Annotated in this window: 63 protein-coding genes and 2 pseudogenes (2 of these 65 running past the window's edge); 48 read left to right on the forward strand and 17 right to left on the reverse strand. The window is 33.8% G+C overall.

Annotated elements, in window-relative coordinates; all coding sequences use genetic code 11:
* The 7 genes from flgE to tagD all read left to right on the forward strand — a co-directional run.
* Positions 1-3: the final stretch of a flagellar hook protein FlgE gene (gene flgE, locus BGI23_RS08420; protein ID WP_070805670.1), read on the forward strand. Its footprint begins 1,311 nt before the window's first position; 3 of the gene's 1,314 nt are visible here — the last part of the coding sequence; the start codon falls outside the window, past its left edge; the stop codon is at positions 1-3.
* Between the two features lie 49 nt (positions 4-52).
* On the forward strand, positions 53-391 hold the full coding sequence (locus BGI23_RS08425) for a DUF3964 family protein (RefSeq protein ID WP_000213336.1): 339 nt from the start codon (positions 53-55) through the stop codon (positions 389-391).
* 296 nt (positions 392-687) lie between these two features.
* A complete protein-coding gene (locus BGI23_RS08430) occupies positions 688-1,173 on the forward strand; it encodes a hypothetical protein (RefSeq protein WP_001994774.1) in 486 nt (161 codons plus the stop codon).
* Between the two features lie 128 nt (positions 1,174-1,301).
* Positions 1,302-2,210: a chemotaxis protein gene (locus BGI23_RS08435; RefSeq protein WP_000075958.1), complete on the forward strand. Its 909-nt coding sequence runs from the start codon at positions 1,302-1,304 to the stop codon at positions 2,208-2,210.
* Between the two features lie 638 nt (positions 2,211-2,848).
* Positions 2,849-3,796 carry a DNA-binding domain-containing protein gene (locus BGI23_RS08440; protein ID WP_070805671.1) on the forward strand — a complete coding sequence of 316 codons (948 nt, stop codon included), beginning with the start codon at positions 2,849-2,851 and terminating at the stop codon, positions 3,794-3,796.
* Positions 3,797-4,790: 994 nt separating this feature from the next.
* Positions 4,791-6,701, forward strand: a complete 1,911-nt coding sequence (locus tag BGI23_RS27205) for a tetratricopeptide repeat-containing glycosyltransferase family 2 protein (protein ID WP_083322686.1) — start codon at positions 4,791-4,793, stop codon at positions 6,699-6,701.
* An 83-nt stretch (positions 6,702-6,784) separates the two neighbouring features.
* Entirely contained in the window at positions 6,785-7,186 is a 402-nt protein-coding gene (gene tagD, locus BGI23_RS08450; protein WP_070805672.1) for a glycerol-3-phosphate cytidylyltransferase, read from the forward strand.
* 297 nt (positions 7,187-7,483) lie between these two features.
* Here the strand turns inward: tagD and BGI23_RS08455 are convergent, their stop codons facing one another.
* On the reverse strand, positions 7,484-9,916 hold the full coding sequence (locus tag BGI23_RS08455) for a bifunctional glycosyltransferase/CDP-glycerol:glycerophosphate glycerophosphotransferase (protein ID WP_070805673.1): 2,433 nt from the start codon (positions 9,914-9,916) through the stop codon (positions 7,484-7,486).
* A gap of 304 nt (positions 9,917-10,220) precedes the next feature.
* On the reverse strand, positions 10,221-11,039 hold the full coding sequence (locus BGI23_RS08460; protein ID WP_048527168.1) for a flagellin N-terminal helical domain-containing protein: 819 nt from the start codon (positions 11,037-11,039) through the stop codon (positions 10,221-10,223).
* 733 nt (positions 11,040-11,772) lie between these two features.
* Here BGI23_RS08460 and BGI23_RS29050 point away from each other — a divergent pair.
* From BGI23_RS29050 to BGI23_RS08555, 19 genes and pseudogenes are all read left to right on the forward strand, one after another.
* A pseudogene (locus BGI23_RS29050) lies at positions 11,773-12,060 on the forward strand (lytic transglycosylase domain-containing protein); the annotation flags it as partial.
* A gap of 83 nt (positions 12,061-12,143) precedes the next feature.
* Positions 12,144-12,368 (forward strand): flagellar motor switch protein FliN, encoded by a 225-nt coding sequence (locus BGI23_RS08470; RefSeq protein WP_000775712.1) that lies wholly within the window; start codon positions 12,144-12,146, stop codon positions 12,366-12,368.
* Between the two features lie 14 nt (positions 12,369-12,382).
* Positions 12,383-13,369 (forward strand): flagellar motor switch protein FliM, encoded by a 987-nt coding sequence (gene fliM / locus BGI23_RS08475; protein WP_070805675.1) that lies wholly within the window; start codon positions 12,383-12,385, stop codon positions 13,367-13,369.
* Between the two features lie 10 nt (positions 13,370-13,379).
* A complete protein-coding gene (fliN, locus tag BGI23_RS08480; RefSeq protein ID WP_000680025.1) occupies positions 13,380-13,739 on the forward strand; it encodes a flagellar motor switch protein FliN in 360 nt (119 codons plus the stop codon).
* A gap of 12 nt (positions 13,740-13,751) precedes the next feature.
* On the forward strand, positions 13,752-14,072 hold the full coding sequence (locus BGI23_RS08485) for a hypothetical protein (RefSeq protein WP_000121176.1): 321 nt from the start codon (positions 13,752-13,754) through the stop codon (positions 14,070-14,072).
* The gene (locus BGI23_RS08490; protein WP_001220586.1) at positions 14,069-14,827 is read left to right on the forward strand and encodes a flagellar type III secretion system pore protein FliP; all 759 of its coding nucleotides are present in this window, start codon (positions 14,069-14,071) and stop codon (positions 14,825-14,827) included. The genes BGI23_RS08485 and BGI23_RS08490 overlap by 4 nt, the downstream gene beginning before the upstream one ends.
* A 33-nt stretch (positions 14,828-14,860) precedes the next feature.
* Positions 14,861-15,136, forward strand: coding sequence for a flagellar biosynthetic protein FliQ (locus BGI23_RS08495; protein WP_001098085.1), 276 nt, complete (start codon positions 14,861-14,863; stop codon positions 15,134-15,136).
* 15 nt (positions 15,137-15,151) lie between these two features.
* Positions 15,152-15,913, forward strand: a complete 762-nt coding sequence (locus BGI23_RS08500) for a flagellar biosynthetic protein FliR (protein ID WP_001055694.1) — start codon at positions 15,152-15,154, stop codon at positions 15,911-15,913.
* A 10-nt stretch (positions 15,914-15,923) separates the two neighbouring features.
* Positions 15,924-16,970 carry a flagellar type III secretion system protein FlhB gene (gene flhB, locus BGI23_RS08505; protein ID WP_001030104.1) on the forward strand — a complete coding sequence of 349 codons (1,047 nt, stop codon included), beginning with the start codon at positions 15,924-15,926 and terminating at the stop codon, positions 16,968-16,970.
* A gap of 23 nt (positions 16,971-16,993) precedes the next feature.
* Entirely contained in the window at positions 16,994-19,060 is a 2,067-nt protein-coding gene (gene flhA / locus BGI23_RS08510) for a flagellar biosynthesis protein FlhA (RefSeq protein ID WP_044790337.1), read from the forward strand.
* A gap of 14 nt (positions 19,061-19,074) precedes the next feature.
* The gene (gene flhF / locus BGI23_RS08515) at positions 19,075-20,385 is read left to right on the forward strand and encodes a flagellar biosynthesis GTPase FlhF (RefSeq protein WP_070805676.1); all 1,311 of its coding nucleotides are present in this window, start codon (positions 19,075-19,077) and stop codon (positions 20,383-20,385) included.
* Positions 20,386-20,427: 42 nt separating this feature from the next.
* The gene (locus BGI23_RS08520) at positions 20,428-21,201 is read left to right on the forward strand and encodes a flagellar basal-body rod protein FlgG (protein ID WP_078418453.1); all 774 of its coding nucleotides are present in this window, start codon (positions 20,428-20,430) and stop codon (positions 21,199-21,201) included.
* A 122-nt stretch (positions 21,202-21,323) separates the two neighbouring features.
* Positions 21,324-22,034, forward strand: coding sequence for an alanyl-tRNA editing protein (locus tag BGI23_RS08525; protein WP_070805677.1), 711 nt, complete (start codon positions 21,324-21,326; stop codon positions 22,032-22,034).
* A gap of 16 nt (positions 22,035-22,050) precedes the next feature.
* Positions 22,051-22,887 carry a TrmB family transcriptional regulator gene (locus tag BGI23_RS08530; protein WP_070805678.1) on the forward strand — a complete coding sequence of 279 codons (837 nt, stop codon included), beginning with the start codon at positions 22,051-22,053 and terminating at the stop codon, positions 22,885-22,887.
* Positions 22,880-23,605 carry an AzlC family ABC transporter permease gene (locus BGI23_RS08535; protein ID WP_000029966.1) on the forward strand — a complete coding sequence of 242 codons (726 nt, stop codon included), beginning with the start codon at positions 22,880-22,882 and terminating at the stop codon, positions 23,603-23,605. The genes BGI23_RS08530 and BGI23_RS08535 overlap by 8 nt, the downstream gene beginning before the upstream one ends.
* Positions 23,596-23,907 carry an AzlD domain-containing protein gene (locus tag BGI23_RS08540; protein ID WP_000425940.1) on the forward strand — a complete coding sequence of 104 codons (312 nt, stop codon included), beginning with the start codon at positions 23,596-23,598 and terminating at the stop codon, positions 23,905-23,907. The genes BGI23_RS08535 and BGI23_RS08540 overlap by 10 nt, the downstream gene beginning before the upstream one ends.
* Before the next feature lie 62 nt (positions 23,908-23,969).
* Positions 23,970-24,140 carry a DUF3951 domain-containing protein gene (locus tag BGI23_RS08545; RefSeq protein ID WP_000602240.1) on the forward strand — a complete coding sequence of 57 codons (171 nt, stop codon included), beginning with the start codon at positions 23,970-23,972 and terminating at the stop codon, positions 24,138-24,140.
* A gap of 86 nt (positions 24,141-24,226) precedes the next feature.
* Positions 24,227-24,811, forward strand: a complete 585-nt coding sequence (locus BGI23_RS08550; RefSeq protein WP_070805679.1) for a TetR/AcrR family transcriptional regulator — start codon at positions 24,227-24,229, stop codon at positions 24,809-24,811.
* The gene (locus tag BGI23_RS08555; protein WP_070805680.1) at positions 24,804-25,202 is read left to right on the forward strand and encodes a DUF5367 family protein; all 399 of its coding nucleotides are present in this window, start codon (positions 24,804-24,806) and stop codon (positions 25,200-25,202) included. Before BGI23_RS08550 ends, BGI23_RS08555 begins: the two co-directional genes overlap by 8 nt.
* Before the next feature lie 27 nt (positions 25,203-25,229).
* Here the strand turns inward: BGI23_RS08555 and BGI23_RS08560 are convergent, their stop codons facing one another.
* The 5 genes from BGI23_RS08560 to BGI23_RS08580 form a co-directional block, all read right to left on the reverse strand.
* A complete protein-coding gene (locus BGI23_RS08560) occupies positions 25,230-25,589 on the reverse strand; it encodes a hypothetical protein (protein WP_070805681.1) in 360 nt (119 codons plus the stop codon).
* Positions 25,590-26,195, reverse strand: coding sequence for a dienelactone hydrolase family protein (locus tag BGI23_RS08565; protein WP_070805682.1), 606 nt, complete (start codon positions 26,193-26,195; stop codon positions 25,590-25,592).
* Positions 26,196-26,197: 2 nt separating this feature from the next.
* A complete protein-coding gene (locus BGI23_RS08570) occupies positions 26,198-26,533 on the reverse strand; it encodes an antibiotic biosynthesis monooxygenase family protein (protein ID WP_070805683.1) in 336 nt (111 codons plus the stop codon).
* A gap of 186 nt (positions 26,534-26,719) precedes the next feature.
* On the reverse strand, positions 26,720-26,899 hold the full coding sequence (locus BGI23_RS08575; protein WP_001025740.1) for an H-type small acid-soluble spore protein: 180 nt from the start codon (positions 26,897-26,899) through the stop codon (positions 26,720-26,722).
* A 66-nt stretch (positions 26,900-26,965) separates the two neighbouring features.
* Positions 26,966-28,177, reverse strand: a complete 1,212-nt coding sequence (locus BGI23_RS08580) for a helix-turn-helix domain-containing protein (RefSeq protein WP_070805684.1) — start codon at positions 28,175-28,177, stop codon at positions 26,966-26,968.
* Positions 28,178-28,295: 118 nt separating this feature from the next.
* On the opposite strand from BGI23_RS08580, the gene BGI23_RS08585 reads away from it, so the two are divergent.
* Together BGI23_RS08585 and BGI23_RS08590 are read left to right on the forward strand one after the other, a co-directional pair.
* On the forward strand, positions 28,296-29,564 hold the full coding sequence (locus BGI23_RS08585) for an MFS transporter (protein WP_070805685.1): 1,269 nt from the start codon (positions 28,296-28,298) through the stop codon (positions 29,562-29,564).
* A 105-nt stretch (positions 29,565-29,669) separates the two neighbouring features.
* Positions 29,670-30,194 (forward strand): COG3014 family protein, encoded by a 525-nt coding sequence (locus BGI23_RS08590; protein WP_000736432.1) that lies wholly within the window; start codon positions 29,670-29,672, stop codon positions 30,192-30,194.
* Between the two features lie 40 nt (positions 30,195-30,234).
* Here BGI23_RS08590 and BGI23_RS08595 read toward each other — a convergent pair whose 3' ends face one another.
* Entirely contained in the window at positions 30,235-31,128 is an 894-nt protein-coding gene (locus BGI23_RS08595) for a LysR family transcriptional regulator (RefSeq protein ID WP_070805686.1), read from the reverse strand.
* A 162-nt stretch (positions 31,129-31,290) separates the two neighbouring features.
* Between BGI23_RS08595 and BGI23_RS08600 the strand changes: the two genes are divergently transcribed.
* From BGI23_RS08600 to BGI23_RS08620, 5 genes are read left to right on the forward strand one after another with little or no spacing between them, the layout of a single operon-like run.
* A complete protein-coding gene (locus tag BGI23_RS08600) occupies positions 31,291-32,283 on the forward strand; it encodes an ABC transporter ATP-binding protein (protein ID WP_070805687.1) in 993 nt (330 codons plus the stop codon).
* Positions 32,261-33,286 (forward strand): ABC transporter substrate-binding protein, encoded by a 1,026-nt coding sequence (locus BGI23_RS08605; RefSeq protein WP_000714696.1) that lies wholly within the window; start codon positions 32,261-32,263, stop codon positions 33,284-33,286. Before BGI23_RS08600 ends, BGI23_RS08605 begins: the two co-directional genes overlap by 23 nt.
* 12 nt (positions 33,287-33,298) lie before the next feature.
* Positions 33,299-34,969 (forward strand): ABC transporter permease, encoded by a 1,671-nt coding sequence (locus tag BGI23_RS08610; protein WP_070805688.1) that lies wholly within the window; start codon positions 33,299-33,301, stop codon positions 34,967-34,969.
* Positions 34,966-36,228: an MBL fold metallo-hydrolase gene (locus BGI23_RS08615; protein ID WP_041184097.1), complete on the forward strand. Its 1,263-nt coding sequence runs from the start codon at positions 34,966-34,968 to the stop codon at positions 36,226-36,228. The genes BGI23_RS08610 and BGI23_RS08615 overlap by 4 nt, the downstream gene beginning before the upstream one ends.
* Before the next feature lie 20 nt (positions 36,229-36,248).
* Entirely contained in the window at positions 36,249-37,082 is an 834-nt protein-coding gene (locus BGI23_RS08620) for a hypothetical protein (protein WP_070805689.1), read from the forward strand.
* Between the two features lie 52 nt (positions 37,083-37,134).
* Here BGI23_RS08620 and BGI23_RS08625 read toward each other — a convergent pair whose 3' ends face one another.
* Complete coding sequence (locus BGI23_RS08625; RefSeq protein ID WP_000214597.1) at positions 37,135-37,557, reverse strand: YfmQ family protein; 423 nt, start codon at positions 37,555-37,557, stop codon at positions 37,135-37,137.
* 197 nt (positions 37,558-37,754) lie between these two features.
* Here BGI23_RS08625 and ucpA point away from each other — a divergent pair, with 197 nt between their 5' ends.
* The 7 genes from ucpA to BGI23_RS08660 all read left to right on the forward strand — a co-directional run bounded on the left by ucpA (position 37,755) and on the right by BGI23_RS08660 (position 42,792).
* Positions 37,755-38,549: an SDR family oxidoreductase UcpA gene (gene ucpA, locus BGI23_RS08630; RefSeq protein ID WP_042512953.1), complete on the forward strand. Its 795-nt coding sequence runs from the start codon at positions 37,755-37,757 to the stop codon at positions 38,547-38,549.
* 208 nt (positions 38,550-38,757) lie between these two features.
* Positions 38,758-38,919, forward strand: coding sequence for a hypothetical protein (locus BGI23_RS08635; RefSeq protein ID WP_000108701.1), 162 nt, complete (start codon positions 38,758-38,760; stop codon positions 38,917-38,919).
* Positions 38,920-39,080: 161 nt separating this feature from the next.
* Positions 39,081-39,716 (forward strand): cupin domain-containing protein, encoded by a 636-nt coding sequence (locus tag BGI23_RS08640; protein WP_070805690.1) that lies wholly within the window; start codon positions 39,081-39,083, stop codon positions 39,714-39,716.
* A gap of 99 nt (positions 39,717-39,815) precedes the next feature.
* Complete coding sequence (locus BGI23_RS08645) at positions 39,816-40,907, forward strand: serine hydrolase (RefSeq protein ID WP_070805691.1); 1,092 nt, start codon at positions 39,816-39,818, stop codon at positions 40,905-40,907.
* A 50-nt stretch (positions 40,908-40,957) separates the two neighbouring features.
* Entirely contained in the window at positions 40,958-41,599 is a 642-nt protein-coding gene (locus BGI23_RS08650; protein ID WP_070805692.1) for a DUF3885 domain-containing protein, read from the forward strand.
* A gap of 158 nt (positions 41,600-41,757) precedes the next feature.
* Positions 41,758-42,333, forward strand: coding sequence for a histidine phosphatase family protein (locus BGI23_RS08655; RefSeq protein ID WP_070805693.1), 576 nt, complete (start codon positions 41,758-41,760; stop codon positions 42,331-42,333).
* A gap of 87 nt (positions 42,334-42,420) precedes the next feature.
* The gene (locus tag BGI23_RS08660; protein WP_000461775.1) at positions 42,421-42,792 is read left to right on the forward strand and encodes a hypothetical protein; all 372 of its coding nucleotides are present in this window, start codon (positions 42,421-42,423) and stop codon (positions 42,790-42,792) included.
* 18 nt (positions 42,793-42,810) lie between these two features.
* On the opposite strand, the gene BGI23_RS08665 is transcribed toward BGI23_RS08660, so the two are convergent.
* Genes BGI23_RS08665 through BGI23_RS08675 form a run of 3 tightly spaced genes read right to left on the reverse strand, consistent with a single transcriptional unit; the run spans position 42,811 to position 44,431 of the window.
* Complete coding sequence (locus BGI23_RS08665; protein ID WP_000531706.1) at positions 42,811-43,671, reverse strand: alpha/beta fold hydrolase; 861 nt, start codon at positions 43,669-43,671, stop codon at positions 42,811-42,813.
* A gap of 36 nt (positions 43,672-43,707) precedes the next feature.
* Positions 43,708-44,037, reverse strand: a complete 330-nt coding sequence (locus BGI23_RS08670) for a DUF3147 family protein (RefSeq protein WP_070805694.1) — start codon at positions 44,035-44,037, stop codon at positions 43,708-43,710.
* The gene (locus tag BGI23_RS08675) at positions 44,021-44,431 is read right to left on the reverse strand and encodes a MarR family winged helix-turn-helix transcriptional regulator (protein ID WP_070805695.1); all 411 of its coding nucleotides are present in this window, start codon (positions 44,429-44,431) and stop codon (positions 44,021-44,023) included. Before BGI23_RS08675 ends, BGI23_RS08670 begins: the two co-directional genes overlap by 17 nt.
* Positions 44,432-44,552: 121 nt before the next feature.
* Here BGI23_RS08675 and BGI23_RS08680 point away from each other — a divergent pair, with 121 nt between their 5' ends.
* Positions 44,553-45,380: a PP2C family serine/threonine-protein phosphatase gene (locus BGI23_RS08680; RefSeq protein WP_016717104.1), complete on the forward strand. Its 828-nt coding sequence runs from the start codon at positions 44,553-44,555 to the stop codon at positions 45,378-45,380.
* Between the two features lie 41 nt (positions 45,381-45,421).
* Here BGI23_RS08680 and asnB read toward each other — a convergent pair whose 3' ends face one another.
* Positions 45,422-47,245: an asparagine synthase (glutamine-hydrolyzing) gene (gene asnB / locus BGI23_RS08685; protein ID WP_070805696.1), complete on the reverse strand. Its 1,824-nt coding sequence runs from the start codon at positions 47,243-47,245 to the stop codon at positions 45,422-45,424.
* Between the two features lie 264 nt (positions 47,246-47,509).
* Here asnB and BGI23_RS08690 point away from each other — a divergent pair, with 264 nt between their 5' ends.
* Positions 47,510-48,076 (forward strand): sigma-70 family RNA polymerase sigma factor, encoded by a 567-nt coding sequence (locus tag BGI23_RS08690; RefSeq protein WP_044790526.1) that lies wholly within the window; start codon positions 47,510-47,512, stop codon positions 48,074-48,076.
* A complete protein-coding gene (locus BGI23_RS08695; protein WP_070805697.1) occupies positions 48,073-49,179 on the forward strand; it encodes a DUF4179 domain-containing protein in 1,107 nt (368 codons plus the stop codon). Before BGI23_RS08690 ends, BGI23_RS08695 begins: the two co-directional genes overlap by 4 nt.
* 40 nt (positions 49,180-49,219) lie before the next feature.
* Here BGI23_RS08695 and BGI23_RS08700 read toward each other — a convergent pair whose 3' ends face one another.
* Positions 49,220-50,293 carry a WD40/YVTN/BNR-like repeat-containing protein gene (locus BGI23_RS08700; RefSeq protein WP_000825332.1) on the reverse strand — a complete coding sequence of 358 codons (1,074 nt, stop codon included), beginning with the start codon at positions 50,291-50,293 and terminating at the stop codon, positions 49,220-49,222.
* A 189-nt stretch (positions 50,294-50,482) separates the two neighbouring features.
* Here BGI23_RS08700 and BGI23_RS08705 point away from each other — a divergent pair, with 189 nt between their 5' ends.
* Both BGI23_RS08705 and fbpA read left to right on the forward strand, forming a co-directional pair.
* Positions 50,483-51,382 carry a cation diffusion facilitator family transporter gene (locus BGI23_RS08705; RefSeq protein ID WP_070805698.1) on the forward strand — a complete coding sequence of 300 codons (900 nt, stop codon included), beginning with the start codon at positions 50,483-50,485 and terminating at the stop codon, positions 51,380-51,382.
* 193 nt (positions 51,383-51,575) lie between these two features.
* Positions 51,576-51,746 (forward strand): Fur-regulated basic protein FbpA, encoded by a 171-nt coding sequence (gene fbpA / locus BGI23_RS08710; protein WP_000098301.1) that lies wholly within the window; start codon positions 51,576-51,578, stop codon positions 51,744-51,746.
* A 56-nt stretch (positions 51,747-51,802) separates the two neighbouring features.
* On the opposite strand, the gene BGI23_RS08715 is transcribed toward fbpA, so the two are convergent.
* Together BGI23_RS08715 and BGI23_RS08720 are read right to left on the reverse strand one after the other, a co-directional pair.
* On the reverse strand, positions 51,803-52,474 hold the full coding sequence (locus BGI23_RS08715) for a GntR family transcriptional regulator (protein WP_070807286.1): 672 nt from the start codon (positions 52,472-52,474) through the stop codon (positions 51,803-51,805).
* A 16-nt stretch (positions 52,475-52,490) separates the two neighbouring features.
* Positions 52,491-53,456, reverse strand: coding sequence for a DMT family transporter (locus BGI23_RS08720; RefSeq protein ID WP_070805699.1), 966 nt, complete (start codon positions 53,454-53,456; stop codon positions 52,491-52,493).
* 254 nt (positions 53,457-53,710) lie between these two features.
* On the opposite strand from BGI23_RS08720, the gene BGI23_RS08725 reads away from it, so the two are divergent.
* Positions 53,711-54,370, forward strand: coding sequence for a class I SAM-dependent methyltransferase (locus BGI23_RS08725; protein WP_001104682.1), 660 nt, complete (start codon positions 53,711-53,713; stop codon positions 54,368-54,370).
* A gap of 332 nt (positions 54,371-54,702) precedes the next feature.
* The gene (gene nhaC, locus BGI23_RS08730; RefSeq protein WP_000843974.1) at positions 54,703-56,106 is read left to right on the forward strand and encodes a Na+/H+ antiporter NhaC; all 1,404 of its coding nucleotides are present in this window, start codon (positions 54,703-54,705) and stop codon (positions 56,104-56,106) included.
* Positions 56,107-56,206: 100 nt separating this feature from the next.
* Here nhaC and BGI23_RS28540 read toward each other — a convergent pair.
* Positions 56,207-56,284: pseudogene (locus BGI23_RS28540) on the reverse strand (SDR family NAD(P)-dependent oxidoreductase); the annotation flags it as partial.
* A 190-nt stretch (positions 56,285-56,474) separates the two neighbouring features.
* On the opposite strand from BGI23_RS28540, the gene fumC reads away from it, so the two are divergent.
* Positions 56,475-57,671 carry the 5' portion of a class II fumarate hydratase gene (fumC, locus tag BGI23_RS08735; RefSeq protein WP_000456601.1) on the forward strand. Its footprint extends 192 nt past the window's final position, so only the first 1,197 of its 1,389 coding nucleotides appear in the window; the start codon lies at positions 56,475-56,477; its stop codon lies off the right edge, out of view.

The following is a 57,671-nucleotide window of genomic DNA, read 5'->3' on the forward strand; positions in this document are numbered from 1 at the left end:
TAATATATCATAAAGTAAAATTGTAATGTAGTAGAAAGGGTTTTTTATTCGTATGACGACAAGACAAGAGCGAATTTTACAATTGCCTTTTTTCGAAAATAAACGTGAACTTGCTGAGCAAGTGTTAAAAATGGAACGAGAAGAGCATATATATTTACCTGATCAATTTGAAATTAAGCAAGTACCTCCATATTCATTTGGCGAAAAGCAATCAATCATTGGCCGTATTCATGAGTTTTATTTCGTAAGTGTTGGTAGCGAAGGAGAATGGAAGTATCAACTGTTTAAGGATGAGATGAAGTGCCGTGAGTTTTTTATTACACTATCAGGGATAACGGATCAGCAGATTGCATTTTGGTTCAATAACATCGAGTTGTTGAAAAGCTCTTAAAAAGACCTTAAAGGCCCTTTTTGGGTTTTGAGAGAGGACCCGGCGATATATGGTAGCGGTTAGTGCCTAATAGATTCTCGACCGGTGTTTAAAAGCCCAGAGATATGTAGAGTTACTAGGGTAATATGAGGAGATTTAATCGAAGTATAGATAACAGACATGATTTGCACGTAGTTGTAAGAGTATAGATATGAGAGCTACTGGGATGGTTGGGATGAGATAATCATTTCATAGTAGACCAGTGCCCTCTGGATAGTATGTGACGATAGATTTCTATAAAAGGAGAGGTGAGGAGGATGGCGCAGAATAAGTATCGCGTTACATTCATTTCGCCAAGTGAGGTTGAGCAGCGGACTGTTATGGCGGCGAGTAGTTTGCCGGATTTAATTCGTAAAGTAGAGAGTATTATTGCAGATCCGAACGGTTATTTTGTAAATGATAAAAAAAATAATTGCTATTTTAAAGTGATTAAAGAAAATGTTACATTTATTCAATATGAGTTACTATTTTCGGATAAGGAAATTCATATTGAAAAATTAAAACATATAGCACCGGCAGTATTAAAACGATTATTTGAAAAAATAAATGATCCGGAACTATATGCACTTGCGCTACTGGATGTTGATATAGCAACGAAAGAATACGTGCTAGAAGTAATGAATACAGAGTTAAGAATAAGAGTAGAAACGGAGCTTTCGAAAAAATGGGAAGCGATGCCGACAGAAATTGTAGGAGCGCAAGAAGTGTTATTAGAAGCACTTGCTTCGTTTATACAAGAGTAATCGCCTTTTTAAATAAAGAAATGAATTGTTCGACTATCTATATTTTTTATATAGATAGTTGACTTTTTCGGTTTAATAAAGCTTAATAATTAGATATACGGAAATAATGAAAGGGGAGCGACACCTTTATGTCACAAGCACAAAGTATTTTATTAGAAAGCGGAACAAATGAATTAGAGATTGTTACATATACTGTTGGTGAAAACCTATTTAGTATTAACGTAATGAAAGTACGTGAAATCATTAATCCATTCCCTGTTACAACTGTGCCAGAATCTCATCATGCAGTTGAAGGTGTTGTTCAAGTACGCGGTGAAATTTTACCTGTTATTAATTTAGCGACAGCTCTTAATTTAAAATCGACAAAGCCACTTGATCAAACGAAATTTATCATTTCAGAATTAAACCAAATGAAAGTGATTTTCCGCGTGGATGAAGTGCATCGCATTCAACGTATTTCTTGGGAGCAAATTGATGAACCAGCTTCATTATCTATGGGACTAGAAGAAACGACATCTGGTATTGTAAAGCTAGATGGACAAATTATTTTACTATTAGATTATGAAAAAATTGTATGTGAAATTAGCGGTACTGGTTATGACAATAAATCACTTGCAGGGTTAGAACAGAAAACAGATCGAGCTGAAAAAGTGATTTATATTGCAGAAGATTCAGCAATGCTTCGCCAAATATTAGAAGAAACATTATCATCAGCTGGATATACGAAAATGAACTTCTTCAGCAATGGTGCAGAAGCGTTAGCACAAATTGAAAAATTAGCGAAAGAGCAAGGGGAAAAAATGTTTGAGCATATTCACTTGCTAATTACTGATATTGAAATGCCGAAAATGGATGGACATCATTTAACGAAAGTTGTTAAGGATAGTGAAGTAATGAATCGTTTACCGGTCATTATTTTCTCTTCATTAATTACAAATGAATTATTCCATAAAGGCGAAGCTGTAGGAGCAAATGCGCAAGTAAGCAAGCCAGATATTCAAGAGTTAATTGGTTTAGTTGATAAGTTAGTGCTTTAAAAGCTTCTTTTTAGCTGGAATAGAGGAACTAGCCATGTGTGGAGCGGTCAGTGCTTAATAGAGCCCCATGCCATGTGAGACCAGAGATATGAAGTGGCTTTAGGTCAGTAGAAGAAAAGAACCATTAATTGAGGGTTTGGAGAACTGATATACAACTCTATTTTTTTAGTAGGGAGTAGGGAATTAGCCACGTGTAAGTAGTACTGGCTAGTTCCTTTTTTTGCATTTTATACTTTACTATACAGATAGAAAGATTAAACATTTCTGGAGTGTTTGTGGCTGTATGAATAGTCTCTACTTCGAGATTTTCAATTCGTTTAATGAATAAATAGCGGGCTTGTTTATTTGAAAATATAAGAGAGTGTATGTTTGGAATATGCTAGTAAGGTTGCGTAGTAACGCAAACTTTTTCGGTGAAAATATATCCGAAATACCATATAATATAATTAATATGTGAATATACATATTAATTAAAAATAATTTTTCTATTTCTATACATTCTATACATTTTTGTATGTTTATTATTTGACAGATAATTTTGAAATGTTATAATATGGATATGAAAAAATTGCTATTTTCTGAGAAGACATGGGAGTCAGATGAGAATTGTGAAAGGATGAGGGGGAGTGACACAGATTATGTATCACCACACAGCAATCAATGTATTAAATCTTTTACAAAACATGTCAAATAATAAAATGAACGATATGCAACTAGAAGCGGAATTAAAAAAAATAGAAAAACAATTCCAAGTAAAATATGAAGAACTAGTTGATTTATATAATAGAATGGTATTATTTCAAATAGATATAGAAAAACATGGCGGGATGCGAGCATATGAAAAATCAGCGATTACATGGCTGAAGTCTGAGCTAGAGTTACTGTATGAAGTGTATCAATTTTCCCAACGTCACGGTTTAAACATTATTAATATTTCAAAATACGTTAGTAAAAAAGAACTAAATCTTTTCCCAAAAACAGAAAGTCAATTGCAAAATACGTATTACAAATTAAAAAAATGTGAAATACCGTTTGAAAATATTGAAAAACAAAAACCAGGACGAAAGCGAAAATATACACCTGTAAAAGAACCGATTGTTGAGATAAAAAAAGAAAACAAGCAAGAGTTAAGAGAAGACGTTCAAAATACAGAGAATGAAAAAAGCCTTGTAACAGTTATATCTGGTATTGTTGATAATTTTGAAACGATAAGCCATTGTAGTGAAAGAAAAGAGCATGAACTACATCAGTTTATGGAAGGAATCTATAAGCTTTCTAGCATGGCTGCAGAGCGTTCAAAAGATGAAAAGAATGCTCGTGGTCTCGAAGGCGAATTACATGTATTACGAGCTGAAAATGAAAGGATCAAGCGAGAAAAGGAAGAGCTTATTCATGATATAAAAGAAATGACACATCATTTAATTCATTTCATTACGAGCTCTGATATCGATCAAATTCGCACATTGCCTTTCTTCGTAAAAGAATGTAAACAAGATTTGCATAAATTAGGGCTATATAACGCACAAGACGGTAAAATGAAAATTATGGTTGATCGTAGTGGGCAGGTTATGACTGTAACGCAGTAATAAAATTTGGGTACAAAATAAAAGGGAGATACATAGTTTATATGTATTTCCCTTTTGTTTTGTGTGGAACTTTTTCATAAATTATTACGAGGTAAAGAATTGTTTTCTATTATATTTATAAAACTAAAGTGATTTTTTTAGTGCAAATAGAGAATGAGGTATAAGAAGACTTATTTAAAAAGTGCAAGGAGCACGCTCGTGTTTATAGAAGAATTGGTAGATAAAAATGTTATTAAAATAGATGTTCTTAGCCCATTCTTATTTTTGAAATAAAAAAGGGGTGTTGTACATTTTTCCATTCAAGTGGGTAAATTAAAAAGGAGTTAGAATTGGATTAGATTATTTTACATGGTGAAAATATTTTTTATAGATGGTCAGTGAAAAGTACAGAACCTAAAAATTAAAGAGTAATTAAGAAGTGGATTCATAAAGTGATAAAAGAAACTTAAGTTTAAAAATAAAAGGGGGTAGTATAAAAATAAACTATATTAAGAATAGTAGGATTGAAGGATAAGTTGTAACAGCTATAGAAACCAGAGTACATAAAACGGACTGACTACATCCGTCCTTATAAGAATTAGCTTTAATAAATATTTTTTGAGATTGTGTATAAGAAAAGGGATTAATAAGTTCATATAAAGACTACTACTAAAAACAGGCATGTATTGTCTAGTACAAATATTCTCGATATTGGTGCATGTAAAAGTGATATATAATTTGATACAAGCTTATTTTAATAGCAAGAAAATCGAATTATATATACAATTACAAAAAAGCGAAGAATTTTCTGGATTAAATTTAATTTAATTTAAAAACAACATTTTATAAAATTATCTGAATATTAAATGTAAAGAGAAGAATTATTTTTAATCAGGGAATGGAGTTTCTCAGGAGAATAAACATAAAATATATAATAAAAAAATAAGAAAAATATATAAAATAGTAATATAATGATTATAAGATTATATAAAAAGAATAAAGGAGTATCAATCATATGAAAAAATTTTTATCAGCATGTTTAATTGTCAAAAATGAAGAAGATATGTTAAGAAGATGTTTAGAATCTTTACAAGGAAGTGTAGATGAAATTATTGTAGTGGATACTGGTTCTACAGATAATACAAAAAAAATTGCAGAAGAGTTTACAAATAAAGTATATGATTTTAAATGGGAAAATGATTTTGCTGCAGCTCGTAATTTTGCAACTTCTAAAGCGAGTGGAGAGTGGATTTTTGCAATTGATGCGGATGAGTGTGTGGAAAAAGATAATATAGAAGAAGTAATAAAAAAAATTAAGTTAAATGGTAATAAATATAATATTTATATTGTAGAAATTATAAGTTTTTTAGGTCGTGGAGGACAGAGTACTACAGTAAATAAAATGGCGAGAATATTTAAAAATGATAGAACAATTCAATTTAAAGGACCAATTCATGAACAATTGGTAGCCGTATCAGGAAGCCAAAATGTTGCATTTTCAACGCTGACTCTCTATCATTATGGTTATTTAGAGCATGTGATTGAAAAACAAGATAAAAAGAATCGTAATTTGGAAATTGTAAAGCAGGATCTAAAATCAGGGAAGAATAAAGGTTTTTCATATTTTAATTATGGACAGGAATTACGCAGATTAAGAAAAACAAGTGAAGCATTAAATAATTTTGTTAAGGCATATGCTCATAAGGAGAGTATAGAAGAAGAATGGGTACGTACATGTTTATTTTTTATCATAGAATGTTTAACAGAGTTAAAGCGTTATGAAGAGGCATTAAAGATTATTAAAGATACTGAAACTTTATGGCCATCAGCCCCTGATTTTACTTTTGCAAAAGGCGATATCTATTTTCTACAAAAACGTTTCGATGATGCAAAAGAAATTTATCAGGATATTTTAGCCAATAGTGATTCATATAATAATATTGTGTACCACCATGATCGTAAATCTTTTTTACCGTATGAGCGTCTGGGCAGAATTTATCAAATTGAAAAAAATGTTGAAGCGGCATTGCAAGCATATATAAAAGCTTTGAATGAAAATTCTACATCAATTCATATAATTATTAAAATAGTTGAGATTTTAAGTGAATACAATGAGGCACAAGAAGTATATGATTTTCTGAATAACCATAATATTATTAAAGCAGATGCAATTCGTTTGGAAATAATAAAGTGTCTGTTAGGTATAGGATATGCTGACTTAGCGGTGAAATTAGCTGGAGAGTTAGAAAAGGGAAATGAAAATTTAATAAGAGTAATTAATTTGAAAGCAACAATGATTCAATATCCATTTAGAGATAATATATCATTGATTTTTGAAGAAAAAGATATATTATTAGGTATCGAAATTGGGATGTTTGATTTGGCTGATTTATGTATATTATATGATCTTACACAAAATCAGTTTATAGAAATTATGTTAACGGAATCTAAATTTAAGCATGTATTTGAAGGGCTATTTACTGAATTGAACCACTCTACAAAGATTAAATCTGAAGAGTATTTAAGCATTTTAAAAAGAGCACTTTGTTATAAGCATATAGATTTTGTTGAGAAACTAATTGTATTAAAAAAATTAGTTCCTAAGGATATTAATGCGAAAATTGCAGATTTATTTTATGAGAATGGATATGAGGATATAGCGATGGATTTTTATGAAATATCAGATGATAATCATGTGACAAAACAAGGCTATGCGAATGTTATTGAATATTTACTAGAAATAGGAAATAAAGAAGAAGCACATAGAATATCAGTGGAGGCACTAAATAAATTTAAGAAAGATTTCCGTTTTTATAAATATAGTTTAGAAACATCGGAAGAAGATGCAGAGGATCTGATGTCAAAGGCGGTTAAATTGTTCCCTGATAGTAATTGGTTAAAAAGAATATTATTGTTAACTTTCTAGGATGAGTTGATTTGAAAATATAAGGTATCTTGTGAAAAGATACCTTATATTCAATAAAGTTCTAGCTGAAGAGAGGAAGAGAAATGAGAAAGGTTATTACATATGGTACTTTTGATTTACTACATTTTGGTCATATAAATATATTGAAGTGTGCAAAAGAACTTGGTGATTATTTAATTGTTGGTTTATCTACAGATGAATTTAATAAATTAAAAAATAAAAAAGCTTATTTTGAGTATGAGAAAAGAAAAATCATGTTAGAAGCGATTAAATATGTAGATGAAGTAATTCCAGAGGAGGACTGGGAGCAGAAGAAAAAGGATATACAAAAATATAAAATTGATATTTTTGTCATGGGTGATGATTGGAAAGGGAAGTTTGACTACTTAGATAATTATTGCGAAGTTAAGTATTTATCGAGAACAAAAGGTATATCGACAACAGGTATTAAAAAAGATTTACAGATAATGTTAAAATATATTTAATTTATGAAAAATATTTAATAGATGTTATCTGAATGTGGGACGAGTATTTAGATAAAAAAATGCTGTTAAAACACAGGTTTTGAGAAATATATTATATTTTTTAACTCCTTGTTACGCTGGGCTAAGGGATATATTTTCTCAATTTTTTTAGATATAGAGTGTTTGGAAATAGGAATATAAGATTGTAAAAAGAAGAGTCTTTTATATTTTGAAAATTAAGGATTGTAGGTATATAACAATGAAAGGTTTAAAAGTTAGTTACTTTTGAACCTTTCATTGTTTTTATGAAAAAAGGTATTAAAATATTTCACTTAAGTTTTTTAAGTTTGAAATGAAGTTCCATACCCGTTCGGAAGAATTATTATCTTTATAAAAATGTACTTTATTTTTAATGACCTTTCTCATATTTCTAAAGTACTCATTATCCTGTGAATAATTAATTATTTCGTCTAATAATTCTTGTTGACTAGCTACCTTTGGTCCTGGCGTCCATTCTTCATAAGGTGATAGTAAAAAACCACGATCTATACTATAATCCGCTAAATCAGTAGGTGTAAATATAATCGGTTTATCCAGTAATAAATAATCAAAGTAAATAGAAGAGTAATCTGTTATTAAAATATCAATTGCTCCCAGAATTTCATAAAGGTCAACCATTTTTGTCTCTAATCTTTCTGATGGGAATAGAGAAATATGAGAATTATCTTTTAAAATTTCTTTATATTCACGACCAAATATCGGGTGTGGTTTCACAATCAACTCATAATTATTTTCTTTTAAAAATGTAGTTAAATTTCCAAAAGAAAAATCTTTGAAATCAAATAGTTGAGAATAAGTATTAGTTGTTTCATTTTGATCTGTAGAGCGAAATGTTGGCATGTAGAGTATGAATTTTTGGCCCCTGTCTTTTTTTTCTAAAATATCACATAGTATCTCCCGACTATTTTTATTGAAAAGCAAATCATTACGAGGAGATCCAGTAATAACGAATGAATTTGGATTTACCCTCATACACTTATGGATTAGTTGATTATATAGACTTGAATAAGATGTCATATAATTAAATTGGCTCCAGTAAGGTTCAAGAGTATTCTTATTATGATAACTATGGTCTTCATAAAACATTTTTTTTAATGGAAAACCATGCCACAAGTCAATTACAATTTGGTTAGGATTAAAGCTCTTCTTATTAAAGCGATACTCCATATTTGTTGTAACTACGATATCGCTTTCCAAGATCCTTTGAGTATACTCTTCTATATTAATATCGGCAGAAATGAAATCTATGTCAAAATGGTCTTTCATTTGAATTGGTATAGATTTGTACAATGCTAAAGTATTACAACCACTAAAGTTTCTATAAGTGAGGAGAATTTTTGGTCTGGAATTTTTGATATGTATTTCAGGATAATCTATTTTTTCTCGGAAATCTACCTTTTCAAGAACCCATTGTGTATCCTTTTTATTTAAAAATAGTTCGTATAATGAAACCTGTCCCTGTTGTATTAATTGGAATTGCATTTTCGCAGAATTATTTGGTAAATCTAAAAAAGTGACTTTAGGATAACAGATAGAGTGATTTAAGTCAGTTATTAGATGATTTTTAGTTAGAAATGTATCTAGTTTCATTAAGGCTGTATCTAAAATAGTATTTTGTTCAGCTGTTAACATGCGTTTTTGCTCTTCATTTCTTAAAGAAGAATTAAGCATTTTATTTCTAATCAATTTTACTAGTGTGATATAAGTATGAGCACTGTTGGTATCTAACTGTGACAAGTACTTCTGACCAGAATCAATAAAAGTACGCTGAAAACTAGAAGATTTCAATAGGAGAGAATCGTCTAGGGTATTAATCCAATTTAATAGCATTAGTATAATTTCTTGATGGGTTTCCGAATTATGTAAATAAATAGCACCTTCAAAAATATGACGCATGCTTTCCTCAATAACCTTTTTCGTATAAGCGATGAAGCCGTTATTTGTTTTATCAGGAATACTGGCCTCAAAATAATTTTTACTTATCTCGAAAGACTCTAACAAATATCTTAAGTATATGATAGGTTCTTTTAGTGAAACCTGTGTCATTTGATATTCACGAGCTCTATAATAATAAGTAGTATAAGGTACAATATATATTTTTTTTGCGTTTAGATATGTATAAATAGAAAAAGGTTGATCTTCAGCATACGGAAGATGCTCAGGGAAAAAGAAATTTTTAATTAATTCTCTTTTATATAATTTCCCCCAGCTATAGACGTGTGAAAAAAGTTCAGGATTTTTATCAACAAACAATTGGTATTCCTGAGGTGGATTAGAAAAATCATTATTATAATTTTGAGAAATTAGATTTGTAGTTGTAAAAGTTTCGTAGTGACCTATGATTAAATCTCCATCATTTTTCACACTGATTTGATACATAATTTCTAAGGCATCGGGAGTTAATATGTCATCAGAATCAACAAATGATATATAATCCCCTTTTGCTAATTTTAATCCAATATTTCTTGCAGCTGATACCCCTTTATTTTCTAATTGTTTTAATAGCACAATGTTTTTGTATTTAGCAGCATATAAAGAGGAGATTTCGGTTGTGCGATCTGTTGATGCATCATCTACAAGGATAATTTCTATATTTTGATGTGTTTGATTTAATAAGGAATGAATAGTTTGTTCAATGTAATCTTCTACATTGTACATTGGTACAATAATACTGATTTTTTTTGTTTTCATCTACAATGCTCCTATTGTGAAATTTATAAATTGATTAATAAGCTAATATATTATTGTGATAAATTTTTAATAAAAATCTGTATAAATTTGGTTTATATGAAGATTGAAATAAGTTAGATTTTTGTTGTTTATAAAATGTAATTTTATAATATAATGGATTATAAAGTTATATTTCTTTTTATATTATCGTAATTAGGTTTTATTAAACAAGCAATAATAAATTTAATGTATTATTTCATTACATATATAAAAATACACCTTTCAATTTATAGAAAGGTGTATTTTTATTATGTTTGCAAATGGATTATTGTAATAATTTACTTACCATTTGTGGAGTTTGGTTTGCTTGAGAAAGCATGCTAATACCAGCTTCGTTTAAAATTTTGAACTTAGTCATCTCAGACATTTCTTTCGCCATGTCAGCATCCTCGATTTGAGAAGCAGAAGATGCCATGTTTGTAGCTTGGTTGTTTAAGTTTTCTACGTTAAAGTTTAAACGATTTAATGTAGCACCAAGGTCTGCACGGTCTCCAGCAACAGTTTTAAGAGCTTTATCAATGCTACTAATAGCTGCTAATGCACCAGCTGCAGTCGAAATGGAAGATGAATTAATTTGTAAAGCAGATGTACTAGAATTTTTCAGTCCAATATTGATTTGCTGAGCAGTCGAAGTACCATCAAGTGTCTCAATTGCAATTTTTGTTGTAGCACCATTCAATAATTTTTGATCATTAAATTCTGTGTTTTTAGAAATGTAATCGATTTGTTCTTGTAAAGCTTTAAATTCTTTTTGTAGAGCTTCTTGGTTATCTGAATTATTTGCACCACTTGAAGATTGAACAGCAAGGTCACGCATACGTGTTAAAATGTTAGATACAGAGTTTAAAGCTGATTCTGCAGTACGAATTAATGACATACCGTCTTGAGTATTTTGAGCTGCTTTTCCTAATCCGCTTTCACGTGCACGCATACGAGTAGCGATAGCTAAACCGGCAGCATCGTCAGCTGCACTGTTAATACGTTTACCACTAGATAAACGATTCATAGAAGTGTTCATTTTGTCTTGATTTTGGCGCATGTACTCTTGTGTACGCATGCTGTTAATGTTTGTATTAATTCTCATGTTAAGAACCCCCATTTTTTTATATTGACTTTTCTGCAAATTGGAAAATGGTAATATGCAAAAAATCAATTTCGAGATTTATTGTAATCCCTGTCATAGCGGGTGTCAACTAAAAATTCGAATTAATAAATATAAAAAAATAACAGTTTAACAATATATTCATTTTTTTATTACAATATTATTTAAAAGGATTATTGCAAACTTTAAAAAAAAACTCTAATATTAGATTATCTTTGTTTACCGAAAAGGTGATATTATGTTAGTTGGAAATATAGTAAAAGAAGTGCTTGCATATAAGAAAGGACAAATTCAGCAAAAGCTAAGTAGTCCACAAGCATTCGTTAGTAGTCGTTTTCAAGAAAAGTTGCAGAGTGAACCTGCGAAGGAGACGAAGGGTACTACGCAGCCGGCAAAGGTAGAGGATATGAGTCAGCCGGTACAATCTACGAAAATAGAAACGGTCGTAAATAAACCCGAACAATCTATTAATAACGTAGAGGAAGCGAGTAAGCCTGAAGAAAAGGCTGAAACGAAGAACGTAGATGAAGTGCAAGTCGCACAAAAAGAGTTTGAACGACGTTTCCCAGAAACGAAAAATGAGGCTGCTGATACGTGGGGATTAACGAAGAAGTATAATATTCAAAAAATACGTTCTTCCAATGAAGGGAAGTATGAGGATATTATAGATCGTGTAAGTCATACATACGGAATTCCGAAAACGTTAATTCAAAAAATGATTGAAGTAGAATCTGATTTTAATCCGAAAACGGTGTCACATGCAGGAGCGATGGGGCTTATGCAGCTTATGCCAGCGAATGTGAAAGAGATGGGTATAAAAAATCCATTTTCACCAGCTGAAAGTATTGAGGGCGGTGTGAAAGAGTTAAGCGGTTATTTGAAGAAAAATAACGGTGATCTCGTATTAGCGCTTGCATCTTATAATGCAGGTCCTGGTAATGTGAGAAAGTACGGAGGCGTACCTCCATTTAAAGAAACGCAAGGATATATTAAAAAAATATTAAATATCGACGTTTCAAAATAAGAAGTTTCATATATAGAGAGAACATGAAATTTTCGTGAACATGATATGGGAGTTGGCTAGATTTGAAATTACAAGATGATATTCCGTTAACAATTTATTTTGAAATCGGAAATACGAAAAAGAAAATTGAAGATTTGCTTCATATTACGAAAGGTACATTGTATCGTCTTGAAAATTCAACGAAAAATACGGTGCGTCTTATGCTTGAGAATGAAGAGATTGGAACCGGAAAGATTTTGACGAAAAACGGGAAGATGTACGTTGAAATCGTTGAATTGAAAAGGTAGGGAAGGGGATTGTCATGAGTGGCGAAAAATTAAGCCAAGAGCAAATTGATGCCCTGCTGAAGGCGGTTAATGAAGGCGAGGAAATGCCAGCTTTCGCACAAGAAGCAGGAAAGCAAGAGAAATTTCAAGAGTATGATTTTAATAGACCGGAGAAGTTCGGTGTTGAGCATTTACGTAGCTTGCAAGCAATTGCGTCTACGTTTGGTAAACAGACGTCACAGACGTTGTCAGCGCGTATGCGTATTCCGATTGAGTTAGAGCCTTCAACGGTTGAGCAAGTTCCATTTACGAGTGAGTATGTGGAGAAAATGCCGAAAGATTATTATTTATATTGCGTTATTGATCTTGGCCTTCCGGAGCTTGGAGAAATTGTTATTGAGATTGATTTAGCGTTCGTTATTTATATTCATGAATGTTGGCTTGGCGGAGATAGTAAGCGTAACTTTACGATGCGCAGACCTCTTACTGCATTTGAGTTTTTAACATTGGATAATATTTTTATGCTCCTTTGTAAAAATTTAGAGCAATCATTTGAAAGCGTTGTTGCGATTGAACCGAAATTTGTAACGACAGAGACAGATCCGAATGCATTAAAGATTACGACAGCAAGTGATATTATTTCATTATTAAACGTAAATATGAAAACGGATTTTTGGAATACGACGGTGCGTATCGGAATTCCATTCTTATCTGTTGAAGAGATTATGGATAAGTTAACATCTGAAAATATTGTTGAACATTCTTCAGATAAACGTAAAAAGTATACGTCTGAAGTGGAAGCGAAAGTAAATCAAGTGTACAAACCTGTTCACGTTGCAATTGGTGAGCAGAAGATGACAATGGGTGAGATTGAACAAATTGAAGAAGGCGATATAATTCCGCTCCATACGAAAGTTTCGGATGAGTTGCTTGGTTTTGTAGATGGAAAGCATAAATTTAATTGTTTTATTGGAAAAGATGGAACGCGTAAGGCGCTCTTATTTAAAAGTTTTGTAGAGTAGGAGGATCCATATGAAGCATGAAGTATCTCCTGTGTCATTAATGGGATTAGAAGAATTTGCAGGAAAGCGAAATGAAGCAAGTAAAGCACATATTGATACTGTTTCAGATATTTCGATTGAACTTGGTGTAAAGCTTGGGAAAACATCTATTACGCTCGGTGATGTGAAACAGTTAAAAGTGGGCGATGTTCTGGAAGTAGAGAAAAACTTAGGACATAAAGTAGATGTGTATTTAAGTAATATGAAAGTCGGCATTGGAGAAGCGATCGTAATGGACGAGAAGTTCGGTATTATTATTTCTGAAATTGAAGCTGACAAGAAGCAAGCTGCGCTTATGAAAGCGCAAAGTCAAATGCAAGATAAAGAGTAGAGGAGGAGTCATATGTCGTATATGACGACCTTATTTCAAGTCGTTTTACTGTTTGGTGCGCTCGGCTACGGTGCATATTATATGACGAAAAAGACGCGCAAGCAGCAGTTTTTTAAACAAGGTGAAAATGGCCACATTCAAGTGAAGGACGGCGTGTATTTAAATCATCAAACGAGCGCCTTTTTATTTGAAGTGGATGGTAAGCAAGTGTTCACTGTTATTAGTAATAACGGTGTTCAATCTGTGCAATTAACAGGAACAGGAAATCAGTTTCAACAAGCGCTAGAAGACGCGGTGAAGAGTGAAACGAAAAAAGTAGAGGATCCATCATGAGAATAAAGAAACAGTTATCGTTATTAGCCGTTATTTTCGTATTTTCTATCGTTTTTTCAATTATTTTTGTAAATCCAGCGTATGCAGCCCAAAACGGTTTTATTAATTTCGAAAATGGAAAAGAGTTTACGAGTAACTCAAGTGTACAGTTATTTGCGCTCGTTACCCTTTTATCATTATCTTCATCTATCGTTCTATTATTTACACATTTTACTTATTTTATGATCGTTCTTGGGATTACACGTCAAGGACTCGGGGTAATGAATTTACCGCCGAACCAAGTGCTCGTTGGACTTGCATTATTTTTATCACTCTTTACGATGCAGCCTGTTCTTGGGCAGCTAAAGAGCGATGTGTGGGATCCGATGACAAAAGAGAAAATAACAGTAAGTCAAGCTGCGGAAACGACAGCGCCGATTATGAAAGAGTATATGTCAAAGCATACGTATAAGCATGATTTAAAAATGATGCTGAAAGTGCGCGGAGAAGAGTTGCCGAAAGATTTAAAGGATCTATCCTTATTTACGCTCGTACCATCCTTTACGTTAACGCAAATTCAAAAGGGATTGTTAACAGGGATGTTCATTTATTTAGCGTTTGTATTTATAGATTTGATTATTAGTACACTGTTAATGTACCTCGGGATGATGATGGTACCGCCGATGATTTTAAGTTTACCATTTAAAATACTCGTTTTCGTATATTTAGGTGGATATACAAAAATCGTCGACATTATGTTTAAAACGGTCGCCTGAAGCGTTTGATGCTATGTGATAGGAGTCATATAAATGAATACGTCACCAATTATAGATATTTTTCAAACCTTTTTTTATAAAGGGGTTATGATTTTAATGCCGGTTGCCGGTGTTAGTATGATTGTCGTTATTATCATCGCTGTCATTATGGCGATGATGCAAATTCAAGAACAAACGCTGACGTTTTTACCGAAAATGGCGAGTATTGTACTCGTTATTATCATTTTAGGTCCGTGGATGTTTCAAGAGTTAACGACGCTTATTTTAGATTTATTTGATAAAATTCCATCGCTATTGCGTTCGTACTAAGATAGGGGAACTGAAATGAATATGGAATTATGGGCGGCGACGTTTTTTGCGTTTTGCCGCATTACTTCATTTTTATATTTTTTACCGTTTTTCTCAGGTCGATCCATTCCAGCGATGGCGAAGGTTACATTTGGACTTGCTCTTTCCATTACTGTTGCCGATCAAGTTGATGTCTCTCACATAAAAACAACTTGGGACGTTGCAGCTTATGCTGGTACGCAAATTGTAATTGGATTATCACTTTCAAAAATTGTAGAAATGCTGTGGAACATTCCGAAAATGGCCGGGCATATTTTAGACTTTGATATCGGTTTATCACAAGCAAGTTTGTTTGATGTAAACGCAGGTTCACAGTCTACTTTACTATCAACCATTTTTGATATATTTTTTCTCATTATTTTTATTTCACTTGGCGGCATTAATTATTTCGTTGCCACGATTTTAAAGTCGTTTCAATATACAGAGGCGATTTCAAAATTGCTGACGACTAGTTTTTTAGATAGTCTACTCGCAACGTTATTATTTGCGATTACATCAGCGGTTGAAATTGCTCTTCCGCTCATGGGAAGCTTATTCATCATTAACTTTGTTTTAATTTTAATCGCAAAAAACGCTCCGCAATTAAACGTTTTTATGAATGCGTATGTGATTAAAATTACATGTGGTATTTTGTTTATTGCGATGAGTGTACCGATGCTCGGTTATGTGTTTAAAAATATGACGGATGTATTGCTTGAGGAATATACGAAACTATTTAACTTTTTCTTAACGAAGTAGGGGGACGCTCATGGCAAAGGATAATAAAACAGAAAAGGCCACCCCGCAGAAGCGTAAGAAATCGCGTGAAGAAGGGAATATTGCCCGGAGTAAAGATTTAAATAATTTATTTTCCATACTTGTGTTAGCAGTTGTCGTTTACTTTTTTGGAGATTGGCTAGGGTTTGAGATTGCCAATTCTGTATCGGTGCTGTTTGATCAAATTGGAAAAAATACAGATTCAACCGAGTATTTTTATATGATGGGGATTTTACTACTAAAAGTATCAGCTCCGATATTAATACTCGTATACGCTTTTCATTTATTCAATTATATGATTCAAGTCGGTTTCTTATTTTCTTCTAAAGTCATTAAGCCGAAAGCTTCGCGTATTAACCCGAAAAACTATTTTACGAGGTTGTTTAGTCGTAAAAGTTTAGTAGATATTTTGAAATCACTGTTTTATATGGGATTAATCGGTTACGTTGCTTACGTTCTCTTTAAAAAGAATTTAGAGAAAATCGTGAGTATGATTGGATTTAATTGGACTGCGTCACTTACTGAAATTATTAGGCAAATTAAATTTATCTTCTTAGCTATTTTAATTATATTAATCGTTCTTTCTATTATTGATTTTATTTATCAAAAGTGGGAGTACGAACAAGATATTAAGATGAAAAAAGAAGAAGTAAAACAAGAGCATAAAGATAATGAAGGGGACCCGCAAGTAAAGGGAAAACGAAAAAACTTTATGCATGCCATATTGCAAGGAACAATTGCGAAGAAGATGGATGGCGCAACATTTATTGTAAATAACCCGACTCATATTTCGGTCGTACTCAGGTACAATAAACACGTTGACGCAGCACCGATTGTCGTTGCAAAAGGGGAAGATGAGCTCGCATTATATATACGAACACTTGCCCGTGAACAAGAAATACCAATGGTGGAAAACCGTCCGCTTGCTCGTTCTTTATATTATCAAGTCGAGGAAGATGAGACGATTCCAGAAGATTTATACGTAGCTGTAATTGAAGTTATGCGCTATTTAATTCAAACGAATGAACTTGAAGTATAATAGCGCGTTTGGAGGAGATCTCTTTGTTTAAGATAGATTCTGCAAGAACCTATTTTTCTATCTTTTTAGCAGCGTCATTCGTAGTGGCGCTCTTAATTCCACTTCCGCCATTTATACTTGATATCATTATCGTTTTTCTACTAAGTATGTCAGTGCTTATTTATATGCGAGCGACAAGTATTAACGAGTGGGATGAATTAAAGTCGTTTCCGACGATGTTGTTATTAATCGGGATTTTCCGCGTGTCGATTAACGTATCGACGACGCGAGCGATTTTGACAAACGGAAATGCGGGTCATGTTATTGAAGAGTTCGGTCAATTCGTAATTGGCGGGAACTTATTAATTGGTATCGTTATTTTTACAGTATTAATCATATTCCAGTTTATCGTTGCAAACGGTGCATCTCGTACAGCTGAAGTTGCAGCTCGTTTTACACTTGATTCTTTACCAGGGAAACAAATGTCGATCGATGCAGATTTAAACCAGCGTATTATTACAGAAAAAGATGCACAAGCGAAACGAAAAAAATTAAATATGGAAACAGAGTTTTACGGAGCGATGGACGGTGCTGGAAAGTTCATTAAAGGGGACGTTATTTTCGGGATCGTCATTTTATTCGTAAACATTATTTTCGGTTTAATTGTTGGTATGATGCAGCAGGGCATGAGCTTTGGTGAAGCAGCTCTTCATTATACACAGTTAACTGTCGGTGACGGGATTGTAAACCAAATTGGATCGCTTATGCTTGCGATTTCAACTGGTATTATCGTAACTCGTGTATTTGACGGTTCACCGGATACAGTAACGGAAGGTATCTTTAAAGAGTTATTAGCGCATGAAGTAGTTGTATATGCGCTCGGTGGTTTATTTATCGCAATGGGTATTTTTACTCCGCTACCATTTCTACCGTTCGCACTCGTTGGTGGAACAATTATCTTCTTAGGAATTCGAAATAAAAACCGAATGAAGAAAGAAAAAGAAGATGAGCTTCAAAAAGAATTAGAAATGATTCAAGGCGAAGATGAGCAACTGCAACAAGTGGAAGATTCATTTGGCGTATTTACAGATAAATATCCAATTATTGTAGAACTCGGCTTAGATTTAGCAGCACTTGTAAAGCAGAAAATTAACGGGGAAACAGCTCGTGATAAAGTTGTTCTTATGAGGAAGTCGATTATTACCGACCTTGGTATTAACGTTCCTGGAATTAACTTTAAAGATAATACGAGTTTTAGACCACGCGGACGTTACATTATTCGTATTAAAGGTGCGAAGGCAGCTGAAGGTGTTTTAAAATCAGGTTACTTATTAGCACTGAAAACACCGAACGTAATGGCCGATTTAGATGCAGAACCAGCGAAAGATCCGATTTTCGGCGAGGATGGATATTGGATTTTAGAACATATGGTACAAGATGCACAAATGAAAGGCTATCAAGTATTAGAGCCACTTAGCATATTAATTACGCATTTAGATGTTGTCGTTAGACGTAATCTGCATGAGTTAATTCAGCGTCAACATGTAAAAGACTTAATTAACTCCCTTGAAAATGATAACGGCGTTTTATTAGAAGAGATTAAGAAGAAAGAAATCGACTTATCACTCGTTCAAAATGTTATTAAGCAATTGCTAAAAGAAGGTATTTCTATTCGTGATTTACCAACTATTATTGAAGGTATTATTGACGGAAAAGAAATTTATCAAAATCATGTTGACGGCGTAACGTCATTCGTCCGTGAATGTATTTCAAAAGTGATTTGTGAAAATGCGAAAAATCCTGACGGGAAAATATATGCGGCGCTCTTCTCAGATTCAATTGAGTTAGATGCAGACGTTGTGAACAATTCTTATCAAGGTTATTTATTAAACTGGGATTTAGATTTAGAAACGCGAGTCGTTGAGCAAGTACAACGCGTATTGAAACAAGCGAGGTTAATGGGAAGAGAGCCAGTATTATTAACGCGTAGAAAAGATTTCAGGTTTGCGATTGTAAGACTTCTTGAGCGTTATCAAGTAGAAGCGCAAGTACTTTGTATTAGCGAATTAGCACCAGAAATTGTTGTAGATCAAATTGCCTATATTGAATAGTAGGGGGTGAAGTAATGGAAAGTACAGAAAAGAAAGAAGCGTTAATGCGAATAAAAGCAGCTTCGAAAAATGAATTGTATCGAAAGTTATTTGACCAATATGGTACAGATTATTATTACGTTGTAGATGAAAGTGTAAAGCGAAATATCCCGTTTTTTTGGAAAAAGAATTATGAAATGTTAGTTGCTTTTCCAGAGGATAAACAGGAAGAAGTGAACGAAGGCACAGCTCAATTTCATGAACAATTAATGGATGTTGTAAATGAGCCTTCAGAACAAATTGTGAAGGCGAACGGAATTCAATCGGTACTGCACAATTTAGAAAACGTGACGACTCCTATGTCGTACGCGGCGATGCAAACAGGAAATAGTGAAGAATGGGCAAGAAAGAAAGAGAAACTATTAAAGTTGTTTGAAAAAGGTATCGTCGTTGTAAAACAGACGGAAGAAACGAAAGTAACGAAAAAGCAAAAAGCTGTGAAAAAAGTCGTTCCGGTCAAGAAAGAAGAAGTAGTTGTAAAAAAAGAACAGCAAGAATCTGTACCATTTATTATTCAAAAAGTAATTCGCATGCTAGAGCAAAACGATGTAGAACAATATTTCATTCATGCATATGCTGAAAAGTTAAAAGTGAAGTTTGAGAATGCAACGATGATTACAGAAGAAGAAGTAATCGAATATATATTGGAAGATATGAGCTCTCATTTCAATACGGAAAATGTATTTGAAAAAGAAGTACAAACAATTGCATTAATCGGTCCAACCGGTGTTGGAAAAACGACGACACTTGCGAAAATGGCGTGGCAGTTTCACGGTAAGAAAAAAACGGTTGGTTTTATTACGACAGATCATTCCCGCATTGGGACAGTGCAGCAACTGCAAGATTACGTAAAGACAATTGGATTTGAAGTAATTGCTGTTCGTGATGAAGCTGCAATGACAAGAGCGCTTACGTATTTTAAAGAAGAAGCGCGCGTCGATTATATTTTAATTGATACAGCTGGGAAAAATTATCGTGCGTCAGAAACTGTGGAAGAAATGATTGAAACGATGGGACAAGTAGAGCCAGATTATATTTGTTTAACGTTATCAGCTTCGATGAAAAGTAAAGACATGATCGAAATCATTACGAACTTTAAAGATATTCATATTGATGGTATCGTGTTTACGAAATTTGATGAAACGGCGAGTAGTGGTGAATTGTTGAAAATTCCAGCAGTATCATCAGCTCCCATTGTATTAATGACAGACGGACAAGACGTGAAGAAAAACATACATATCGCTACAGCTGAACATTTAGCGAAACAAATGTTGCAAACATCATAGAAAAGAGGTGAAGGATAAGGCGATTGCCTTATTCAAACGAGTATGAACGGTCTTTATATAGGTTCTATGGGTATGATGAATTACATGCAGCGTATTAATGTTCATTCAAATAACGTTGCAAATGCTCAAACGACAGGATTTAAAGCAGAAAATATGACTTCTAAAGTATTTGATGTACAGGACACATATCGCCGCGGAGATGGTGCTGTAACAAATATCGGTTCGGTCGATTACGCTGTAGTACCAGCCGCAACGCATGTGAACTTAGTACAAGGAAATATACAAATGACAAATAGTGATACAGATTTCCTTTTAGATGACGGAACTGCTGGCACAGCTTCGTTTTTCGTTACATCTAAAAATAATGAAACGTTTTTAACGAGAGACGGTAGTTTTACATTAAATAGTGATCGTTATTTACAAACAACTTCAGGTGCTTTCGTAATGGGAGAGAATAATGAACGTATTCGTATTCCAGAAGGAGCAAAAGTAGCTGTACAAGCAGACGGTACGTTATATGATGCAGTAACACAAAACAATATTGCTCGCTTGCAAACAAAAACAGTAGGTGCAGAAGCGAATAATCGTCTAATACAAAGAGAGAACAAAAGCTTTACTCTAGCAGAAGGGAACATTGCTGATTTACCGAACGGAGTAGGGACAGTAAAAAATTATATGCTAGAAAATTCAAATGTAGATATGACGAAAGAGATGGCAGATCTTATGACAGATCAAAAAATGATTTCAGCGTCACAACGTGTTATGACTTCATTTGATAAAATTTATGAAAAAGAAGCGAATGAAATATTGAGATAGGGGACTTCCGTTAGCGGAAGTCTTTTTTGTTTTTGATTTAAATTTCAGAATTATCAATTGACTTTGCGGAGCTTCTTTTTTATATTAGTAGGTATAACTATAACTACTAAAGAGGTGAGAGTATGACAACGGCATTATATTTAGAAGATGCATACAAAACGAGTTGCGAAACAGAAGTGATAAAAGTAGAAGGAAATAAAGTATTTGTAAAAGAAACAGTTTTTTATCCAACTGGTGGAGGGCAGGAATGTGATACGGGTGTCATTGTACAAGATGGGTCTGTATTTGAAGTTGAAAAAGTAAAGAAGGAGCAGGGAGAAATAGTTCACTATATAAAAGATGGAGCTCAAGTAAATTTAGGTCCAGTTAAATTAGAGATTAATTGGGAAAGACGTCATAACTTAATGCGTCATCATTCTTTACTGCATCTTATCGGAGCTGTCGCTTATGAAAAGTATGGAGCTCTATGCACTGGAAATCAAATCTATCCTGACAAAGCACGTATCGATTTTAATGAATTACAAGAGTTATCGAGCGTGGAAGTAGAAGAAATTGTTAAGGAAGTGAATAAACTTATTCAACAAAATAAAGAAATTTCCACTCGTTATATGAGCCGCGAAGAAGCAGAAAATGCTGTAGGAATGATTAAAACAGCCATAAACCTCCTGCCAATTACTATACAAGAAATCCGCATTGTTACAATTGAAAATTTAGACGAACAAGCTTGTGGAGGCACACATGTGAAAAATACGAATGAAATAGGAACACTTGTTATTGATAAAGTAAAAAGTAAAGGTAAGCAAAATCGTCGCTTTGAAGTTAGAGCGATTTAGATTGTGAGGAGTACTAATGGATGAAATTATAAAGGAATTACAAAAGCTAGGTTTTTCCCAGTACGAATGTAAAGCGTATATTGGACTACTAAAACATTCCCCAGTAACTGGGTATGAAGTGAGTAAACAAACAGGAGTACCTCGTTCTATGATTTACGAGGTACTCGGTAAGTTAATGGATAAAGGAGCGGTACATATTGTACCTTCTGAACCAGTTAAATATGTACCAGTACCAGCTACTGAATTAATGAACCGAATGCGAAAAGACTTTGAAAAATCCTTTGAATTTTTAGATGAGAAATTAAATGGTTTAGAACAAGAGCGACAAATAGATGTAATTTCGCATATTCGCTCAAATGATCGTGTTGTAAAAGAAATATGCAATATAATTAATAGAGCGAAGGAAGAGTTATGGATTTCTGTATGGGAAGATCAAGTGCATGAAATTGAGCCATACATTCATCAAAAGGAAGAGGAAGGAGTACATATATTTTCAATCTTATTTGGCGCTCCAGAAACAAAAATAGGAGCGACGTTTCACCATAATTATATGACGCCTCACGTTGTTGAAAAGAGAATGGGTGGTCATTTAACTGTAATTGCGCGTGACGGAGAAGAAGTATTAATTGCGAACTTCTCAAATGATAGCACTTCATGGGCTGTTACAACGTATGACCCAGCTCTAGTTCTCGTTGCTACAGAGTATGTGCGGCACGATATTATGGTTGAAGAAATCACGCAGGAATTTGGAGCTGATAAGTTAGATACGTTATGGCGTGAAAACATAGATTTAGTTCATGTCGTAACAGGAAAACGAACTTTAGAAGGAATGGAGGATGATATGGATGAGTAAAGCTGAGGCACATGTAGCTTTGCAAAGCGATGATACATTTCAGCAAGGAGTAAAAGATTGTTTACCAACTGTATTTGGTTATTTAAGCATCGGTATAGCAGCCGGTGTAATTGCAAAAACAGCAGGTTTCTCCATTATTGAAATTGCGTTTATGTCCACTTTAATTTATGCAGGTTCTGCCCAATTTATATTAGCTGGTATGTATGCAGCTGGTGCACCTGCTTCCGCAATTATTTTTACCGTATTTTTTGTTAATTTGCGCCACCTTCTTATGAGTGCTGCGCTTGCGCCGTACTTTACGAAACTGCCTCTATTTAAAAACTTACTAATCGGTTCGCAAATTACAGATGAAACGTTCGGTGTTGCAGTGCAGCATGCAGCGCAAAAAGGATATTTAGGTGAAAGATGGATGATTGGTCTTAACGTAACAGCGTATTTAAATTGGATTCTTGCTACTATTATCGGCGGGCTATTTGGTGAGTGGATACCAGATCCGCATACATATGGCATGGATTATGCATTACCAGCAATGTTTATCGGGTTATTTGTACTTCAGCTCATAAGTAGTAAACCGAAACTGGCAATTCATCTTACTGTTGCAATTGTAGCGATTATAATTGCGTACGTTTCACACTTATTTATGCCAGATAGTATAGCGGTTATTATCGCAACATTACTAGCTGCGACGATTGGGGTGGTGATTGAAAAATGGAAATGAGACTAGACGTATTATTACTTTTATTAGCAGCGGGAGCTGTCACACTCGTGCCACGTATTTTACCTCTACTCGTATTTAGCAAACTACAAATTCCAGACTGGGGTTTAAAATGGTTAAATTACATACCAATCGCGATATTAGCAGCACTTTTAGCTCAAGTTTTATTTATGCATGACACGATGCAGTGGGATTACCTTATTGCAGCAATTCCAACATTTCTTGTAGCGATATATACTCGTAGTTTATTAGGTACAGTATTAACGGGAGTAATTGTGATTATTTTGTTACGTTTCTTTTTCTAAAAAGGATTACGGTCATATAATAGCGAAAAGTGTAATAACATGAAAAATATAGGGGTGGTGTTATGATACTTTTAACGATAGGAGCAATTTTATTAACGTTGTTTATTTTCTTTATTATCGGCTTTATTACGTTTATGATGTTTGTTGATAGGGCGACACCTCAAATTTATTACACACCTTGTGAATCAGTGACAGTGAAATCTAAAGGTAAACATAAAAGGAAGAAAAGTTGAATGTGGGCTTTTCTTCCTTTTTATTTATTTGATTTTTCTGTATAATTAAGTTAGTTATTTAACTAACTTAAAAGGGGGTCATAGAAATGGCAAAACCGAATGTTGTTAATAAAGAGAAGTTACTAGAAGCAGCAAAAGAAATTATTGCAGAGCATGGGATGGAGAAATTGACATTAAAAGCAGTTGCAGAGAGTGCTCAAGTTACACAAGGTACCGTATATTATCATTTTAAAACGAAAGATCAATTATTACTTGAAGTAACCGAAGCGTTTTGTAAAGCGTCGTGGGAACAAATAGGAAAGGATGTACAGTTAGAAAAGGCTTTACAGTCTGCCGAAAGTAGATGTGTGAAAGATTCAATGTATCATCATTTGTTTTTTCAATTAGTAGCTAGTGGATTACAAAATGATGCGATGAAAGATAAAATTGGTGGATTGTTACATTATGAAAACCAACAATTAACAAGAGTGTTAAATAAAAGTATAGGAGGTACAATGACATCTCAAATTTCAACTGAAACGTGGAGCGTTTTATGTAATGCATTAATTGATGGATTGGCATTGCAAGCCTTATTCAATCCATCTTTTTCTAGCGACAAAGTATATGGTGATTTGCACCTATTATTGAAAAAGTTCATAGAGCTACAAAAGGGAGGTAATGGTAATGAATAATAAACTTTGGCTCACTATTTTATTTTCTATCGGCGTTTGGTTTTTTGCCTCAGCATTCTTCATTATTTTCGGTTCTTCTGTTTTATTAGAATACACTTCAAATAGATTTTTTCTACAATTGACGTTTCTTGAATTAGCAACAGCGATAGCTTTATACTTTGTAATGTGGTTATACAAAAGACTAGATACTACAAAATATGCAGTTATTAAGTTAGGTATATGTGGTACGGCAATCGGTTTAACTTTAGATTCTTATATTTTGTATCATTCTTCTAACATATTCTCACAATTATCCTCACAGCAAATTATGTCATTTACCATTTGGATGGTGATTGCTTACGCTCTTTATTTAATAATTCCTTTCGTTATGGAACGAAAAAAACTGTTATAAAGAGGATTTTTATCCTCTTTATAACAGTCACATCCCTGAAAGAACTAACAACAATAACCCAAATAAAAAACTAATAAAGGAAAGAAAACCGATACATATGGAGAACACACGGTTGTTTCTCCATTCGCGCCAGAAAGTGATAAAACCTAATATACAAAGGAAAAACCAAATAGGAAGAAATAGGAACTCGCTAATTTTCTCGGGAAGTAACGCATCAAAAGTTGATAAATATAAAATCCAATTTGTAAAAAATAAAATGCAAACGATAATAGATTGTAAGTAGGGACGTTTGGAAAACTCCCCCTTTTTTACAGTTGCTAAAATAATAGTTAGTACTGAGAAAAAGGCAATGAATATGAAAATAAGTAAGAGTAATGTAAGTGTCATTTAAATCTCCTTTATAAGAGTGTTTTTTACAAGAAATGAATCTATTATATTGTATGCTTGATTTGTAGAGTGCCCGTTATATTTTTCGGTGTACGGATTTAGAAAACCATGTTCACCGTGTAGTTGGTGTATTTCTAATAAAGGATTTTTTTGTTGCTGCAATGTTTGAATGAAAGAGGATACTGAAAAACTAGATTCTTTTTCAGGGAATATAAGTAAGGTAGCACATGTTGGTTTCATATGAATATAGTCACGTATACGGGAACCGTAGCATCCGATAATAAAATCTATGTTCGGATTGTTACTACATAGCCATGAGATGGTAGCACCAACACTAAAGCCGATAAGTCCAATATGTGTGTAACGACTAGAAAGATGAGTAATGAATGTTTCAATTTGCTTTTTTCCATCTTCAAATCCAATATGATTCATAAAAAAATGATATGCTTTTTCTTCATCACTATAAGGAAATGCATGTTGTGATTGTAGCAGATTAGGACAGAATACATCTATATGAGATGAAGTGAAGTGGTCGGTAACATGATGCATATGATCGTTCACACCATATATTTCATGAACAGCAATGAGAGCTAATTTTTTCTTCATATCTACAAAGTACCTCTATGAAACTTAAATTCTTTCTCAACAAGGCAGATACGTAGGTGGAAGTTTTCGTACCATTGCTCACGACCTCTTTTTTTCGCTTCTTTATGTAAGACGTTCCGTTTCCAATTATCAATTGCCTCAAGTGATTCCCAATAAGAAATTGTGATTCCAAGCCCTGAATGATCTCGCGCACTTTCTACATCTAGAAATCCAGGTTGCTGCTTTGCGAGTTCCTCCATTTTATCGGCAACTGTACTATAATCTGCTGTATCATTAGATAAATTGGAAGTGAATATAACTGCATAATAAGAATTGTTTTTTTCTACATTAGATGCCATTATTTTTCCCCCTTAATGTATAGTGTGAATAATTAATCCATAGTTTGTATTTTAGCAGGTCACAAAAAGAAAAGAAGTAGAAAATTCTTATTTTTTCAGCTTCTGTAAAATAGAAGATAGAGGAAATGTATAATAAGTAATCTAAAAAAAGAAAAATGCCACTTCAAAAAAATGAAGTGGCATTTCTTATATTTCCTCTAAGCTATTAACTGGAACTGTTAATTCGCGTCCTGGGTTTTTTACTTCATATATGCGGGCGGTTTCATTGCTCTCGTCGACGTGTTGAATCATAACAGGCATGCCTTGAAAACTAACATTCGCTTGCTCTGCTGACACAGAAAGCTCTTTTGCACGTTGAATATTCATTTATATTCCTCCCATCATTATTATCTTTGCTAAAAAAGAGGAATAATATACCATTTCGAGACATTCTTAAAGTTTTTGTATTATTTGTAATGTTTCTTTAATAAATGAAGAGAAGATCGAATCAGGATAGCTATCTATTGTTTGAACGGCTTCTTTTGCCTCTTTTAAGGCAGATTTTTTATCTTGAAGTTCTATATAGCAAAGGGCACGATAAGATCCAGCTGTTAATAACCACGATTGATCAAGTGGATGACTCATATAATCTGGTATGGTAGCGTGTTTTAATGCTTCCAAAGCTTCCTTATAACGTTTTAAACCATACAAAGATTTTCCTTTTTCAAGATAATACAGTCCGTCGTCTTGGAAAATTGGATCATTTTTTAGTTTTTCTCGAAATTGTTCTAGATGTTCTAATGCGATTGTATATTCATTCGTAACAGTGTTGTAGTAATAAGCTTTTAATATATCTATATTTGCAGCGGATAAAGTATCTTCTGTAAAAATGGCAAATTGCTCCGATTTTTTTATGTAATATAAATATTGTTCTTTATCAGTTGTGATGATTTTTTGATAAGATAAAATGCGATAAAATTCATCTGTTTTATAATACACTTGATGTTTTTTTGAAAATGCAAGTGCATCTAAAATGACTTTTTCACATTTTTCATAACTGCCATATGCGAGTAAAATAATTGCTTCTTTTAAATATAATTGTATATGTGTAATAAGATCCATTTCTAAATTCTTCGTTTTATATTCGTCGCGAATTGTGGCGATCATCTGTAAACATTCTTTATATTTTTTCTGCTTGAAGAGCATATAGTAAAACAGTAGTTTCGTTTCAGTACTTTCGCGATACAAAGTATATTTTTCAAATATAGAAACAGCGGTTTCAACGTAATATTCAATATTATAATCGTTCATAACAGCTGCTGCTGTTATGAACTGTTTATATAAACGAGCTGTATTTAAAGTAGAAGGTAGCTCTTTTTGAACGATAGGTAGTAAAGTTTCATATACTTCATCGCATTTATTCTTTATGAGTCGCTCCATTTTTTGAATGAGTTCTACAATTTTTCCTTCATCTTCTTCTAATAAAAAACTCGTTTCACATTCAAGTTTTTCTGCAATATATTGTAATGTTTTCATGGAAGGTGTAGCTTTTCCATTTTCAATTTGACTAAGCATACTTTTTGTCAGTTCCGAACCTGCTAGTGCTGTTTGCGTAAGTTTTTTTTCTTTTCGTAATGCTTTAATTTTTTCTCCGAGAGTTGCCATATTGTAGCTCCTTTATAATTAAAAAGTTAAATACAATTAAACTTTTTGTTGTAATAATTGGAAAGTTGATTATATAATAAGTTTAACACAATTTAACTTTTAAAGGGAGAGTGTCAGAATGGAAGATATAAGTATAGATCAAAATGATTCAAGAATGAAGATTGCAACGAGAAATATCATTTTAATGATGATTGGAAAAATGACGTCTTTATTAGGCGCAGGTATTTATACGTTCGCAATGGGGTTATATGTATTAAAGACTACTGGTTCAGGGATGGGGTTTGCAACTACGCTCGTTTGCGGATCACTTCCAAGGATGATCTGTGGTCCGATTGCGGGTGCTGTAGCTGACCGTGTGAATCGAAAATGGCTTGTCATTGGTACTGATTTATTAAGTAGTTTAACGATGCTTATTATGTTTATTCTTGTTACTATATTTGGACCATCACTTCTTTTTATTTATATTTCAGCAGCATTATTATCAATTTGTGCAAGTTTTTATTCTGTTGCATTAACTTCGTCTATTCCTAATTTAGTAGATGAGGGGCGTATTCAAAAAGCGAGTGCTTTAAATCAAACGGCAGCTTCTTTATCAAATATTTTAGGACCAATTATTGGTGGAGTAATATTTGGTTTCTTTTCAATTCAGTCGTTCTTTTTGTTAAATAGTATTACGTTCTTTTTAGCGGTTATTTTGCAATTATTTATTGTATTTGATTTATATAAAAAAGAAGTGGCTGAGAGTAAAGAGCATTTCTTGACGAGTATAAAAGAAGGTTTTTCATATGTAAAACGACAACATGAAATATATGGTTTAATGAAAATAGCATTGTGGGTAAACTTTTTTGCTTGTGGGCTAACCGTTGCACTGCCATACATTATCATACGTACATTGCATTTATCTTCAAAGCAACTCGGAACTGTAGAGGGAATGTTAGCAGTCGGAATGCTAATGGGTGCGATTACTTTATCAGTGCGTAAAGAAGTGAATAATCCGTTTCGTTCTATTTATACTGGACTGTTTTTGTTTGCAGGTTTAAGTTTATGTACAGTATTCCCGTTGTTAGTTACCATTCCAAAAGTAGCAAGTTTTATTTACTATATTGCTTTCATGATGTTAACTGGTATAGCAATTATGGTTGTCAATATTCCGATGCAAGTACATATGCAAAAGACGACAGATCCGAGCTACTTAGGGCGCGTATTTGGCCTACTTGAAACAATTGCGACTGCAATCGCACCGCTCGGTATGATTGTATATGGATTATTGTTAGACATGTTGCCAACTAGCATTGTTATGATGACAATAGGCGGAGGTTTATTGTTAGTTGTATTAGTTGGAGTAAGGCAACATATGGCGAAAAAACAAGTGGATGTGTCGGCTTAAAAACAAGAAAATAATAAAAATGACCAAATTAGTATTTTAGTTTTTGAAACTCTTTTTCATGTATGTTACAGTATAGTGAGCAGGCAAAGAAAAGGAGACAACAGCATGAAAAAATTAAGTTTTGTTATGCTTTTTCTATTAGTCGTAATGGCTGGATGTAGCAATTATGACACATATATTGAAACAGGTATGCAATCATTGAAAGATGAAAAATATAGTGATGCAACAATGTGGTTTGAAAAAGCAGAAAAAGAGAAATCAGGAAATGAAGCGAAATCATATAAAGAAATGGCCGAGAAAATGGATCACGGAGCTACAGCATTAAAAGACGGTAAGTATTTAGAAGCGAAAGACATTGCAAATGAAGTGTTACAAATGAAAAAAGACGATGCACTTGAAACAGCTGTAACATCAAATGCCGAGAATATGCTTCAAAAAGCAAAAGATGTAGAAAAGAAAGTAAATGAAAGAGTAGCAAAGCGGAGAAAAGTAGAAGAAGAAGGAATTGATAAACTCATTAAAGCTGTCGATAGTATAGATGATGTGAAAGAAAAAGAGAAAAAAGTTTCAGAAGCATTAGATAAGGCTGAAGAGGCACAAGCAAAAATTGAAGCGAAGAAAAATAAATAGAGTTATAGCTTAAAAGACTGTCGTGTAAAGCGACAGTCTTTTAATTTTTTGTTGCATAAGAAGTGATGTTATGTAGTAAAAAAGAAATAATTTTAGAATTCCACCTGTCCTCATGATGAATCGTATAAATGTTACGTTGAAATTCAAATTCAGGGATGGGTATGTAGCGTAGTTCATTTCGTTGTACTTCTTGTTCAATAGCAAGTTTAGAAATAAAGGCAACCCCATTACCGTATTTTAAAATTTGTTTCATCGTTTCTAATGAATCTAATTCAATTTCTGATTGGAATGTAATGTTATGAGCTAACATCCATTTTGTAAGTAAATCTCTCGTTGTAGATGGATTACGATGTAGTAATATGCGTTCCTTTTCGATATCTTGTAATGATACATTTTCTTTTTTTGAAAAATGATGTTCTTTGGAGAAAGCAAGAACAAGTGTATCAGGCATTACATTCGTCTGTTTTAAAAGTGATTCATCAAACGGTGCTGCTGAAATTACACCGAGATCAATTTCATGATTTTGTAGCATCGTTCGAATTTCAGGAGCTGTTTTTACCATGAGTGTTATTTTTATATTTGGAAATTCACATTGAAATTGATGAACAATTTTTGGTAAAAGATAAGTCGCTGGTACATAACTAGCTCCAATTGTTATAGCTCCTTTATGAAAATCTTTAAACTCTTGCGTGACCCGTCTAGCCTCTTTCATAAGTGCATCTATTTTACAAGCATAATGATGCAATGCTTCACCAGCCTCTGTTAAGAAATACCTTCCCGAACGTAATTCGAATAAAGATACACCGAGTTCCTCTTCTAAGCTTTTTATATGGAATGTAATAGTAGGTTGTTTAACACCTAGTTTTTCTGCAACGATCGTAAGCTTTTTGTATTTCTTAATAAGCACTACAATTTCTAATTTTAAGAGATTCATTATGAATTGCCGCCTTTTTTATTTTAACTATAGAAAAAATCTATAGAAATAAATAGTTTGTTAGAAGTTTTTTAATTTAATCTTTACAGTACATTAACATTCAGTATAAATCTTCCATATAGAATGAAAGCAGGTTAAGAGTGAGGGGAGAGAGGTGAAACGATGGACATTCAAATTAGTGGATTAGAAAAGAATTTTGGAAAAACGCAGGCGTTAAAGCCATTACAAATTGTGATGAAACAAGGTGAATTCACCACACTTTTAGGGCCTTCGGGATGTGGGAAAACGACTTTACTTAGAATGATAGCAGGACTTGAAGAACCAGATAAAGGTGAAATATATTTTGGAGATACGTGCATGTATTCTTCTTCTAAAAAAATAAAAACATCTCCTCATGAACGTAATATAGGTATGGTATTTCAAGATTTTGCTTTATGGCCACACATGACTGTATTTGAAAATGTTGCATTTGGTTTAAGAGCTACAAAGCAAACGAATCAATTACGGGAAAAAGTAGAAGAGGCAATAAAGCGAGTTCGCTTGCAAGGAATGGAGAAACGTTATCCGCATGAACTTTCTGGCGGACAGCAGCAACGTGTCGCATTTGCGAGAGCGATTGTAACGAAGCCACATTTCATTTTGTTTGATGAACCGCTCAGTGCACTCGATGCCATTTTGCGAGAAGAAATGCGGTTAGAGCTTATGGATATCGTTCATTCCATTGGTTTAACGGCATTGTATGTAACCCACGATCAAACAGAAGCGATGTCAATGTCAGACCAAATTATTGTCATGAAACAAGGAGAAGTATTACAAAAAGGAACACCAGAAGATATTTATGTGAAGCCATCTCATGAATTTGTTGCAAAATTTGTTGGTAAGGCAAATTGGCTTGTAGAGGGTAAACAAATGGTTCGTCCAGAGCATGTGAGCTGGACAAAAAATGAAGTGTGTGAAATGTATACAGGTGAAATCCAGCACGTTACATATGTAGGAGAGCGTTATGAAGTGAAAGTAAATATGGGGACACTCGGAATATGGACAGCTTATCACAATAGTAAGCTAAGCATCGGAAAGCCAGTATCGTTATATGTACCGAAAAAATGTATTCACCATATAGGGGGAGAATCGTATGAAGAAATTCAGTTCGCTTAAGTCGTTATTTGTATGTACTTTATTATTTTCTGCCGTAGTAACAGGGTGTAGTTCAAAGACAGGTAATGCAGATGCAAAAAGTAAAACTACGAATGAAAAGAAGATTGTTGTATATAGTGCAGGACCAAAAGGATTAGCAGAAAAAATTCAAAAGGACTTTGAAAAGAAAACGGGTATAAAAGTGGAAATGTTTCAAGGAACAACAGGTAAAATTTTAGCGCGAATGGAAGCCGAAAAGAAAAATCCAGTCGTTGACGTAGTCGTACTTGCATCTTTACCAGCGATGGAAGGATTAAAAAAAGATGGACAAACGTTAGCTTATAAAGAAGCGAAACAAGCTGATAAGCTTCGTTCTGAATGGTCGGATGATAAAGGACATTATTTTGGATATAGTGCTTCAGCGTTAGGAATTGTGTATAACACAAAAAATGTGAAGACAGCGCCTGAAGATTGGAGCGATATAACAAAAGGAGAATGGAAAGGGAAAGTGAATCTTCCAGATCCAGCACTTTCAGGTTCAGCTTTAGACTTTGTGACAGGATATGTGAAAAAGAATGGAAAAGATGGATGGAATTTATTTGAACAGCTTAAGAAAAATGAAGTTACAGTAGCAGGGGCAAACCAAGAAGCGTTAGATCCAGTTGTAACAGGAGCAAAAGATATGGTCATTGCGGGTGTTGATTATATGACGTACAGTGCAAAAGCAAAGGGTGAACCAGTTGATATTGTTTATCCAAAAAGCGGAACAGTTATTAGTCCACGTGCAGCAGGTATTATGAAGGATAGTAAAAATGTAAAAGGTGCAAAAGAGTTTATTGATTATTTATTATCAGATGATGTACAAAAACAAATTTCTAAAGCGTATTTATTACCCGGTAGAACAGATATAAAAGCGGAAAATAGACCGAATGTGGAAGAGATTCCAGTATTACATATTGATTGGAAAACAGTTGAGAAAGAACAAGATGAAATAGGAAAACAATTTAAGAAAGTATTTCAATAAGATGGTGATTACATGGTAAATCGATTTGGATCAGTAAGGCAAGTTGGGATGACGGTAGCGTTGTTACTTGTGGCGATGTTAATCGTCATTCCGCTTTTTCTCATTTTACTTTCTAGTGTATATGAAAATAGTAGTTGGAATTTTTTAAAGCCGTTTGAAGTGATGCAGAGTGGTGGATTAGCTGGGATTTTTCTGAATTCGATGCTTCTAGGTGTACTCGTAGTAATAGGGGCAACTATCTTTGCATTTCCACTAGCTTTCATTATGAGCAAAACAGATGTTGGAAAGCATAGCAAGTTAGATATTGTTTTTATGATTCCATTTATGACACCGCCGTATATTGGATCGATGGGCTGGATTTTGTTCATGCAACCGAACGGATATTTTGAACAGTTTTTTCCGATGCTAAAGACGGTTTCATCTTCGTTCTTTAGCTTAGGAGGTATGGTTTTAATTATGAGTCTGCATTTATTCCCATTTCTTTACTTCATGTTGAAGAATACATTACTTCAAATTGGGAGTAGTAAAGAAGAAGCGGCAGCAGTTCATGGTGGAAGCTTTTTCTATTGTTTAAGAAAAATAATATTACCGTTATTAGTATCAAGTTATGTAATGGGTGCTTTACTCATTTTCGTAAAGACGATTGCTGAATTTGGAACACCGGCTACATTTGGACGAAGAATCGGATTTCATTTGTTAACATCAGAGATTCATAAATTTATTTCGAGTTGGCCAATTGATTTTAGTAGTGCAACAGCATTATCTTCTTTATTACTTAGTGCATGTATGCTCATTTGGTATATGCAAAACGTATTAAATCGAAAGTATTCATATGCAATGGTTAGTGGAAAAGGTGTGAAATCTAAAAGGTACACTTTGTCTATATATGTGCGCGTTGTAGCATGGGTTTATGTAATTGGTTTATTAATCGTATCAATTGGAATCCCGTATTTTTCTATACTGATTGCTTCTTTGTCAAAATTAAGAGGCGGAGGCTTACAGTTACATAACTTTACAACGAGTCATTATGAAGCATTATTTACAATCGGATCTCCAGGATTAGAAGCTCTATGGAACAGTTTTCTTTTTTCACTTATAACAGCGATTATTGCTGTTATGATTGGCGTCTTTTTAGCACTTATGATTCGAAAGGGGAAAAAGTCCTCTGAAAAATGGCTGGATATGTGCGGTATGTTACCGAACATGGTACCAGGAATCGTAATGGTTGTAGGGCTTATTTTATTTTGGAATTCCCCCTATATGCCCCTGTCCATTTACAATACACCAGTCATGGTAATCGTAACGTACGTTGTTCTTTTTTTACCTTATACAGTGCAGTATGTAAAAGCATCGCTCGGGCAAATTGATGATTCTCTCGTGCAGGCAGGAAGTATTTTTTCTGGGAATTATATGTATATTTTTAGAAAAATAATATTCCCTCTTATCATCCCGGGTATTCTTGCCGGATGGGCGATGACATTTACAATCTCGATAAGGGAGTTAGTAGCATCGCTTCTCGTACTACCTCCATCGGTAGAAACGTCAGCAACATTTATTTTTGCTCAATTTGAACAAGGAGAAGTATCTATTGGAATGGCGATGGCTGTCGTTTCAGTTGGACTTACAACACTATGTTTATTACTTCTGCAGCATATGGAGCACAAACGAAAAGGGGTAGCATGATGAGGGTAGAAGTGTGGGGAGGAGCGGGAGAATACGGTCGCTCCTGCTACTTCGTAAAAAATAAAGAGACAAAAATATTATTTGATTGTGGTATTAATCGGTCATATGAGGATAGTTATCCAAAAATAGAACGAGAAGTTGTACCGTTTTTAGATGCAGTATTTTTGTCACATATTCATGAAGATCATACGATGGGCTTACCTTTATTAGCGAAGTATGGATATAAGAAAAAAATATGGACAACTCGTTATACGAAGGAGCAACTCCCAGCTTACTATGAAAAATGGAGAAACTACAATTTGGCGCAAGGATGGCATGTACCTTATACCGACCAAAATGTAAAAGATTTAAATTATGTATATATTGATGAGATTAGCAATCCGAATGAATGGGTACAGATTACTCCTACATTGCGTTTTCAATGGGGGTATAGTGGGCATGTATTAGGAGCTGTTTGGTTTTTAGTGGATATGAGTCATACATATGTATTCTATTCTGGCGATTACTCAGCAGAGTCTAACATATTGCGAGCTAATTTACCTGAGAAGTTGCACGGCGATATAAAAGTCGCAATTGTTGATGCCGCTTATCATACTGATGATGTTTCGCAACATGAACGAATAAACGAACTATGTACAGAAATTGAACGCGCCGCCGGGAATAAAGGGATAACATTACTACCATTGCCCCCCCTTGGTAGGGCGCAAGATATCGTATTGTATTTATATAAAAAATATAAAGAACTCCCTATTATAGTAGATCAAGAAATTTTGGATGGATTTCAACAGATGTTCGCATATAAAGATTGGATCAAAAATAATGAAGAACTTGAAGAGCTAATGGAGAGTTTAAAAAGAAACATAATAGTTATGGATGATGACAGCGGTACGCAACATAGTTATGGAATAGTTGTAATGAGTGATGCGAATATGCAAACGAAGCGAGCACAGTTATATTATGAACAACTTCGGCATGAAAAGCGAAATTCTATTATCTTTACTGGACATATTGCGAAAGGGAGTTTTGCAGAAAAAGTTTTGAAGGAACGTGTAGGTAAAGAATGTAGGGTGAAGCGAGTTCCATATAAAGTTCACCAAAGTATAAGAGATGTGAAAGAGATGTTAAATACATTATCACCAGAACATACGGTGTTAGTACACGCTTTGAAAGAGGATACGGATCGATTACAGAAAAAGCTTAGCACCGCAGGGTATGAAAATGTATATTCACTTACTATGGAACGAATAGAAGTCATTTGAAATGTAAAGGGGATAGGTATATGAAAAGCGTATTTGTATTCGTAAGTATTTTCTTTTGTTGTTTCCTTTATAACGTTAAGGAAGGATTTGCCGCTAGTCCAATGACACCTAGTTTTGAAGTGAAGTTATTATTAAAGCCAGAACAAGTACTAGGTCCTAACAAAGAGATGAAGCAAGATGTACTAGAGCATTTCCAGGCTGGTACAAATTATGAAAGAATACAAGTACAGTTTTTAGATACTGCAAATAAAAATTTAAGTAATGAAGGCTGGTTTGCCAGAATACGAAAGAAAGAATTTAGTAAAGATTTTGAGCTAACATATAAAAAAAGATATCCTATTCCAAATGGTGTAATTCAAGATGCACTAGAAGTAGCTAAAAAAGAAGGATTCGATAGTAATACGGATAGTTATGAGGCGGAAATAGACTGGGGATTTGAAAAGAAAACGTTAAGTATTTCAAATAAGAAAAGTTACAGTGCGAAAGGATATGGAGTACTTGATTTACCAAACGAAAAAGCTGCTCAAAACATGTTAGTAGAAAAGTTACCGGGGAAAATGAACAAATGGTTGTATACGAATTGGGGAGAAGAGATGTTAAGGGATTCCCGTATTTACGGTCCTGTATTAATGAAAAGGTATACAGGGGAGTTTGAAAATAGTAAAACGAATATTGAAGTTTGGCCACTTAGTAATACAGGGAAAATAGAAGATGATTTCGTAATAGAAGTGTCGTTTAAAACAAAAGAGGCAAGTATTGCAAAAGAAAAAAGAGAATTATTAATGAAGAGTTTAGACCAAAAAGGATGGTTGTTACCGAAAGATAGTTTGAAAACAGAGCTTATTTTTCAGTGAATAGTAAAAAGGAATCCAGATGCCATGGATTCCTTTTTTTAATATATGAGTATTAAGCTAAATCAGCTGACACGAACATATCACTATTTTGAAGGTTTTTAGAGCGTAAACTATAAGCAACGACCTTCTTTTTATATTGCTTTACAACATCAACATGCTCTTCATGGCTATAAATATAAAATGTAAAATCTTTTTTGCCGCGTTTTGCATTAATAATTAGAGGCGTACCCTCATTATGTGGCGGTGCGTAATAGCGATCTAAAAATAAACCTTCGTTAAAATCATGAATAATTTTGGATTTTTGTTCGCCTTCTAAGTTATTTCCATTGATTGTAACAGTCGCATTCTCTTCTTCCAGTTGTGGATGTGTTTCGTACTTGCTAATAATGGATTCAATAACAGTGTTAGGAAGGCTCGAAACGATAATTTTAAATGCCCCAAATACAACTAACATAACAATAAACCAAGTCGTCATAGTATATCATCCCCTTTTTCCTATTAAATAATATAACTCATATGATAATAGTACATATGGTGAACTTTTGTATAATTTGTGAAAAATTTTCTTTTTTTGAACGTTTTTTAACAAATGGAGCTTTGTAAAGAATGAGAGGGAATATTTGGTATGATAAAAATGTAAAGACGTTATATATTTTATAAGGGGGTTATAAAATGGGGAAATTAGATGGTAAGGTCGCTTTTGTTACAGGAGCTGCGATGGGGAACGGAGCTGGAATTGCACATGTATTTGCAGAGCTAGGGGCGAAAGTATTACTTGTTGATATTTCAGAGACAGTTCATGAAACTGCCAAAAATATCGTAAGTAAAGGGTTAGATGCTGCGAGTTATGTAGTCGATGTAGCTGATATGAATGCTGTTAAAGAAGTAGTGAAAGATGCATATGAGAAGTACGGAAAGATTGATGTGTTAGTAAATAACGCTGGTGTTATTCGACTTGCAAATTTTTTAGATATGTCAGATGAAATGCGTGATTTTCAATTTCAAGTAAATATTAATGGGGTATGGAATTTTTCTAAAGCGGTATTGCCATATATGATTGAGAAAAGTTACGGAAAGATTGTGAATATGTCTTCTGTAACAGGAACATTGGTTGCTGATGAAGGTGAAACTGCATATGCAACGACGAAAGCAGCAATTTGGGGATTTACAAAAGCATTAGCACGAGAAGTTGCAAAACATCATATTACTGTAAACGCAATTTGTCCAGGTTACATTATGACACCAATGGCAGAGCAAATAGCAAATGAATCTGATCCAAATGAGCCGAGTAATGTAATCGATGGAATTGCTTCAGGTGTTCCTTTAGGACGTTTAGGGAAAATTGAAGAAGTAGGTCAGTTAGCAGGTTTTTTAGCATCCGATGAATCAAGCTACATAACAGGTACACACATTGTCATTGATGGTGGTAGCACATTGCCAGAAACAGTTTCAGTCGGTGTAAAGTAAAAGGACTATGAATGAGAGTTTTAGTTCTTTCAATTATAACGCTAGAAGGAATCAGAAAGAGATTTCTTCTAGTATTATAATGTTATGTACTATTATTAGAAAAATCAATTTTGTTACAAAAAGTTGAAATCGAAGTATTTTAAAAGAAAAAGGTTTATAATAAAAATATAACTAATAACCACATTACTAATTATAAGGAAGTGTAACTATGAGTACTGTAGCAATCGTATATGGTATTATTCTTTCCACAATTATTGTTTTGTTTTTTGTTGGGGTTTCACGTTATATTCATAAATGGAAAGAAGGCGTTGCGAAATTAAATCACATTGAAGAAGAACTTAGTGATTTAATGTTACATCATGGTAAGTAAAAAGTTTATTTTCAGCTAAATAATGTGAAAAATATCACAAAACATGCTCTCCTTATGAAGGCATGTTTTTTTGTTATGTGAATGATTAGGTACATTCATACATTTTTTCCATACGATACATTGTGAAGGTAGAAATGTATCGTATGGAAAAGAGGGATAAAATGAGTAGTTCAGGTGTTGTTCCAGATAATAAAAATTTAAAGAAAAGCTCAGGAACTCCAAACCTTTTCTTTGATTCGAGAAAAAATATCTTTTTTAAAAGGGATGAGAAAAACGTTGCATATGAAGTTACGTCAACGCAGTTACCAGCGATGATAGGTGGAGCATTTGTTGATTTATTTATGACAAAAGGACATATGCGAGAACCGCATTGGCATCCGAATGCGTGGGAATTAGATGTTGTTGTATCAGGAGAAGCAATTACATCCATTTTAAATCCCGAAACGAATCAATTGCAAAATTATCATGTAAAAGCGGGGCAAACTGTCTTTATTCCAATGGGATGGTGGCATTGGATCACAGCGGTAACAGAAGAAGTACAATTACATTTGTTCTTCAATAACGATCAGTTTGAAACAGCAGAAGGATCAGACATACTTAGATTAACACCGCCAGAAGTATTTCAAGCTGCATACGGTGTAAGTGCAGAAAAATTAGAGAAGGACCTTTCGCCAATTAAGGAGTCAGTTGTAATTGGTCCCCCTAACTTTAATCGAATAAAAGGTGTTAAAGAAAGTGGCGACTCAAATATAGTCGTTACGTTAAATGGGCAAATAACTTCATGTGAAATAGAATAACTCTTTCTTTTTAGGAAGAGTTATTCTATTTTGTATAATTTTGTAATTAGATTCGTTATAATTATAATATAGAAGGGAATATATGAGAGGGGGTATATTGTGAACATATTAAAAATTATAGGAATTGTTGCAGGAGTCATTATAGTAGCCGTTATAGCTTTCTTTTTTATTATGAAGTACTATTTGTCAAAAGAAGACCCTAATTACGTATTACAGTACATAAAAGAGCATAAAGGTGATAGAACATGTTCATTATTAATTAGGAAAAATGGGGAAGTAGTAACATCTATAAATGAAAATGTAAAATTACCATTAGCAAGTATGGCAAAAATCGTAATAGCAGTTGAATTTGCTAAGCAAGTATCAGAAGGGAAAATAAGTCGAGATGAACAAATTTCATTGTACGAGTTAGATAAATATTACGTTAAAGATACTGATGGTGGAGCGCATCCTGACTGGTTAGAAGATGCTAGAGAGAGAGAATTCGTGAAAAATGGACAGATTACTTTAGAAGAAGTAGCTAAAGGCATGATTCATTATAGTTCTAATGCAAATACAACATATTTGTTAGATAAGCTTGGAATAGAAAGAGTAAATGAAAGTATAAAAGAGTTAGAGCTTACCAGTCATGACAAGTTCTCTTCATATACTGCTTCATTATATATGAGAGGGTATGTAGAAAAAGAGCTTCATGAGCCAGAAAATCAATCGTTAGAAAAGATACGTAACATGTCACAGGATGAGTATAATCAACATATGTTACAAATACATGAATGGATGAAAGACGAAGAAGAATGGAAAAAGCGGGATATCCCATTAAAGGTAGATATGGAATTTCAGCGAATTTGGTCAGATCGATTAGTGGGTGCAAACGCTAAAGATTATATGAGTATAATGGAAAAGATAAATAGTAGAAAGTATTTTCCAAAATCAATGCAAGAAGAAATCGAGAACATTTTCAAAGGAACAGTTAAAAATAATAAGTTCGAATATGCTGGTCAAAAAGGTGGTTCTACCGCATTCGTATTGACAAAAAGCTTGTATACTACAGATAAGAAAGGGAATAAAGTAGAAGCTGTCATTATGTTTAACGGTATAGAAGATCAAATTGCATATCAAAAGTTGAGAAATAATGTAGACTATTTTATTCGAGATATTATAACAAGTGAGGAATTTAGAAATAAATTATAATAGAATAATTTTATTATGTAAACAAGATGCTATTAAAGGTAGGTGTTGAGATGAGGTTGAAGGAGTATATGCTTGAAACGTTTCCAAATTTAGAACTTAGACCACCTCTATTTTATAATGGGGATATTGGTATTCGCTTTAAATTAGGTGTGAACTATGATTGCACTAATATTTATGAAAACTGCCCATATTTAGAAGGCGTTTATAATAGAGCCATTACTTTATTTCAGTCTTTACATTCCAAAACAGATGATATGTATATTGTAGTGGATGTAGATGACTATGCAGACGGTGAAACTTTTAAACACAAATTGAATATCTTTTCTAAGTATGTAAAAGAGAAGTCTGATTTGTTTAAGTTACACAAAAATACAATCCCTTATGTTTTTCCAGAAGACGATGAAGACGGGGTATATAAAACATATAGATATACTTTGAAATGTAAAGTTTCAAACTTGAAATACATTCCTATGATAAAAGCAATTTGTAATCAAGATATGGGGATAAAACCACGTATTTTTCATAGGGTGTATTTCATAAATATTAACAAGAATACTATATTTCACATTTATGATGATAGAGGTTGTGATGTATTAGCTACCTCTCCTAATACAATTAGGAATATGTATCATACATATAATGATTGGATATTAGAATACGACAGAAATAAAATTGATAAAGTATTTAATTGAATGTAGTCTATTTTAAATGAGGGAAATACCATATGGGGTGTTTCCTTTTTATTAATATGAAAATCAACATTTAAATTTGGCGGCACTTATTGTAAAAGTAAAGGGATTTGATGATAATGTATTGAATTTGGGTAGAAACGGAAAAAGGAGATGAATAAATGACAACAATATATTTCGTTCGCCATGCCCATTCTACCTATACAAAAGAAGAACGGGAGCGACCTTTATCTGAAAAAGGGCACTTAGATGCAGAGAATGTAACACGCTTATTAAAAGATAAACATATTGATGTTGTGATTTCTAGCCCGTACAAAAGAGCAATTCAAACTGTACAAGGAATTGCGAATACATATGATGTATCGATACAAATAGAAGAAGATTTACGAGAAAGGTTATTAAGTTCAGAGCCGGTAGCAGATTTTAATGATGCTATCGAGAATGTGTGGGAAGATTGGAGTTTTGCATACGAAGGCGGAGAATCGAATGATGTAGCGCAAAGGCGTGCTGTAATATGTATTCAAAATATATTAAAAAAATATGAAGATAAGAATATTGTAATAGGAACTCATGGGAATATTATGGTATTACTCATGAACTATTTTGATTCAAAATATGATTTTCGATTTTGGAAAACAATTCGTATGCCCGATATATTTAAGTTGAATTTTCATAATGAGGATTTAGTTTCTGCCGAAAGGATAGAGAATACGGGTCATCAGATAAATAATTTGTAAAAGTTTATCAAAAAAAGAGGAAAGAGAGAAGTTATTGTAGAAGTATGACTTTGTAACATAAAAAATATGTTAAAGGAGGCTGTTTACATGTTTGAGAAAGAGAAAGAAGGGCTTATTGAAGTTCACAACGTATATGAAATTGTACCACCAGATGGAACAATTATTGGTATGGCAACGGAAGAAGAAATGGAAATTGCTGCTGAACTAGAGCTGCAGTACTATGCCCATTCTCGTTTGTTAGAAGCAAATATTCAGTTAGACGGCTCCTCCTACAAAGAGTTACTTCAGGAGTTCCAGGAGTACGAAAGAAAATCAATGAGCTTTTGGCGAGCAATACATAAGCGTTTAGCTGTGCCATGGGCATGGGTATTACGTATTGACGTTGCGAATGGTCCTATATATGTAAGTAATGGGAATGCGTATTACGAAGAAATCGATGATGAAGAAGATTATGAATAGATAAGTAAGGAAGCAGCTTTAGTTGCTTCCTTTTTTTATTCGTACAGATTGAACAGCCTCAATAATAATATCTGGTCGATCATTTTCTATTCCGTGACCAGCATGTTCGGCAAGTATATATTGGCTGTTTATTGAGATTTGTAATTGTTCATGAATCAGTTCTTGCCACATTGCTTCAAGTTGTGTCGCTTCCTCTTTTTGCATGCCGTCCTCAGTCAACTGAGTAATAGAATATTGAGGGTCTCTACCGATAACGATTAAAGGTACTTCTATTGTTTTATAGAGTTCTTTTATTGAGCGAGCACAATTTTTCCACTCCGATAGTTCAGAAGCTGTCGCTTTATATAATGTAGGAGAGGTAGAAAATTCAATTTGCTGTCTTGATTGATCGGCTAGCATAGTCTTTAGTTCATTAGAAAGCATCTCTACATCCATTTTGGAGTAGGTATTATATTTTTGAAGCCACATATCATCCGAATCAGTCTGATCAGAAATTGGTAAATGAAGTTCATCTAATCTGTGTAAGTTCATAGAAGTAGAATCAACTAAAATAAGTGATTGTAGCTTATTTTCATATAACATCGCAAAATGTTGTGCACATAAACCTCCATAGGAATGACCGATTAGAATGATTGGTTCGTGAATATCTAGTTTTTGTAGTAACATATGAAGTTCTTTTGTTGTTTGTAATGTAGTACGTGAATGATTCCCTAGCTCACTTTTTCCGTAACCTGGGCGATGGTAGGAAACGACTGTAAAGTGCTGTGAAAGCTTTTCTATAATAGGAAGCCAATCATAAAATGAGCAAGTCATTCCGGTTTGAATGACTACAGTTTGTTTACTACTTCCTTTCATATATACTTCTATAGTTTGCCCCAATACCTCTACAAATTTATAAATAGTAAACCCTCCTAACTAAGATTGAAGTAATTTTTGACAAGCAAAAATAATACACCAAACCCCTATACCGAACAGGACAGATGTACTAAGTGAAAATGAGTTTCTTAACCCAATATAGACGATAAATAATAGTAGTGCGGATGCAGGAAATCCATATAATACACCTATAGCAAATTGACTTAATTCTTGTTTATTCCCGCCTTCGAAAGAAATCCAAAATAGGCTCAGTAAACTTACGAGAGGAAGGGCAGCAATAAACCCGCCAATCGTACTATAATGTTTAGCTACTTCAGTAATAACACCGATAATAAGTGCCGAAACGATTACTTTAACGAGGAAATGCATACTTTGCCTCCTTCGCTAATAATGAAAAAGCTTTTTCAATTAATTGTTGTTCTTCTTTCGATAACTGCGATTCTAATATTTTTATCTTTTCTTTATCTAGTAAAGTATGCTTTTCTAATACTTCAATGCCTTCTTTCGTTAAAGTAAGGTTCACAACTCTTTCATCTTGTTTGTTTCTTTCTTTCATGATATACCCTTTTTGAATAAGGCGCTTTACGTGTTCAGAAGCTGTGTTATGAGAGAGAGTAAGCTCAGTAGCGACTTTTCCAATTGTTATATCTTTCTCACGAGAAATGATTTGTAAAATACGAATGGCTTGGTGAGAAAGGTTGTCTTCATATTCATATCGTAAGTGATAATAAATGCTCTCCCAATGCTGATTGATGTCTTTCATAATAAATCCTCCTGTTTTTATGTCGTATAATAAGATATATTCGCTATTAAAGAAGTAAAATCCTTTTATTTGGATAAAAAATGTTGAAAAAGTTTATTTTTATTGAAATATAAGGTAATCTATGTGTAAAGGTATACATTCAGCAAGAGAGAGGATGATAGCTGTGAATACATTCAAATGGATGAGTCATGAACAGATGTATGTAGATGAAATACATGTTGAAAAATGTGGTCCTCTTTCAGTCGGCGTATATGGGGGAAATCAAGAGAGTGATGCATATGAACGAGGAGATGCGGTGCTTGCTTGGTGGGATCCGGAATTACAATTTGAATTTGTTATGATTTTTGATACACACCACAAAACAAAAAATATTGATTATATAATAGAAGCCATTTCAGAAAGAAAAGAGAAACTAAAAGAGTTATTTTCCTACCCGATACATTTAGCTTTTCATCATACACATATGTACTTATTAGCGTTATTTACAGATGAGTTGTTTATTGAAAAATGTGATCAAGATGATGAAGAACTTGCATGTTTAATTTGTTTGAGAAAAGGCGAATTTTTATATTGGTTATCAGTTGGTGATTGCTTCGCATATTTATTCCATTCTGAGAAAACGAAGAATGGTAAAGGGCGATTAAATAAACGGAAGAATTACGAATATATTGGTAGGAAAAATATTTTTGCAGCAAATACACCTTGCTTTACGTCAGGTGTAAGAGGATTAGAAAAAGGAATGAATCACATCGTAATGGCAACGGACGGTATTTTAGAGTGTGATAAACGAAGGTTTGATGATGACCAATCTTTAATAGAAATATTACACGACGGAAGTTGCTTACAGATTGAGCCAGTATTAACAAATGTACTGCAGTGGAAAGGTAGAGATTGTGCCACAATTATTGGATGGTCCATTGACACTGAAAATAAACGATGTGCTAATTAATATAAAAGGAGTTCAAGGTTTTTATCCTTGAACTCCTTTTTTTAAGCAATATGGATGTGATACGTTTTTAACCACTCATTTACTTGTAGCATATACTCCATAGCACTTCTTGCTTCGAAATTGTTAATTTCTTTATTACTTTGATTGGCAATAGCAAGTAATGTGGAATGATTAATAAGTGAGAAAATAGGATTGTTTTTATTACTACACATGTCGAGTGATAAATGACGGATTGTTTGTAAATAATGTGGGTCTTGTGAAGTTGGATACGCACTTTTTCTTCTATTCCGTACATCGTCAGGTAAAGCAGGCTTTAATGCTCTACGTAATATGCCTTTTTCAATATTATCAATGCTTTTTATGTTGAAAGGAACGTTCCATAAATATTCAACTAATCGATAATCGCAAAACGGTACACGAACTTCAAATCCTACAGCCATACTCATACGGTCTTTACGGTCAAGTAAGAACGGAAGAAATCTCGTTAAAAATAAATAAAACATTTGACGTTGTTTCGCGGATTTTTTACTTTCACCTTCAAGAGTAGGTACTTCAAGTATCGCTTCTTGGAATCGTGTATCAATATAGTTTTCTAGATTACATTGGTTACTTACTTCATTTAGTAGAAGAGGAGATGTATTCTTCCAATTTGTTAGCCAAGGAAATTTATCTACATATAGTAATTCTTCTTGATGAAACCAAGGATATCCACCGAATACTTCATCAGCAGATTCGCCCGATAAAGCTACGGTCGCATCTTTTTTCATTTCGCAAAATAGTAAATATAGTGAAGTTTCCATTTCACCAGCACTCGGTAAATCTTTTGCACGGAGGGGAACGAATAAGTGATTTGCTAATTCTTCAGCATTCACAATAATATCATGATGAGATGTCCCTACATGTTCAGAAACGCGTTTTACCCAAGGAGCGTCTAAACCAGTGCGAGCAAATGTCAGCTCGAAATCTTTTGCACTATTTACAAAGTCAACGGAATACGTATGAAGTGTTTTATTTTCAGCAGCAAATTCTTTCCCCGCTAGTGCAGTAATACCGCTAGAATCTAATCCTCCTGATAACATGCAAACGAGAGGGACATCGGCAATTAATTGTCTTTTTACTGTATCTTGTAAAATAGATAAAATATGTGATGATGTATCTTCTATAGAATCTGTATGGGTCTTACTTTCTAAATTCCAATACTTTGTAACTATTTTTTTATCACGTGTAAACGTTATAGAATGTCCAGCACGCACTTCTTGAATATGTTTAAAGACGCCACATCCTGGAGTTCGAAATAAGCCTAATCCAAATATTTCATTTATGCCATCCGTATCAACTTCAGCGGGGACAGATGGATGCGCTAATAATGCTTTAATTTCAGATCCGAAAATAATACTGTCATTTCTTTCTGTATAAAAGAGTGGTTTTACGCCTAAATGATCACGTGCTAAAAACAGTTGTTGCTTCTGATCATCCCATAAGGCGAAAGCGAAAATGCCGTTTAAATGTTGTACGCAGTCTTCTTTCCATTCTAAATACGAATGTAGTAACACTTCTGTATCTGAATGCGTTTCAAATGAATGACCACATTTCCTAAGTTGTTCCCTCAGCTCACGAAAATTATAAATTTCTCCATTATAAGTAAGAGCATACGTATAATCACCAGCACGAAATGTCTTCGGCTGCGTCCCGCCTTCTGGATCAATTACAATTAAACGCCGGTGTGCAAAGGCCGCGCGAGGTGAAAACCAAAATCCTTCAGCATCCGGACCACGATGCTGAATACGATTTGCCATCTTTTCTAAAATAACATGTTCATTGGAAAGATCCTTATTCCAATTTACCCAACCTGTAATTCCGCACATACACATCTCATCTCCTAATTTTTAAAAGTAGATTAACGAAATAAAATGTACACTAAGTTAAAGAGTGACTATATAAATAGTGTACTACATGAATCAAATTGCAGACTTGAGAAAATTTTCTTTGAATGCATAGTTATGTGAGACAATGGCTAAGGGAAAGTATTCCATTACATACAAAAAATAATAAAAAGATGAGAGAAAAATTTTTTCTAGACGTTATATAGGGTGTAAAAGCTTTTACAAAAAAATAAGGGGAATCGCTACATGAAATCAAATGAGAAAAATTTTATAAAAAGATTACAGCGGCAAAAAGAAGATGCGCTAGAATTTGTTGTCGATACATATTTACCACTCATAAAGGGAATCACGCATAAAGTTCTTTTTCCAGTTCAAAATGATGGACTCATAGAGGAATGTATAAACGATATATTTCTTTCCATTTGGAATAATGCAAATAAGTTTCATGGAGAGCCGAGTGATTTTAAAAAATGGATTGCAGCGATTGCGAAGTTTAAAGCAATTGATTATTACCGGAAGGCAACTAAAAAAGTAGAAATTATTTCGGATGAGTTTCATATTAGTACGGAAAAGTCAGCGGAAGATGAATTAATTGTTATGGAAGATAGAGAAGAATTATTGAAGCTTATTAATCAATTAGAACCGCTAGATCAAAAAGTATTCATTATGAAATATTTACTCGGTATGAAGACAGAGGAAATAGGTGACAAGTTAGGGTTAACCCGGGCAGCGATCGATAATCGAGTGTACCGCGGGAAAAAGAAACTACAACAAAATGCTACGAATATTAGTTTTGGAGGTAGTGCAATATGAAAGACATTTATGAACTATTAAATGATATTGACATAGATGAGAAAGAACTTGAGGAAATTGAGGCTTCTGAAATTGAAAAAGAAAAAGTGAAGCGCAATGTAAAACAATCGATACGTACGAAGAAAAAGATGAAAAGTTGGAAAAAAGGCGTTGCTGCTGCATCTATTTTAGTAGGATTATCAGTTGCAACGCTTGGTATCGGATTTCCTACATATGCAGGAGGATTGCCAATTGTAGGTGACATATTCCGATTTTTAGATAATGGTAGAACAGGGCTATATGAAAATTATAAAGAGTTTTCGACTGAGCTGAATATGACGAGGGAGAGTAATGGGGTTAAGGTTACACTCAATGATGCCATTTTTAATGGAAGAACTGTGACGATAACATATTCTATTGAAAGTGATAAAGATTTAGGGGAAAATCCAAATGTATTAGAATTTTTACAAATTGCTGGATTTAATAGTACGACTGGTATTTCTAAAATTACAAAAGTGGATGACAAGAAATACGTAGGTATGAGTACAGCAACTGATGTTGATGGTATAAAAATGGATGCTGCCAATGTCAAATGGGAGATAGATAAGATAGAAACAGTAGATGGAACACAATCAATTAAAGGGAAATGGAATTTTGCGATTTCTTTAAATGCGATGGACAGTAAAGAAATGAAACTTAAAGGAAGTTCTGAAAGCGAATTAATAAAAGTAAATATAGACAAAATGGAAGTAACACCTATGTCCTTTATCGTTTTTTACAATCAAGAAGAATCTAAGGCATTAAGAAGCAAATGGGATAGTGCAGATGTTGAGCTAGAAATAAAAGATGATTTAGGAAATAAATATGTAGGTCAAGGAAATGGAGGGACGGGTACAGTAGCAGAACCGCACAAAAGTAGTTGGAGTTCCACATTCCAAAAGTTAAATGAAAATGCAACAAAGCTTATCGTTACACCTCATGTGAACTTACGAGTACATACACCAGAAAACTTTGGTGGAGTGGAATTTATTAATGGAATCGAGAAGAAAATTGAAGTATCAAAAAAAGAAGCGAAGAGCAAAGATATTGTTCTAGATGATATCGTAATTGATTTAAAGAAATAAAAGGGAGACTGCCTAAAACCGTTAGGCAGTCTTTTTTTCGTTAAGAACTAGTAACGAGTAATGCATGCGGATGCTGCGTTTTATATTCCTCTTTCCAAGGAATGTTTAGTTGTTCCCACGATTCGCCGCTATCATTGGATTGAAACACGCCATTGTTATTTAAAGTGTAAAATGTATGTGGTTCTGCTTCGTTTGTCGCAAACATCGAAATGACTGTACCAATTGCAGATGGTAGTCCTTGTTGTACTTGCTGGAACGGAGTATCTTTCGTTTTACGATAAATATAAGATTCATAAGGAATACGGTGATGAGCGAGATCTGCACTCGGTGCGGCAGAAACGAGAATTGTATTACAATCAGCTGGATCGATAGCCATGCTATATAAATAATGATGTTCAAGTCCATCACTACATGAAATCCAGCTGTTTCCACTGTTATAACTTTCAAGATATGCGCGATCAGGTCCGCCCATAAAGCCGTCACCACATGATGCATAAAGGCGATTTGGGGCTTCAGGGTGCATAAGTAATTGATGAGCATCGATAGGAGCACCGAATTTTTTATCAATCCATGTATGGCCTTTATCGTTACTTTGAATAACAGCACCAGCTTCAATTGAAACGTGGATTGTATTTGGATTGTTTGGATCAACTGTAATCCAGCGTACGTGATGAGTAAAAGGTCTAGGCGGGAAAGCCCACGTATAAGAAGATAATAATGATTTCATATTTTTTAGTTCCGTCCACGTTTCCCCACCATTTTCTGAACGGAATAAAGCGCTCGGTTCTGTGCCGACATAAACGACGCCATATCCGTTAACTTGCTCATTCGGGCTTATCGTAATGGAAGTGATCGAAGAATGTAAAATACCATCTTCTTTTGGAAAATCAAAGTAACGATAAGAATCTCCAATTGGTCTCCATGAATCTCCGCTATCGTCACTTAACCAGAGACCTCGTCCAAAAGTGCCGCAATATACACGATTCTTTTGAAATGGATCAACAGCGATACAGGTAGGTTGCATATTTTGTAAGTGATACGCCGCTTCATAGTTACCATATCGTTCTTTCACTACAACAAGTTCACGTTCCATACAAAGAAATAAACGTTTCATTTTCGTAACCTCCTTAAAAATTCTTTCATTAGTAAATAATATGAAGCCGAAAAAGAAGTAGTCTTATTTTTTGTTGAGAAAAAGGACTTGTTTGAAATGTAGCGAAGTGTGTATACAGAGGAAGCGGGATAAAGATGGGGAGTTTGTTTCATACTAATGTACAGATATTATCCTTAAAGGAGCCTTAGTATGGGACATTCACATAATCATGGTAATTCTAATAATAAAAAAGCGTTATTACTTGCATTTTTACTAACAACAAGTTTTATGATTGCTGAAGTTATTGGGGGATTTGTAACAAATAGCTTAGCACTACTATCTGACGCGGGGCATATGCTAAGTGATGCAGTATCTTTAGCTTTAAGTTTACTTGCGTTTAAACTCGGAGAAAAAACAGCAACAACTGCGAAAACATATGGATATAAGCGAGTCGAAATGTTAGCGGCATTATGTAACGGTGTCGTCCTTATTGTCATTTCAATATACATTTTTATTGAAGCAATTCGCCGTTTTAAAGAGCCAGTTGAGATTGCTAGTAATGGGATGCTCATTATTGCTGTACTTGGTCTGCTTATTAATATTTTATCAGCTTGGATATTAATGAGAGGCGGAGATGTGAAGGGGAATTTAAATTTAAGAAGTGCTTTCTTACACGTATTAGGCGATCTATTAGGGTCAGTTGGAGCGATTATTGCTGCGTTACTTATTAAATTTTTCGGGTGGACTGCTGCAGATGCGATTGCTAGTATTCTTGTGTCCATTTTAGTCATTATTAGTGGATGGCGTGTAACACGTGATACGGTCCATATATTAATGGAAGGTGCACCACAGCATATAAATGTTGAAGAGGTAAAAAGTACATTATTAAATATTCCGGTTGTAAAAGAAGTTCATGATTTGCACATATGGTCTGTCACATCTGATTTTCAAGTATTAACTTGCCATTTGATTATTAAAGGTAATGAAACGCAAAGTATACTAAAAGAGGCTACGGATGTATTAAAGGAAAAGTTTCATGTAGAACATGTCACCATTCAAGTAGAGATAGATGGTGAATTTAATCATAGTGAGACAACTTGCAAAGTATGAAAGAAAAAGGATAAGAAAAAGTGTCATAACATTTTTCGCACGGCATACATATATATAATGTGGCCACAAATACTTTGTAAGGTAAATATTTCATGAAATTACTTTACTTATAAAGAGTCATCTTTTATAATCAAAAGTGGTAATTGATAAGGATTATCATTTTCAATGATCGTAGAAAGGAGTTTTTTAAAAGATGAGTAGTCAACTCCGTTTTGCTGTTGAAAATCGTAAGAGGCATTTAATTGATGAGTTAATTGGAGCAGGTGTGTTTAAAATTCGCGACCGACAATTATACGAGCTGTCTTTAGAGGAATTGGAAAAAGAGTACGAAGATATGGAAGATTATGCAGATATTCAGGCGTAGCTATATATATTAGTAAAAAGAGAGCTGGTTACGATTTTGTGTAGCCAGCTCTCTTTTTATTTCGTAGAAATTATTTTTTGTATTTCTTTCATTGGACGGAGCCAGTTTTGAGTCATCATTTGTTCCATTTGTTTTTCATCCTGCTTCTGTAGTGCTTGAATGATAGAGTGATGTTCTTCAATAGATTGACTTGCTGGAACAAAGTTTTGGAAAAATAAATATTCAAGGCGTAAGACGTGAAGTTGCATATTTTCTAGAAAGGGTTCAATATATTGATTTTTAGCAATAGAAGAAATGGTATTGTGAAATTGTATATCTAGTTGTAAAGCTTGTTTTGTGTTTTCTTTCTCTATAGAGTACTGAAAGTCATCATTTATTTCAGAAAGTAGCTTCAGATCAGCGTCTGTAATGTTTTGAAGTGCTTGTTTTCCTATAATAGAGTGAAGACCAGCCATCGTTTCATAAATGATCGGAATGTCGTCTAACTGAATAGGAGCAATTTTTGTTTTTTGTCCAGGTACCATTTCCACTAATCCAGAAAGCTCTAATATTTGAAGCGCTTCTCTTACAGGTGTTCTGCTTACTCCTAGTGCTTCAGCCAGTTCCCCATCATTAATTTTTTCATTGGGCTTCAGTACACCTTCAATAATCCAATCTTGTAGTTGATTTAAAACGAGTGATTTTGCTGAAACTCTTCCTAGTTTTTTATTATTTTGAGGGATAGGCATAGTGAATTCAATCCTTTCATTGTATATTTTCCTTTTTCTCATGAACAAGCTTTAATTCGGGTTTCCCTTCATCCGGTTTTTGGCTTAAGATAAGCACCATTACAATGACACAAAGGGCCCCTAATAACTGAAAAGATTGAAATGGTACATGTAATATAAGTACAGAAGAAATAATAGCTGCGAGTGGTTCTGTACAACCGAATAATGTCGTTTCTTTCGGGGTTAAGTATCGTATGCTGTCTAAGTATAAATAAAAGGCAATAAGTGTCCCAAAAATGACGACAAATGTGATGAGCGGTAGAGTACTTAATTTTACATATTTCACAGTTGATAATAAAATAAATTCTTTCGTAGAAATAAAGTGTACAATCGTTACACCAATACCCCCAATAATCATGCCCCATCCAACGATAACAGAGGAAGACCATCTTTCTAGTAATCCCTTTGAATATAAACTATAAAAAGCGAGAGATAATCCAGATAAAATCCCCCAAATAATAGCTGGTGTAGAAACAGCTAAGTTATGCACAGACCCGTTTGTTAGTAAGAGGAAAGTACCTACTAATGAAAGGGTAATTGAAATAAAATCAATTTTTGATGGACGAACGTTCCATTTGAAAAGTAAGTATATAGTAATAAATATAGGAGCTAAATATTGCAATAATGTTGCAACGGCAGCATTTCCTTCTTTAATAGAAGCGAAGTACGTGTATTGTACAGCAAGCATACCGAATAGGCCAAACAATATCATTTTAGTAGCATCAGATCTTTGTTTCCATATGCTGAATATTTCTTTTTTTCTCGTTCCGAATGATGAAATAATGAGCAAGATAACGCCCGATATAAGCAATCGAATTGTAACTAACCATTCAGTAGAAATATTGTCATATTGAAAAAGTTGTTGTGCAGCTGTTCCAGACAAGCCCCATAAACAAGCTCCAATTACAACCATAATGATTCCTTTTAAACGATTTGGATCCATAAGGTATGGAGTCCTCCTTTCAAAAAAATATATTGTATACAATATGCAATATATCACGAAATGAACAAATAATAAACTGAAATTTCTGTACTGTGAAATGGGAATTATAGTATTTTCAGTTACGTTTACGATACAAGTGAGTAGGTTAAATAAAGAGAGATAAAATTATAAAATTAAATCATAATCAACAGGATAAAAAAATAAAGATAAGAGTAATTTGGTTTGTTAAAAATATGTGTAGAAGGAGATACGCGATGAACTGGGTTACTCATAAACCAACATTTGAATTTGATAATTTTAGTCCATTTATTCGTGCGAATACTGCGTGGCTTGGGCATTTGGAGTTCGCATACGATTTAGTAAGATTTGAAAAACCAGAAATATTAGTTGAGCTAGGTACACATCTAGGCGCTTCTTTTTTCAGTTTTTGTCAAGGGGTAAAGGATGGGGGATTATCTACAAAATGTTTTGCTGTAGATACTTGGACTGGAGATGGGCATACAGGTCCATATGGAGAAGGTGTTTTCCAAATCGTAGATAAAGTGGTGAAAATGAGCTATCCCAATATAGGTAATTTAATTCGATCTACTTTTGATGAGGCTGTTGATCAATTTCAAGATGGAACGATAAACTTGTTGCATATTGATGGCTATCATACGTATGAAGCAGTTTCTCATGATTATAAAACATGGTTACCGAAACTTGCGAATAACGGTATTGTGTTATTTCATGATATTGAGGTGAAAGATCGAAACTTCGGCGTGTATAAGTTTTGGGATGAAGTCACAGCAAAGCACCCTCATTTTCAGTTCCAGCATTCATATGGACTCGGCGTATTATTTCCGAAAGGTTGTAGCGATAAGTTTGTGGAAATACTTAAAAATAAAGAAGAAATACAAAATATGTATAAATAAAAGTGGAGCATGCATCATTTGAATGATGCATGCTTTTTTGTGTGGGGAATAATGATATTCCTTTAAACGGTGAGGATAATAGTAAAAAGTTTTATGTTGGCAAATATTAAAAAAGTTACCCTTTGATTGTTAAATATAAAAAATGTAACATTTTTTATATTTTCCATTGCGAAAAGTAGCATCTACTTTTACAATAGAAAAGGTGTCCAATATATTATACTGGAAAAATAAATCGAAATAATATGAAAATTTTGTTTTGTCTTCGCTAATTGTATATTACATACATGTAAGACGACACACGTCATGTTATCGACTTGTAAGGAGAGAAAAAAATGAAAAGTGTAAGATTACCATCGATGCTAGAAATCATAGTTCTTTTATTATTATTTCTTGCTGTTGTCTTTTCCTTCCAAACGATTTTTGATCTCCCAATTCAATTAGCGCTATTTATTTCATGGTTTTTAGTAATTGCGCTTGGATTAAGATTAGGATTTCGTTATCAAGAATTGCAAGATGCAATTACGAAAGGGATTTCTAACGGATTAGAAGCAATACTCATTTTAGTTGCAGTAGGTGCTTTAATTGGAACATGGATTGCTGGTGGGATAGTACCAACATTAATTTATTATGGATTAGAATTTATTCACCCTAGCATATTCCTATTAGCAACATTAATTATTTGTTCGATAACTTCTATCGCGACAGGAACATCATGGGGAACAGTTGGAACAGCAGGTATTGCAATGATGGCGATTGGTGAAGGTCTTGGGTTACCATTACCACTTGTTGCTGGTGCAGTTCTTTCAGGTGCTTATTTCGGGGATAAATTATCGCCACTTTCTGATAGTACAGTACTTGCAGCATCTATGGCAAAAGTAGATGTTATTGCACACGTACGAGCTATGCTTGTATTAGACGTTCCAGCGTATATTATTACTAGCATTATGTTTACTGTAGCTGGTTGGATGTATGGCGGAGATAACGTAGATTTAAATCGAGTAGAATTTTTAAAGGAATCATTATTAAAACACTTTGATATTAAAATATGGATGTTAGTTCCGGCGATTATTGTCATTGTACTATTAGCAATGAAGAAGCCTTCTATGCCTACAATTGCAATGGGAGCTTTACTTGGCGCAATTTGGGCAACTGTTTTCCAAGGAATGCACTTTGGAGACGCAATTGGAACAGCATATAACGGATTCTCAATTCAATCAGGCGTTGAGTTTGTCGATAAGTTATTAAACCGTGGCGGAATTAACGGTATGCTCGGTTCAGTAGCCGTAATTATTTTTGGTTTAGGGTTTGGTGGATTACTTGAAAAATTAGGTGTTTTAAAAGTAATCGTATCAAAATTCGAAAAGAAATTAAATTCTGCTGGTAATGTAACATTATCTACATTAATCGTTGCATTTTTAGCGAACATATTTGGCTGTGCGATGTACGTATCACTTATTTTAACACCGAAAATTATGCAAGAAAGTTATGATAAACTAAAAATCGACCGCCGCGTATTAGCGCGTAACTCAGAAGTAGGTGGAACATTAACTTCAGGTATGGTTCCATGGTCGGATAACGGTATTTTTATGGCTGGTATTTTAGGTGTTGCGACGATATCATACATTCCATTTATGTGGTTAAGCTTCGTATCGTTAATTTTAGCAGTTATTTACGGATATACAGGCAAGTTCATTTGGTATGTAGATGATGCTGAAAAAGGAAAAGAAGCATCATAAATAAAAAATCACCTTCTACGTGTTGTAGAAGGTGATTTTTTATTTTGTAATAGGAGTTGAAGAGGTTATCTCATCCTCATATTTAGCAATTTTTTGTTGTATCTGTTTCTGCTAATTGATGAACAAGTTCATATCCAATTCCTTTATTTGCAACTGTTATGAAAGCATATTTTTTCATATTGAATTCCTCCAGTATTGTTATAGTAGGTTACAAAGGAAAGAATACAACCTAAACTTAAGTTTAGGTCAAGAGGAGTTTTTAAAATAAATATAAAATATCTATTTATATGAGTGAGAATTCTTATCATTTAAAGGGAAGTCTGTTATTATAAGAAATGTAGGTATTTTATTTTCAAGGGGATGAAAAAATGGAGTACAGAATTGAAAGAGATACAATAGGAGAAATAAAAGTTCCAGCTGATAAATTATGGGCAGCACAAACACAACGTAGTAAAGAAAACTTCCCGATTGGAACAGAGCAAATGCCGCTTGAAATTGTAAAAGCATTTGCCATTTTAAAGAAGAGTGCAGCACTTACTAATAAAAAATTAGGAAAGCTATCAGAAGAAAAAGCAGAAGCAATTGTGACAGCAGCTGACGAAGTGATAGCAGGGAAATGGAATGAACATTTTCCACTTGTCGTATGGCAAACAGGTAGTGGTACGCAGTCAAACATGAATGTGAATGAAGTAATTGCAAACCGAGGGAATCAAATTTTGAAAGAGAAAGGGTTTGACGTACATATTCATCCGAATGATGATGTGAACATGTCTCAAAGTTCAAATGATACTTTCCCAACTGCGCTTCATGTAGCATGTGTACTCGCAGTAGAAAATCACGTGTTACCAGCAATTACGAAATTAAAAGAAACGTTAGCAGAAAAAGTAAAAGCATTTGAACATATTATAAAAATTGGTCGTACACATTTACAAGATGCGACACCGTTAACATTAGGACAAGAAATTAGTGGATGGCACCGTATGCTTGAAAAAACAGAGCGTATGATTGCAGAGAGCAATACATATATGAAAGAGCTTGCGATTGGTGGTACTGCAGTTGGAACAGGTATAAACGCCCATCCTAAATTTGGTGAGATGGTATCTGAGGAAATTAGCCAATTTACAGGTAAGCAATTTATGTCTGCACCAAATAAATTCCATGCATTAACGAGTCATGATGAAGTTGTATATACGCATGGGGCATTGAAAGCATTAGCAGCGGATTTAATGAAGATCGCTAACGATGTGCGCTGGCTGGCAAGTGGTCCACGTAGTGGGCTAGGAGAAATTATTATTCCAGCAAATGAGCCAGGAAGCTCTATTATGCCAGGTAAAGTAAATCCAACGCAAAGTGAAGCGTTAACGATGGTTGTAGCACAAGTGATGGGAAATGACGCAACAATCGGATTTGCAGCGAGCCAAGGCAATTTTGAGTTAAATGTATTTAAACCTGTTATTGCATATAACTTCTTACAATCTGCTCACTTATTAGCAGATGCAATTGTTTCATTTAATGATAATTGTGCAGTTGGTATTGAAGCAGATGAAGAAGTCATTAAAGAGAAT

It is taken from the genome of Bacillus sp. ABP14, from assembly GCF_001831375.1.
Classification (GTDB): domain Bacteria; phylum Bacillota; class Bacilli; order Bacillales; family Bacillaceae_G; genus Bacillus_A; species Bacillus_A paranthracis.

Coding starts and splice junctions, on each gene's coding strand:
- BGI23_RS08425 (WP_000213336.1), top strand. CDS start 53: ATGACGACAAGACAAGAGCGAATTTTACAATTGCCTTTTTTCGAAAAT.
- BGI23_RS08430 (WP_001994774.1), top strand. CDS start 688: ATGGCGCAGAATAAGTATCGCGTTACATTCATTTCGCCAAGTGAGGTT.
- BGI23_RS08435 (WP_000075958.1), top strand. CDS start 1,302: ATGTCACAAGCACAAAGTATTTTATTAGAAAGCGGAACAAATGAATTA.
- BGI23_RS08440 (WP_070805671.1), top strand. CDS start 2,849: ATGTATCACCACACAGCAATCAATGTATTAAATCTTTTACAAAACATG.
- BGI23_RS27205 (WP_083322686.1), top strand. CDS start 4,791: ATGAAAAAATTTTTATCAGCATGTTTAATTGTCAAAAATGAAGAAGAT.
- tagD (WP_070805672.1), top strand. CDS start 6,785: ATGAGAAAGGTTATTACATATGGTACTTTTGATTTACTACATTTTGGT.
- BGI23_RS08455 (WP_070805673.1), bottom strand. CDS start 9,916: ATGAAAACAAAAAAAATCAGTATTATTGTACCAATGTACAATGTAGAA.
- BGI23_RS08460 (WP_048527168.1), bottom strand. CDS start 11,039: ATGAGAATTAATACAAACATTAACAGCATGCGTACACAAGAGTACATG.
- fliM (WP_070805675.1), top strand. CDS start 12,383: ATGAGTGGCGAAAAATTAAGCCAAGAGCAAATTGATGCCCTGCTGAAG.
- fliN (WP_000680025.1), top strand. CDS start 13,380: ATGAAGCATGAAGTATCTCCTGTGTCATTAATGGGATTAGAAGAATTT.
- BGI23_RS08485 (WP_000121176.1), top strand. CDS start 13,752: ATGTCGTATATGACGACCTTATTTCAAGTCGTTTTACTGTTTGGTGCG.
- BGI23_RS08490 (WP_001220586.1), top strand. CDS start 14,069: ATGAGAATAAAGAAACAGTTATCGTTATTAGCCGTTATTTTCGTATTT.
- BGI23_RS08495 (WP_001098085.1), top strand. CDS start 14,861: ATGAATACGTCACCAATTATAGATATTTTTCAAACCTTTTTTTATAAA.
- BGI23_RS08500 (WP_001055694.1), top strand. CDS start 15,152: ATGAATATGGAATTATGGGCGGCGACGTTTTTTGCGTTTTGCCGCATT.
- flhB (WP_001030104.1), top strand. CDS start 15,924: ATGGCAAAGGATAATAAAACAGAAAAGGCCACCCCGCAGAAGCGTAAG.
- flhF (WP_070805676.1), top strand. CDS start 19,075: ATGGAAAGTACAGAAAAGAAAGAAGCGTTAATGCGAATAAAAGCAGCT.
- BGI23_RS08520 (WP_078418453.1), top strand. CDS start 20,428: ATGAACGGTCTTTATATAGGTTCTATGGGTATGATGAATTACATGCAG.
- BGI23_RS08525 (WP_070805677.1), top strand. CDS start 21,324: ATGACAACGGCATTATATTTAGAAGATGCATACAAAACGAGTTGCGAA.
- BGI23_RS08530 (WP_070805678.1), top strand. CDS start 22,051: ATGGATGAAATTATAAAGGAATTACAAAAGCTAGGTTTTTCCCAGTAC.
- BGI23_RS08535 (WP_000029966.1), top strand. CDS start 22,880: ATGAGTAAAGCTGAGGCACATGTAGCTTTGCAAAGCGATGATACATTT.
- BGI23_RS08540 (WP_000425940.1), top strand. CDS start 23,596: ATGGAAATGAGACTAGACGTATTATTACTTTTATTAGCAGCGGGAGCT.
- BGI23_RS08545 (WP_000602240.1), top strand. CDS start 23,970: ATGATACTTTTAACGATAGGAGCAATTTTATTAACGTTGTTTATTTTC.
- BGI23_RS08550 (WP_070805679.1), top strand. CDS start 24,227: ATGGCAAAACCGAATGTTGTTAATAAAGAGAAGTTACTAGAAGCAGCA.
- BGI23_RS08555 (WP_070805680.1), top strand. CDS start 24,804: ATGAATAATAAACTTTGGCTCACTATTTTATTTTCTATCGGCGTTTGG.
- BGI23_RS08560 (WP_070805681.1), bottom strand. CDS start 25,589: ATGACACTTACATTACTCTTACTTATTTTCATATTCATTGCCTTTTTC.
- BGI23_RS08565 (WP_070805682.1), bottom strand. CDS start 26,195: ATGAAGAAAAAATTAGCTCTCATTGCTGTTCATGAAATATATGGTGTG.
- BGI23_RS08570 (WP_070805683.1), bottom strand. CDS start 26,533: ATGGCATCTAATGTAGAAAAAAACAATTCTTATTATGCAGTTATATTC.
- BGI23_RS08575 (WP_001025740.1), bottom strand. CDS start 26,899: ATGAATATTCAACGTGCAAAAGAGCTTTCTGTGTCAGCAGAGCAAGCG.
- BGI23_RS08580 (WP_070805684.1), bottom strand. CDS start 28,177: ATGGCAACTCTCGGAGAAAAAATTAAAGCATTACGAAAAGAAAAAAAA.
- BGI23_RS08585 (WP_070805685.1), top strand. CDS start 28,296: ATGGAAGATATAAGTATAGATCAAAATGATTCAAGAATGAAGATTGCA.
- BGI23_RS08590 (WP_000736432.1), top strand. CDS start 29,670: ATGAAAAAATTAAGTTTTGTTATGCTTTTTCTATTAGTCGTAATGGCT.
- BGI23_RS08595 (WP_070805686.1), bottom strand. CDS start 31,128: ATGAATCTCTTAAAATTAGAAATTGTAGTGCTTATTAAGAAATACAAA.
- BGI23_RS08600 (WP_070805687.1), top strand. CDS start 31,291: ATGGACATTCAAATTAGTGGATTAGAAAAGAATTTTGGAAAAACGCAG.
- BGI23_RS08605 (WP_000714696.1), top strand. CDS start 32,261: ATGAAGAAATTCAGTTCGCTTAAGTCGTTATTTGTATGTACTTTATTA.
- BGI23_RS08610 (WP_070805688.1), top strand. CDS start 33,299: ATGGTAAATCGATTTGGATCAGTAAGGCAAGTTGGGATGACGGTAGCG.
- BGI23_RS08615 (WP_041184097.1), top strand. CDS start 34,966: ATGATGAGGGTAGAAGTGTGGGGAGGAGCGGGAGAATACGGTCGCTCC.
- BGI23_RS08620 (WP_070805689.1), top strand. CDS start 36,249: ATGAAAAGCGTATTTGTATTCGTAAGTATTTTCTTTTGTTGTTTCCTT.
- BGI23_RS08625 (WP_000214597.1), bottom strand. CDS start 37,557: ATGACGACTTGGTTTATTGTTATGTTAGTTGTATTTGGGGCATTTAAA.
- ucpA (WP_042512953.1), top strand. CDS start 37,755: ATGGGGAAATTAGATGGTAAGGTCGCTTTTGTTACAGGAGCTGCGATG.
- BGI23_RS08635 (WP_000108701.1), top strand. CDS start 38,758: ATGAGTACTGTAGCAATCGTATATGGTATTATTCTTTCCACAATTATT.
- BGI23_RS08640 (WP_070805690.1), top strand. CDS start 39,081: ATGAGTAGTTCAGGTGTTGTTCCAGATAATAAAAATTTAAAGAAAAGC.
- BGI23_RS08650 (WP_070805692.1), top strand. CDS start 40,958: ATGAGGTTGAAGGAGTATATGCTTGAAACGTTTCCAAATTTAGAACTT.
- BGI23_RS08655 (WP_070805693.1), top strand. CDS start 41,758: ATGACAACAATATATTTCGTTCGCCATGCCCATTCTACCTATACAAAA.
- BGI23_RS08660 (WP_000461775.1), top strand. CDS start 42,421: ATGTTTGAGAAAGAGAAAGAAGGGCTTATTGAAGTTCACAACGTATAT.
- BGI23_RS08670 (WP_070805694.1), bottom strand. CDS start 44,037: ATGCATTTCCTCGTTAAAGTAATCGTTTCGGCACTTATTATCGGTGTT.
- BGI23_RS08675 (WP_070805695.1), bottom strand. CDS start 44,431: ATGAAAGACATCAATCAGCATTGGGAGAGCATTTATTATCACTTACGA.
- BGI23_RS08680 (WP_016717104.1), top strand. CDS start 44,553: ATGTGTAAAGGTATACATTCAGCAAGAGAGAGGATGATAGCTGTGAAT.
- asnB (WP_070805696.1), bottom strand. CDS start 47,245: ATGTGCGGAATTACAGGTTGGGTAAATTGGAATAAGGATCTTTCCAAT.
- BGI23_RS08690 (WP_044790526.1), top strand. CDS start 47,510: ATGAAATCAAATGAGAAAAATTTTATAAAAAGATTACAGCGGCAAAAA.
- BGI23_RS08695 (WP_070805697.1), top strand. CDS start 48,073: ATGAAAGACATTTATGAACTATTAAATGATATTGACATAGATGAGAAA.
- BGI23_RS08700 (WP_000825332.1), bottom strand. CDS start 50,293: ATGAAACGTTTATTTCTTTGTATGGAACGTGAACTTGTTGTAGTGAAA.
- BGI23_RS08705 (WP_070805698.1), top strand. CDS start 50,483: ATGGGACATTCACATAATCATGGTAATTCTAATAATAAAAAAGCGTTA.
- fbpA (WP_000098301.1), top strand. CDS start 51,576: ATGAGTAGTCAACTCCGTTTTGCTGTTGAAAATCGTAAGAGGCATTTA.
- BGI23_RS08715 (WP_070807286.1), bottom strand. CDS start 52,474: ATGCCTATCCCTCAAAATAATAAAAAACTAGGAAGAGTTTCAGCAAAA.
- BGI23_RS08720 (WP_070805699.1), bottom strand. CDS start 53,456: ATGGATCCAAATCGTTTAAAAGGAATCATTATGGTTGTAATTGGAGCT.
- BGI23_RS08725 (WP_001104682.1), top strand. CDS start 53,711: ATGAACTGGGTTACTCATAAACCAACATTTGAATTTGATAATTTTAGT.
- nhaC (WP_000843974.1), top strand. CDS start 54,703: ATGAAAAGTGTAAGATTACCATCGATGCTAGAAATCATAGTTCTTTTA.